This is a genomic window from Gemmatimonadota bacterium, assembly GCA_026387915.1.
Lineage (GTDB): Bacteria > Gemmatimonadota > Gemmatimonadetes > Gemmatimonadales > Gemmatimonadaceae > Fen-1231.
This window is the reverse complement of record JAPLKS010000017.1, coordinates 345,417-403,087: the sequence shown is the minus strand read 5'-3', so window position 1 is coordinate 403,087 and position 57,671 is coordinate 345,417. Positions and strand designations below refer to the sequence as shown.

Annotated in this window: 49 protein-coding genes (2 of these 49 cut by a window edge); 33 read left to right on the top strand and 16 right to left on the bottom strand. The window is 64.9% G+C overall.

Annotation, left to right across the window (positions count from 1 at the left end):
- The 3 genes in view from NTZ43_11460 to NTZ43_11450 are tightly spaced (at most 14 nt apart) and all read right to left on the bottom strand, a layout consistent with a single transcriptional unit that may run on beyond the window.
- Positions 1-96, bottom strand: the 5' portion of a protein-coding gene (locus NTZ43_11460) for a glycosyltransferase (GenBank protein ID MCX5767830.1). It extends 948 nt beyond the left edge of the window; 96 of the gene's 1,044 nt are visible here — the first part of the coding sequence; its start codon is at positions 94-96; the stop codon falls past the left edge of the window.
- A 14-nt stretch (positions 97-110) separates the two neighbouring features.
- On the bottom strand, positions 111-1,925 hold the full coding sequence (locus tag NTZ43_11455; protein MCX5767829.1) for an ABC transporter ATP-binding protein: 1,815 nt from the start codon (positions 1,923-1,925) through the stop codon (positions 111-113).
- Positions 1,925-3,490, bottom strand: a complete 1,566-nt coding sequence (locus tag NTZ43_11450) for a bifunctional response regulator/alkaline phosphatase family protein (GenBank protein MCX5767828.1) — start codon at positions 3,488-3,490, stop codon at positions 1,925-1,927. The genes NTZ43_11455 and NTZ43_11450 overlap by 1 nt, the downstream gene beginning before the upstream one ends.
- Positions 3,491-3,579: 89 nt before the next feature.
- On the opposite strand from NTZ43_11450, the gene NTZ43_11445 reads away from it, so the two are divergent.
- The 14 genes from NTZ43_11445 (at position 3,580) to fmt (ending at position 16,104) form a co-directional block, all read left to right on the top strand.
- A complete protein-coding gene (locus NTZ43_11445) occupies positions 3,580-3,972 on the top strand; it encodes a hypothetical protein (GenBank protein ID MCX5767827.1) in 393 nt (130 codons plus the stop codon).
- Between the two features lie 95 nt (positions 3,973-4,067).
- Positions 4,068-4,922 (top strand): AAA family ATPase, encoded by an 855-nt coding sequence (locus NTZ43_11440; protein MCX5767826.1) that lies wholly within the window; start codon positions 4,068-4,070, stop codon positions 4,920-4,922.
- A gap of 9 nt (positions 4,923-4,931) precedes the next feature.
- The gene (locus NTZ43_11435) at positions 4,932-6,287 is read left to right on the top strand and encodes a hypothetical protein (GenBank protein ID MCX5767825.1); all 1,356 of its coding nucleotides are present in this window, start codon (positions 4,932-4,934) and stop codon (positions 6,285-6,287) included.
- 1 nt (position 6,288) lies between these two features.
- The gene (locus NTZ43_11430) at positions 6,289-7,485 is read left to right on the top strand and encodes a hypothetical protein (protein MCX5767824.1); all 1,197 of its coding nucleotides are present in this window, start codon (positions 6,289-6,291) and stop codon (positions 7,483-7,485) included.
- Between the two features lie 73 nt (positions 7,486-7,558).
- The gene (locus NTZ43_11425) at positions 7,559-8,302 is read left to right on the top strand and encodes a YebC/PmpR family DNA-binding transcriptional regulator (protein MCX5767823.1); all 744 of its coding nucleotides are present in this window, start codon (positions 7,559-7,561) and stop codon (positions 8,300-8,302) included.
- A 10-nt stretch (positions 8,303-8,312) separates the two neighbouring features.
- Positions 8,313-8,909 (top strand): crossover junction endodeoxyribonuclease RuvC, encoded by a 597-nt coding sequence (gene ruvC / locus NTZ43_11420; GenBank protein MCX5767822.1) that lies wholly within the window; start codon positions 8,313-8,315, stop codon positions 8,907-8,909.
- Positions 8,906-9,514, top strand: coding sequence for a Holliday junction branch migration protein RuvA (ruvA, locus tag NTZ43_11415; GenBank protein ID MCX5767821.1), 609 nt, complete (start codon positions 8,906-8,908; stop codon positions 9,512-9,514). The genes ruvC and ruvA overlap by 4 nt, the downstream gene beginning before the upstream one ends.
- 9 nt (positions 9,515-9,523) lie before the next feature.
- Positions 9,524-10,546: a Holliday junction branch migration DNA helicase RuvB gene (gene ruvB, locus NTZ43_11410; protein MCX5767820.1), complete on the top strand. Its 1,023-nt coding sequence runs from the start codon at positions 9,524-9,526 to the stop codon at positions 10,544-10,546.
- A 147-nt stretch (positions 10,547-10,693) separates the two neighbouring features.
- On the top strand, positions 10,694-12,001 hold the full coding sequence (locus NTZ43_11405) for a serine hydrolase (protein ID MCX5767819.1): 1,308 nt from the start codon (positions 10,694-10,696) through the stop codon (positions 11,999-12,001).
- Positions 11,998-13,029, top strand: a complete 1,032-nt coding sequence (gene queA / locus NTZ43_11400) for a tRNA preQ1(34) S-adenosylmethionine ribosyltransferase-isomerase QueA (GenBank protein MCX5767818.1) — start codon at positions 11,998-12,000, stop codon at positions 13,027-13,029. Before NTZ43_11405 ends, queA begins: the two co-directional genes overlap by 4 nt.
- A 73-nt stretch (positions 13,030-13,102) precedes the next feature.
- The gene (gene tgt, locus NTZ43_11395; GenBank protein MCX5767817.1) at positions 13,103-14,239 is read left to right on the top strand and encodes a tRNA guanosine(34) transglycosylase Tgt; all 1,137 of its coding nucleotides are present in this window, start codon (positions 13,103-13,105) and stop codon (positions 14,237-14,239) included.
- A 2-nt stretch (positions 14,240-14,241) separates the two neighbouring features.
- Complete coding sequence (gene yajC / locus NTZ43_11390; protein MCX5767816.1) at positions 14,242-14,610, top strand: preprotein translocase subunit YajC; 369 nt, start codon at positions 14,242-14,244, stop codon at positions 14,608-14,610.
- Complete coding sequence (gene def, locus NTZ43_11385; protein ID MCX5767815.1) at positions 14,610-15,173, top strand: peptide deformylase; 564 nt, start codon at positions 14,610-14,612, stop codon at positions 15,171-15,173. The genes yajC and def overlap by 1 nt, the downstream gene beginning before the upstream one ends.
- Entirely contained in the window at positions 15,136-16,104 is a 969-nt protein-coding gene (gene fmt / locus NTZ43_11380; protein ID MCX5767814.1) for a methionyl-tRNA formyltransferase, read from the top strand. Before def ends, fmt begins: the two co-directional genes overlap by 38 nt.
- A 101-nt stretch (positions 16,105-16,205) precedes the next feature.
- Here the strand turns inward: fmt and NTZ43_11375 are convergent, their stop codons facing one another.
- On the bottom strand, positions 16,206-17,939 hold the full coding sequence (locus tag NTZ43_11375; protein MCX5767813.1) for an Ig-like domain-containing protein: 1,734 nt from the start codon (positions 17,937-17,939) through the stop codon (positions 16,206-16,208).
- 237 nt (positions 17,940-18,176) lie between these two features.
- Here NTZ43_11375 and rsmB point away from each other — a divergent pair, with 237 nt between their 5' ends.
- From rsmB to NTZ43_11350, 5 genes are read left to right on the top strand one after another with little or no spacing between them, the layout of a single operon-like run.
- On the top strand, positions 18,177-19,508 hold the full coding sequence (gene rsmB, locus NTZ43_11370) for a 16S rRNA (cytosine(967)-C(5))-methyltransferase RsmB (protein MCX5767812.1): 1,332 nt from the start codon (positions 18,177-18,179) through the stop codon (positions 19,506-19,508).
- Between the two features lie 27 nt (positions 19,509-19,535).
- A complete protein-coding gene (rpe, locus tag NTZ43_11365; GenBank protein MCX5767811.1) occupies positions 19,536-20,213 on the top strand; it encodes a ribulose-phosphate 3-epimerase in 678 nt (225 codons plus the stop codon).
- Positions 20,210-20,764: a TlpA disulfide reductase family protein gene (locus NTZ43_11360; GenBank protein ID MCX5767810.1), complete on the top strand. Its 555-nt coding sequence runs from the start codon at positions 20,210-20,212 to the stop codon at positions 20,762-20,764. Before rpe ends, NTZ43_11360 begins: the two co-directional genes overlap by 4 nt.
- 24 nt (positions 20,765-20,788) lie before the next feature.
- Positions 20,789-21,862, top strand: a complete 1,074-nt coding sequence (gene tsaD, locus NTZ43_11355; GenBank protein ID MCX5767809.1) for a tRNA (adenosine(37)-N6)-threonylcarbamoyltransferase complex transferase subunit TsaD — start codon at positions 20,789-20,791, stop codon at positions 21,860-21,862.
- A 9-nt stretch (positions 21,863-21,871) separates the two neighbouring features.
- Positions 21,872-22,705, top strand: a complete 834-nt coding sequence (locus NTZ43_11350; GenBank protein ID MCX5767808.1) for a prolipoprotein diacylglyceryl transferase — start codon at positions 21,872-21,874, stop codon at positions 22,703-22,705.
- A gap of 87 nt (positions 22,706-22,792) precedes the next feature.
- On the opposite strand, the gene NTZ43_11345 is transcribed toward NTZ43_11350, so the two are convergent.
- The 6 genes from NTZ43_11345 to NTZ43_11320 all read right to left on the bottom strand — a co-directional run bounded on the left by NTZ43_11345 (position 22,793) and on the right by NTZ43_11320 (position 30,290).
- On the bottom strand, positions 22,793-24,979 hold the full coding sequence (locus NTZ43_11345; GenBank protein ID MCX5767807.1) for an FTR1 family protein: 2,187 nt from the start codon (positions 24,977-24,979) through the stop codon (positions 22,793-22,795).
- Between the two features lie 103 nt (positions 24,980-25,082).
- A complete protein-coding gene (acpS, locus tag NTZ43_11340) occupies positions 25,083-25,466 on the bottom strand; it encodes a holo-ACP synthase (protein MCX5767806.1) in 384 nt (127 codons plus the stop codon).
- Positions 25,463-28,114, bottom strand: a complete 2,652-nt coding sequence (locus tag NTZ43_11335; protein ID MCX5767805.1) for a M14 family zinc carboxypeptidase — start codon at positions 28,112-28,114, stop codon at positions 25,463-25,465. The genes acpS and NTZ43_11335 overlap by 4 nt, the downstream gene beginning before the upstream one ends.
- Positions 28,083-28,676 carry a CYTH domain-containing protein gene (locus NTZ43_11330; GenBank protein MCX5767804.1) on the bottom strand — a complete coding sequence of 198 codons (594 nt, stop codon included), beginning with the start codon at positions 28,674-28,676 and terminating at the stop codon, positions 28,083-28,085. The genes NTZ43_11335 and NTZ43_11330 overlap by 32 nt, the downstream gene beginning before the upstream one ends.
- Positions 28,669-29,364: a haloacid dehalogenase-like hydrolase gene (locus NTZ43_11325; GenBank protein MCX5767803.1), complete on the bottom strand. Its 696-nt coding sequence runs from the start codon at positions 29,362-29,364 to the stop codon at positions 28,669-28,671. The genes NTZ43_11330 and NTZ43_11325 overlap by 8 nt, the downstream gene beginning before the upstream one ends.
- A complete protein-coding gene (locus NTZ43_11320; protein ID MCX5767802.1) occupies positions 29,361-30,290 on the bottom strand; it encodes an EamA family transporter in 930 nt (309 codons plus the stop codon). The genes NTZ43_11325 and NTZ43_11320 overlap by 4 nt, the downstream gene beginning before the upstream one ends.
- Before the next feature lie 116 nt (positions 30,291-30,406).
- Here NTZ43_11320 and NTZ43_11315 point away from each other — a divergent pair, with 116 nt between their 5' ends.
- Positions 30,407-30,829: a hypothetical protein gene (locus NTZ43_11315; GenBank protein ID MCX5767801.1), complete on the top strand. Its 423-nt coding sequence runs from the start codon at positions 30,407-30,409 to the stop codon at positions 30,827-30,829.
- 182 nt (positions 30,830-31,011) lie between these two features.
- Here the strand turns inward: NTZ43_11315 and NTZ43_11310 are convergent, their stop codons facing one another.
- The 4 genes from NTZ43_11310 to NTZ43_11295 all read right to left on the bottom strand — a co-directional run bounded on the left by NTZ43_11310 (position 31,012) and on the right by NTZ43_11295 (position 40,296).
- The gene (locus NTZ43_11310; GenBank protein ID MCX5767800.1) at positions 31,012-32,364 is read right to left on the bottom strand and encodes a sigma-54 dependent transcriptional regulator; all 1,353 of its coding nucleotides are present in this window, start codon (positions 32,362-32,364) and stop codon (positions 31,012-31,014) included.
- A 94-nt stretch (positions 32,365-32,458) separates the two neighbouring features.
- Complete coding sequence (locus NTZ43_11305; protein ID MCX5767799.1) at positions 32,459-37,021, bottom strand: translocation/assembly module TamB domain-containing protein; 4,563 nt, start codon at positions 37,019-37,021, stop codon at positions 32,459-32,461.
- Between the two features lie 3 nt (positions 37,022-37,024).
- Positions 37,025-39,280, bottom strand: coding sequence for a BamA/TamA family outer membrane protein (locus tag NTZ43_11300; protein MCX5767798.1), 2,256 nt, complete (start codon positions 39,278-39,280; stop codon positions 37,025-37,027).
- A complete protein-coding gene (locus NTZ43_11295; protein ID MCX5767797.1) occupies positions 39,280-40,296 on the bottom strand; it encodes an NAD(P)/FAD-dependent oxidoreductase in 1,017 nt (338 codons plus the stop codon). Before NTZ43_11295 ends, NTZ43_11300 begins: the two co-directional genes overlap by 1 nt.
- A 155-nt stretch (positions 40,297-40,451) precedes the next feature.
- Between NTZ43_11295 and NTZ43_11290 the strand changes: the two genes are divergently transcribed.
- From NTZ43_11290 to NTZ43_11250, 9 genes are all read left to right on the top strand, one after another.
- Positions 40,452-41,438 (top strand): serine/threonine-protein kinase, encoded by a 987-nt coding sequence (locus tag NTZ43_11290; protein ID MCX5767796.1) that lies wholly within the window; start codon positions 40,452-40,454, stop codon positions 41,436-41,438.
- 38 nt (positions 41,439-41,476) lie between these two features.
- The gene (locus NTZ43_11285) at positions 41,477-42,028 is read left to right on the top strand and encodes a cob(I)yrinic acid a,c-diamide adenosyltransferase (protein MCX5767795.1); all 552 of its coding nucleotides are present in this window, start codon (positions 41,477-41,479) and stop codon (positions 42,026-42,028) included.
- Positions 42,029-42,035: 7 nt separating this feature from the next.
- Positions 42,036-43,139, top strand: coding sequence for a 3-dehydroquinate synthase (gene aroB, locus NTZ43_11280; protein ID MCX5767794.1), 1,104 nt, complete (start codon positions 42,036-42,038; stop codon positions 43,137-43,139).
- A gap of 335 nt (positions 43,140-43,474) precedes the next feature.
- Positions 43,475-44,368, top strand: a complete 894-nt coding sequence (locus NTZ43_11275; protein MCX5767793.1) for an RNA polymerase sigma factor RpoD/SigA — start codon at positions 43,475-43,477, stop codon at positions 44,366-44,368.
- A gap of 89 nt (positions 44,369-44,457) precedes the next feature.
- Positions 44,458-45,867, top strand: coding sequence for an FAD-binding protein (locus NTZ43_11270; protein ID MCX5767792.1), 1,410 nt, complete (start codon positions 44,458-44,460; stop codon positions 45,865-45,867).
- On the top strand, positions 45,864-46,781 hold the full coding sequence (locus tag NTZ43_11265) for an FAD-binding protein (protein MCX5767791.1): 918 nt from the start codon (positions 45,864-45,866) through the stop codon (positions 46,779-46,781). The genes NTZ43_11270 and NTZ43_11265 overlap by 4 nt, the downstream gene beginning before the upstream one ends.
- Entirely contained in the window at positions 46,778-48,040 is a 1,263-nt protein-coding gene (locus NTZ43_11260) for a heterodisulfide reductase-related iron-sulfur binding cluster (protein ID MCX5767790.1), read from the top strand. The genes NTZ43_11265 and NTZ43_11260 overlap by 4 nt, the downstream gene beginning before the upstream one ends.
- Complete coding sequence (locus NTZ43_11255) at positions 48,037-48,786, top strand: hypothetical protein (GenBank protein ID MCX5767789.1); 750 nt, start codon at positions 48,037-48,039, stop codon at positions 48,784-48,786. Before NTZ43_11260 ends, NTZ43_11255 begins: the two co-directional genes overlap by 4 nt.
- Positions 48,783-49,838 carry a hypothetical protein gene (locus NTZ43_11250; protein ID MCX5767788.1) on the top strand — a complete coding sequence of 352 codons (1,056 nt, stop codon included), beginning with the start codon at positions 48,783-48,785 and terminating at the stop codon, positions 49,836-49,838. Before NTZ43_11255 ends, NTZ43_11250 begins: the two co-directional genes overlap by 4 nt.
- A 76-nt stretch (positions 49,839-49,914) precedes the next feature.
- Here the strand turns inward: NTZ43_11250 and NTZ43_11245 are convergent, their stop codons facing one another.
- The gene (locus NTZ43_11245; GenBank protein ID MCX5767787.1) at positions 49,915-50,109 is read right to left on the bottom strand and encodes a hypothetical protein; all 195 of its coding nucleotides are present in this window, start codon (positions 50,107-50,109) and stop codon (positions 49,915-49,917) included.
- A 337-nt stretch (positions 50,110-50,446) separates the two neighbouring features.
- Between NTZ43_11245 and NTZ43_11240 the strand changes: the two genes are divergently transcribed.
- The gene (locus NTZ43_11240; protein MCX5767786.1) at positions 50,447-52,546 is read left to right on the top strand and encodes a molybdopterin oxidoreductase family protein; all 2,100 of its coding nucleotides are present in this window, start codon (positions 50,447-50,449) and stop codon (positions 52,544-52,546) included.
- A gap of 112 nt (positions 52,547-52,658) precedes the next feature.
- The gene (locus NTZ43_11235) at positions 52,659-54,116 is read left to right on the top strand and encodes a magnesium chelatase (protein ID MCX5767785.1); all 1,458 of its coding nucleotides are present in this window, start codon (positions 52,659-52,661) and stop codon (positions 54,114-54,116) included.
- Positions 54,117-54,175: 59 nt separating this feature from the next.
- Here NTZ43_11235 and NTZ43_11230 read toward each other — a convergent pair whose 3' ends face one another.
- Positions 54,176-55,405, bottom strand: a complete 1,230-nt coding sequence (locus NTZ43_11230) for an MFS transporter (protein MCX5767784.1) — start codon at positions 55,403-55,405, stop codon at positions 54,176-54,178.
- Positions 55,406-55,585: 180 nt separating this feature from the next.
- Between NTZ43_11230 and NTZ43_11225 the strand changes: the two genes are divergently transcribed.
- The gene (locus NTZ43_11225; GenBank protein MCX5767783.1) at positions 55,586-56,866 is read left to right on the top strand and encodes a VWA domain-containing protein; all 1,281 of its coding nucleotides are present in this window, start codon (positions 55,586-55,588) and stop codon (positions 56,864-56,866) included.
- Positions 56,867-56,873: 7 nt separating this feature from the next.
- Positions 56,874-57,671 carry the 5' portion of an alpha/beta hydrolase gene (locus NTZ43_11220; protein MCX5767782.1) on the top strand. The gene runs 354 nt beyond the window's last position, so the window shows 798 of its 1,152 coding nt (coding positions 1-798); its start codon is at positions 56,874-56,876; its stop codon lies off the right edge, out of view.

Here is a 57,671-nt window from a genome sequence, read left to right as displayed (position 1 = left end):
GTCAACGCCGCGCCCGCGCAGTGCCGTCCCCGCTTCCGCGAACGCGCGCGCGCGCCCGTCCCAAGCCGCGTCGAGAAAAAGAAAGCAGACCCGCATATGGGCGGGGAGTGCTACGGCAGACCGGGGTCGCCCATCTGCAACGCGTGCAAGCGCGCATACGCGCCGCCGGCCGCGAGCAGCGCGGCGTGCGTTCCGCGTTCGACGATCCGCCCCTGGTCGAGCACGAGGATCTCGGTGGCGTTCGTGACCGTCGACAATCGGTGCGCAATCACAAACACGGTGCGACCGGCGAGCAAGCGATCGATCGCCTCCTGCACCAACCGTTCGCTCTCGGTATCGAGCGCCGACGTGGCCTCGTCGAGAATCAAAACGGGCGGGTCGGTCAACAGCGCGCGCGCGATGGCAATGCGCTGGCGCTGGCCGCCGGAGAGTCGCGTGCCGCGTTCGCCGAGCGGTGTGTCGTACCCCTGCGGGAGCGCGGCAATGAACTCGTGCGCATTGGCCGCGCGCGCGGCCGCCTCGATCTGTGCGGCCGTGTATTTATCGCCGGCGCCGTACGCGATATTGGCACGCACGGTGTCGTTGAACAGCACCGTGTCCTGACTCACGATCCCCGTGAGTGCGCGGAGCGACGGCAGCGCAATGTCGCGCGTATCGATGCCGTCGAGCGTGATGCGCCCACCGGTGGGCTCAATAAAGCGTGGAATGAGATCGACGAGCGTGCTCTTGCCCGCACCGCTCGATCCAACGAGCGCAATCACATCGCCTCGACGGGCGGTAAAGTCGATCTGCTGCAAGACGGGCGCGTCGCCGTAGGTGAAGTTCACATTTTCAAAGACGATGGCGTCACTGAGGCCGTGCGCGTGGCGGGTGCCCTTGTCACGCTGCGCTTCCGTGGGCTCGTCAAGCACATCGAACAGGCGCTCGGCGGCCGCCAGCGACTGCTGCGCGGTGGTCGGCGCCTGCGACAGTTGCTTGAGCGGCGGCAGGAGACGCATCACGAGCACCATGAACGTCATCAGCGTGCCGCTGTCGAGTTGATGGGCAAACACCTGTTGCGCACCAATCCAGAGCACGGTGAGTGCGACCACGGTGCCGAGCACCTCGGTGAGCGGGCTCGCGAGGAGCGAGAGTCGGGTGATGCGCACCATGCCGCGGGTGTAGGCGCCGCTGGCACTCGTAAAGCGCTGATCCTCATAGGGCTCGCCGCGGAAACTCTTCACCAAGCGGATGCCACTGATGACTTCCTGCAACACGCTGGTGATTTCACCGTACTCGTTGCGGAGCCGTCGATGTCCGTGGCGCAAACGCCGGAGGATCGGCTGCAGCGTGGCGGTAATCAACGGCGCAATGACGAGCGAGATCAGCGCGAGCTGTGGCGACATGCGCACGAGCACGACGATGGTGACCAGCACCTGCGTGAGATTCTGCACCGACTTGGTCGCGACTTCCGCGAGGACCGCCTTGGCCTGCTCGGTGTCGGTGAGGATGCGCGACATCACCTGCCCCGTCTTGGTGCGCGAGAACCACCCAAGGGGAAGGCGCTGCATGTGCGTGAACACCGCGTCGCGCAGATCGCGCGTAATGCGTTCCTGCAGCGAGGCGCCGTATTGTCCGCCCAGCCAGACGAACATGTTCTTGAGCACAATCAAGCCGAGCATCACGATGATGATGCCGCGGAGCGACGCCGCGTAGTCGCCCGGCACGATGAGTCGGCCAACGAGCGCACGCAGTAAATCGGTAAGCCACCCCTTGCCGCCAGGAATGGCGTCTGGGTTGCCGAACAGCGTATTGAGGAACGGAATCAGGAGCGAGAACGACACCGCGTCGAGGATGGCGGCGGCGACGTTCGCCCCGATGTTTCCCGCCAATCGCCACGCGTGGGGGCGCAGGAATCGCAGGAGCCGGCGGTACAGACTCAGCATTACCGCCTCGGGGTCAGGAGGCTGAGCGGCAGAATCACTTCCTCCGGCGTCACGCCGCCGTGAAGGAAGGCCCCGCGATATCGCTGCTGATACTCGCGCAACTTGGTGGGGTACACAAAAAATCCGTCGCCCACCGCGAGGAGCGTATTGGCCCCGTTACCGATGCGCGGCATACGCAGCTTGTCGGCGTCGGTAAAGAGCATCGCTTCGTCTTCTTTCTCGGCGCGAAGATCTTCGCCGAACTTGAAGCGCAGGTTGGCGGTGGCGTCACGGCGAGCCAACACGGTGACCGGCGTGTTGCAGTGAATGGATCCGTGATCGCTGGTCAGGAGCACCGGAATGTGCTTGCGCGCGGCCTCCTTGAGCACGGAGAACAACGCCGAGCGTCGGAACCACTGGAGCGTGAGTTGGCGCAGCGCGATTTCGTCGCGGGCCACTTCGTAGAGGATGGCCGACTCAGAGCGACCGTGCGTGAGCAGGTCCACAAAATTGAACACAAACGCGGTGACCCCTTCGGGGGCGATAGCGTTGGCGAGATGACGATCCAGATCGTCGGAGTCGTGCGCCGACGAAATCTTGTGGTAGCGCACCGGTGTATTGCGCCCCAGCTCCTTCATTTGCAGGTCAAGGAGTTCACGCTCGTGGGCATTGAGCGATTCGTCTTCTTTCTCGCCCCACCAATCCGGGTACCGCGCGGCGATTTCCCCAGGGAAGAGGCCGCTGAACAGTGCGTTCCGCGAGTACGGCGTGGCCGTGGGCAGCAGCGAGAAGTAGTGGGTCGTTTCGATTTCGAAGAGTGGCGCGATCAGCGGTTCGATCACTTTCCACTGGTCGAGACGCAGGCAATCCACGACGATGAACAGGGCGCGTTTTTCGCTGTCGAGCACCGGCAGCAAGAACTCGCTCACCACGTCGATAGAGAGCGGCGGCCGTTCGCCTTGCACCTGCTCGTTCACCCAGACGGGATAGTTGGACTGCATATACGCCGCAAAATCGCGGTGCATTTCGGGGTAGAGCCCGCGCAGCGACGAATACAGCCCCATTTCGCCTGCGGTGGCGAGTTCGACGTCCCACTGCGTGTATTCGGCAAAACGGTCGATCCAGCCGCGCCAGTCGAGGTCGCGCGAGCCGGCGTGCTCAAGTTCGCGGAACCGCGTCACGAACGACCGCGCGAGGGCTTGCTGGCGGATACGCGGCCCCTCGAGAATGCGGGTCACGACACTCAGCACCTGCCGCGGATTCACCGGTTTCACGAGATACTCGGCCACATCGGCGCCCAGCGCTTCGCGGAGCGTTTCGTCTTCTTCGCTCTTGGTGACCATCACGACCGGAAGGGTCGGCACCAGCTCTCGTGCCTCGCGCACCATCGCTACGCCGCGCATGCCGGGCATCTGCTCGTCGAGCAGGAGCAGGTCGAACGTGCGCCGACGAAGGAGTTCGAGGGCGTCGGAGGCGTTTCGCGCCATCTCGACCTCGTACCCCTTCTCCCGAAGGAACAGGCGGTGGGACTCGAGGAGCTCGGCCTCGTCGTCCACCCATAGGATCTGCTTTGGCGACGCGGGCATGACCTATAAAGATAACCGCCGGCGACCAACGCCGGACAAGCGATTGGCCCCGCCTCGCGGTGGACGCGGAAAACGGGTAAGATTTCGGAGTGACCGCCCCCCCTCCATACACGCTCGCCGTGCCGCCGTTTCCCTTTCGCGCCCTCACGGCTCTCGCCGGCAAGGCGCCGATGGGTGGTGCGCGGGAGTCGGCGCTGGCGATCTTGATGGCGGCACGGCTCGCCGATGGGTCGGCGGCGCCCACAGTGCTTCCAGCCGGCGCCAGACGCGTACGAGCGGACGCCGCGCGGATCTGGCTCTCGGCCCTGGCGCTCCCAGCGCCGGTGCGAGCCTCCGTGCTCAAGTTGATCGACACCTCGGCCACTGACGACCGCCACGCCGTGGCCGCGGCCGTGACAAAGGTGACTGAGGTCACGGCGACCTACCTCGACCGGCAGGCACGTTTGGAGCTCGCTCGCCTCGCCGCTCGCCTCTCGGTGTAGCTCGGAATACGGCCGCCGTCCATTGGCGCCCGAGTCGCCAATGACTACTATAGACAGCCGCCCCTCGACCCACCGCCGCCGGAGTCCCAGCCGTCGTGTTGCGCCCCACCGATATCTCACCACTTACGCGCCTCGTACAACGCGTTGACGCCGCCGCCGATGGCGCGCCGGCAGCGGACGCGTTTGGCACGGGCTTTCCGAGCGTGGACCGCATGCTCGGGGGCGGAGTACGTCGGGGCGACCTGATCGTGCTCGGCGGTGAGGTCGGGAGTGGCAAGTCGAGCTTGGCGCTGGCGATGGCCATGCGGATGGCACAGTCCGGCGTGACCGCGGCGTTTTTGACGCACGAAATGAGCGTGGAGCGCGTGATGGAGCGATCGCTCGCCATCGAAGGGCGAGCGCGCATTGATGACATTCGCGCTGGGACGCTCGACGAACTGACGCGCGCCGCCATTGGGAGTGTGGCATTCAAACTGCGCGAGCATGCACCCGTGGTGTCTCGCTTGCCGCACGGCGGCGCGGTCCCGCTCGCCGAGGAACTCCGTCGTACGCTCGACCTGCAGGTGGCATTTGTGGATCCCCTTCAGGCGCTCGCCACCGGCAACGGCGCGCAGGCCGAGGAGCTCGCCTCGTCCGTGCGCGCGCTCAAGTCGCTGGCGCAGGAACTCGATATCGCCATCGTGGTCACGTCGCACCTCGACGTGTCGTCCACCGGCCGCTCCGATCCGCGACCGACACTGGACGACTTTGGTGCGCTCGGCGCCGTGAAGCAGCACGCCGATGTCGTGCTCGGGATTTTTCGCGAAGAAATGTTTCAGCCCGGCAACGATGTGGCCGGCGCCACCGAACTGCTCGTGCTCAAGAATCGGAATGGCGGCACGGGCTATATCGACCTGTATTTTTACAAGCAGTGGTTGCGCTTTGAAGACATGCTGGATCCGGACCGCTAGGAGATCGACATGCGTTTGCTTCCCCGTTTTGGTCTCTGTTTCGCACTGCTCGCGTGTTCTCGCGTCGGCGCGGCGCAGCAGTCGCGCGCCACCGATGCGCTCACACGACTCCAGCGCGAAGTGGCGGCCACGCCGTCATCGGTGGCTGCCAACCGCGCCCTCGGCATTTGGTACTACAAGAACGAACGTTTTGATGAGTCGCGCGCGCCGTTGGAGCAGGCCCGCAAGCTCGACCCGCTCGATGGTGTGAGCGCCTTGTATGCCGGACTCGCAGCAGAACACCAGAAAGATTGGTCGTCGGCCAAGGCGGCGTACACGTCGTACATCGCCGTGGGCAAGACGAGCAAAGTGCGCAAGGACATTCGCGCGCGGTTGGTGAGCGTCGCCCGCGAAGAGGGAAAAGCGGAAGCGAAGCGAGCCCTCGCGAACGAAGCCGTGATTGCGCAGCAGCCCGGGTCGTCCACCACGATCGCCGTGCCGCCGCTGCTCTGCAGCGCCTGCGACCCGAGTATCGCGCCACTCGCGCGCGGACTCGCCGACCTGATGATCAACGACTTGAGCAAGAAGCCTGGGCTCACGCTCTTGGAGCGCGACCGGTTGCAGGCGATGTCCGACGAAATCGCGCTCTCGCAAAATGGCCGGGTGGATGCGACGACTGCCGTCCGTGCGGGACGTCTCATTCGGGCCGGACGCATTGTTCAAGGGAGCATCGTCTCGCCCAACGGGCGCGAGATCTCGCTGAACGCGAACGTCGTGGGCGCGTCTGATCGCGAGATCACGTCGGTCAATGCCAAGGCAGACGGCGTGTTGGATAACTTATTCGCCCTCGAAAAAACGCTGGTGTTTGGGGTGTTCGACGCGCTCGGCATCACACTGACGCCGCGCGAGCGTCAGGACGTGGATCGCCGCCCCACCAACTCGCTGCAGGCCTTTCTCGCCTACAGCCGCGGATTAGTAGCCGAGGATGAAGGGAAACTCGACGAAGCCGCTCGCTTCTTTGAGAACGCCCGGTCACTCGATCCCGGCTTTGGCGCGGCGTTGCAGCGTGCCCAGAGCACCGCCGCCGCCGCGCAGGCCGCGCCGCCAGCAAAGGTCGAGTCGAATCTCAAGAGTTCGAGTGAAGGTCAGATTGCGTCGGCCGCCGAGCGCGGCGTGTCGTCGGTGAGTAACTCGGCGAGCCTCGGTTCTACGCTCAACAACGTGGTCGGCGCAGTAAACCCGACGACGACCAACACGGTGAGCACCAGCACGAGCGCGGCCGCCGCTCCTCCGCCCACCACGGGGAACGCCGCCGCGGAAAAGACTGGCACCGACCAACCCGCCCCGCGCACGGGGCAGGTGACGATCATTCTGAGGAAGCCGTAGAATGATCGGTCGCGTCAACACCGTCCGCTCCCTGACCCATGGACAGCCGATCATTTCCGTCGCTCGCGCGAGTGTCGCGCTGCTGCGTGTCGCGCTGCTGCGTGTCGCGCTGCTGCGTGTCGCGCTGCTGCGTGCCGCGTTCGCGCTGTCGTTTCTTGCGGCAACGGCGCACGCGCAGAGCCTGAGCGACGCCAGCGTATTCGCAGGGCCGCAGTTTGTGAGTTACAAGTTTGGCGACGCCACCACGCAAAAAACGGTGAGCCAGCTATCGGTGCCGTTCGCGATCATCGTGCCCTTTGGCGAGAAGTTCAATCTCGATCTTTCGTCGTCGTACGCGAGTAGCGAAGTACATTTTGCTGGCAAGAAAACGAGCGCGATCAACGGCCTCACGGACGTCCAGCTTCGCGGCAACTACACGTTGGGCGACAACGTTGGCGTGCTCACGCTCGGGCTCAACCTGCCGTCGGGGATGTATAAGGTACCCGAGGGACAACAGGAGGCTGCCGGGCAGATCGGCAATGACTTCTTGGTCTATCCTGTGTCGTCGATGGGAAGCGGGCTCTCTACCACCGGTGGCATTGGCTTTGCGCAGCCGGTGGGCGACTGGAATTTTGGTTTTGGCGCGAGCTTCCGTCGTTCGACGAAGTTTGACGCCTACGTGGTGAAAACGCAGCCGTTGCGCTTCACCCCAGGCGACGAATACCGCCTGCGGCTCGGCGTCGACCGCCCCGTTGGCGATGGCCGCGTCTCGATGGGGCTCACCTATTCGCGCTACGGCAAGGATGCCGCAGACTCGACCACCTTTGCCACCGGAGACCGTGCGCTCGCACAGGCCGCGCTCTCCATTCCGCTTGGCGGCGCCGATTTCTCGATTTCCGCGTGGAATCTGTTCCGCGCCGAAGGGGAGCGCATTGGCGACAAAGCACCGTGGGAGAACGTGGCCGACGTGACAGCAGCGCTCGGATTTCAGCTGGGCGGGCTGTTTGTGCAGCCCAGCGCGGAAGGTCGGATTTGGCAGGTGGCGGGGGTACACGCCGGCACACTCGGGAATGCTGGTCTGCGCCTGCGCTTTGACCTCGCGGGGCTCAGCATCAACCCAAGTGCGACGTACACGGTCGGTCGCTTGTATTCCACGGCTGACGGATCCACGACGGACGTCACCGGCTTCCGCGCCTCGCTCCTGATTCGCTTGCACTAGGGCAGTGAACGGTTCTGTCGGCCGTTCAGTCCGCCTATATTTAGGGCTTCACCTCTCTGCCCCAGGGTTCAGAATGGCTGGCCACAGTAAATGGAAGACCATTAAGCGCGCCAAAGCCGCAACGGACAAGAAGCGCGGCGCGATGTTTACCAAACTCATTCGTGAAATCACCGTCGCCGCCAAGTTCGGCGGCGGGGACCCTGCCGGCAATCCGCGCTTGCGCACCGCCATCGACGCGGCACGTTCGCAGTCGATGCCGCGCGAGAACATTGAGCGCGCCGTCGCCAAGGGCACCGGTGATCTCGAAGGGGTCGATTACGTCGAAGTGCTGTACGAAGCCTACGGCCCGGGCGGCGTGGCGCTGATGGTGCAGGCGCTGACCGACAACCCCACGCGTACCGTCGCCGAAGTGCGCGCCAAGCTCTCGCGCCTCGGTGGGAATCTGGGTGCGGTGAACTCCGTGGCCTTCATGTTCGACCGCAAGGGGCAAATTATCGTCCTTGCCAACAGCATGGATGAAGATGCCGCCATGGAAAAAGCACTCGAGGCGGGCGCCGAAGACTTTGTGAAGGAAGACGACGCCTTTACCATCACGACAGCGCCAGCGGATCTGCACGTCGTGTACGGCGCGCTCGAGAAGGTGGGGCTCAAAGCCGAATCCGCTGAACTCTCCTGGATTCCCAAGAGCACCATTCGCGTGGAAGGCGAGACCGCCGACACATTGCTCAAGCTGATTGAAGCCATCGAAGAACTCGACGACGTGCAGAAGGTGGACGCCAACTTCGACATGGACGTCTCGGAGATGGCCGACGCGTGAGCCGCGCGCCGTGATCGTCCTCGGTATTGACCCGGGTACGGCGGTCACGGGCTACGGCGTCGTGCTCGCAGGCGGCGCGGCCGGGAGCGCGCCCGGCGCGGTGGCGGGGGCGCGGCTGATAGAGTGCGGGGTGATTCGCACGAGCGCCCAAGCGCCGTTGCATGAACGGCTCAAGGATATTCACGACGGCGTCACCGAACTCATTGCGCGGCACCAACCCGACGCGCTCGCGGTGGAAGACGTGTTTTACGCCCGCAACGTGCGCACCACCCTCGTGCTCGGCCATGCGCGCGGCGTGATTCTCTTGGCCGGCGCCACGGCGGGGTTGGCCATTCACGAGTATCCGCCATCGGTCATCAAGAAGACGGTGGTCGGCACAGGCGCCGCTACGAAGGAGCAAGTCCAGTTCATGGTCGCCAAGTTGCTGCGCCTCAAGCACGCCCCGCAGCCCGCCGACGCGGCGGACGGCGTCGCGTGCGCGCTGACCTGCGTGCTGGCGTCTGAGGGACCGCTGGCGCGTCTACGGCGCGACGCGGCCGCTCTCGCGCCGCTGCGGGCCGTGCGCCCCGCCGCTCGCCGCACTGGCGTCACGAGGAGTAAGTCATGATCGCCCGCTTGCACGGCACGCTCGTGTCCAAAGACATGGACCGGATTCAAATCCTGACTTCCGGCGGCGTGGGCTACGAACTCCACATTCCCATTGGCGTGCTCGAATCACTGCCCCGTGTTGGCGAAACGGTATCACTGCACACGGCGCTCATCGTAAAAGAAGACGGGTGGCAGCTCTATGGCTTTTCCACCCCCGAAGACCGCGCGCTGTTCTACACGTTGCGGAGTGCGAGCGGCGTGGGCCCTGCTCTCGCCCTGGGGCTCATCTCCGCACTCGGTAGCGCGCGCGTGGTGCGCGCCATTCGCGACCGCGACTTTGCCACACTGAGTGGCGTGCCGCGCGTCGGCAAGAAAACTGCCGAACGCCTGTGCGTCGAGCTCGGCGACAAAATGAAGGAGTTCGCCGCCGACGTGTCGGGTAGCGCCGCGGGCGGCACCTCAGGCCCCGACTCCGGCGCCGCCGATGCCGTGCGTGCGCTGGTGGCCCTCGGCTACAACGCCGCCGACGCCGAGAAGGCGGTGCAGAAGGCGCTCGACGGCGGGAAGCCCGGCGGGACAGCCGATGTTATTCGGGCCGCGCTGGCCGTACTGCAAAAGCGTTAGTTTACGACTGTGAGCCGCGCCGAAATTACCACCCCTGAAGTCCTCGCCGACGAATCGGTCGTCGAGCTGTCGCTGCGTCCGCAGCGACTGGCCGAATTTATTGGCCAGTCTAAGGTGAAGGACGCGCTCGACATTGCCATTCAGGCAGCAATGGGGCGGCGTGAGTCGCTCGACCACACGCTCTTTCACGGCCCGCCAGGACTCGGCAAAACCACGCTCGCTGAGTTGATGGCGCGCGAGTTGGGCGTGAACATCCGCACGACGTCAGGGCCCGCGCTCGAAAAGCCCGGCGACTTGGTGGGCACGCTCACCAACCTGCGCGCTGGCGACATTCTATTTATTGACGAAATCCACCGCCTGCGTCCGATCATCGAGGAGTTTTTATATCCGGCGATGGAGGATTACAAGATTGACATCCGCCTGAGCGACGGCCCCAACGCGCAGACGGTGACGATGGCGATTGAAAAGTTCACACTGGTGGGAGCCACAACGCGTTACGGGTTGCTGACCTCGCCAATGCGCGCGCGGTTCGGGCTCACCATGCGGTTGGACTTCTACCCCGCCAACGAGATTGAAACGATTGTCCGGCGCACCGGTGAAGTGCTGGGCGTGGAACTGCACGATGACGGCGCGCACGAAATCGCGGTGCGCTCGCGCGGCACCCCACGCATCGCCAATCGCCTGCTCCGCCGCGTGCGCGACTTTGCGCAGGTGAAGGCCGACGGTATTATCACGCTCGCCGTGGCGCGCGACGCGCTTGCGCTGCTCGACGTCGACGAGTTCGGCCTCGACGACATGGACACGCGCATCCTCCGCACCATCATCGAGAAGTTTGAGGGCGGCCCCGTGGGTGTCACGACGATTGCCGCGGCGATTGGCGAAGACCCAGACACCATCGAGGAAGTGTACGAGCCGTTTCTCGTACAGAACGGCTTGTTGCAACGCACCGCGCGTGGCCGCATGGCCAGCCCGCAGGCGTACCGACACCTCGGCTACACGCCGCCCGAGCGGGAGCAGGCGACACTGTTCTAGGGCTCTGCAGGACGGATCCACTCTCACGTGAACAGCCCCATGAACATTTCGATGGCTTTGCGCTGCACTGCGCTGTTGCTGTTGTGTGCGCTCCCCTCTGCGGAGAGCGGAGCGCAGTCACGGCGAGTCCCACTCGGAGCAGAGGTGATGGCCCCCGCCGGGCGCGTGGCCGATTCCATTCTCACCGCCGAAACGAAAGCCGGCTTTGCCGGCGTGGTGCTCGTGCGCCGGAACGGTGAAGTGTTACTACGCCGCGGCTACGGACTCGCGAATCGCGCGGCCAGCACGAAGTTCACGCCCGGCACCGTGGTGCAGATTGGCTCCAACACCAAGGACTTCACCAAAGTCGCCGTGTTGCAACTGCGCGACGCCGGCAAGCTGCGCCTTGTCGATACCATTGGCCGATTCCTCCCCAATGTGCCGGCCGACAAACGCGGTATCTCGGTGCAGCAGTTGCTCTATCATCGCGCGGGCTTTCCGATTGGCGTTGGGCCAGACTTTGAGCCAATCTCTCGCGGCGAACTGATGGCACGCGCGATGGCCACGCCGCTCAAGTTCGCGCCCGGAAGCGCTGAACAATATTCCAACACCGGCTACTCCCTGCTCGCGGCGATCATCGAGATTGTGGCGCAGCAGCCGTACGACGCCTATTTGCAAGAGCACGTCTTTACGCCGGTCGGCATGGCGAAGACCGGCTTGTTGCTCCCGCATTTTTCGCCAGCCGATCTCGCGCACGGCCTCGAGGCCGGCACCGAACTGCCCACGATGCTCGAGCGCCCGCACGCCGCCGACGGCAGTCACTGGAATCTGCGCGGCAATGGTGGCCTGCTCTCGACCGTGGACGATATGGCCGCGTTCTATGACTCGCTCTTCACCACGGAGCGCTTGCTCTCGCGCGAGATGCGCGACGAGTTCTTTCCCGACGAGCCGGTGGTGCTCGCAGGGTCAGACATGGTGAACTTTTTTCTCTACAACCGCGAGCCGCAGTCGGGACTTGTGATGGTGATGGCATCGAACGTCGCCGAGCATCCCGCGCCGAAGGTGCACCGCGCGTTGCTGGCGCAGTACAGCACGGTGCGCATGGAGGGCCCCGGGCCGCGCACGGCGCCGGACGCACCGGCCATCGCGCTCCCCGACACTCCGGTGGGGAAGCTCGCCGCGCAGTGGTTGCACGAAATGATGGCAGGAGATGTTGCGTCGCTTGGCAAGTTTCTTTCGGAAAACATGGCGCCGAATGCGCAGGACAATCGGTCGCTCGAGGACCGCGTAAAACTCGCCCTCTCGCGACGCGTGCGACTCGGCGCCTTGGTGCCGGTGGCGTTTGTGGCCAAGTCTGTCACCGTGCTCGAAGTACGCTGCCGCACCGGTGAAGGCGATCCGGCCACGCTGACGTTTGAGATGGAAGCCGCAGCGCCGTTCCGGCTGCTCGGCGTCCGGATGATTGTCGGCGAGTGACGTTCACCACCGCTGATTTTGATTTTGAACTGCCGCCCGCGCTCGTTGCGCAGCGGCCGGCAGAGCGTCGCGACGACAGCCGACTGATGGTGGTGGATCGTGCAAGCGGAGCCATTCGCCATCTCAAGTTCCGCGACATTGTCGGGCTGATTCCCGCCGGCGATATCCTCGTTCGCAATACCACGCGTGTGTTTCGCGCGCGGCTGCTTGGCACGCGCGATTCCGGCGCGCCCGCCGAAGTGTTCTTGCTGCGCCCCGTCGGCGATGATCGGTGGGAAGCCATGGTGCAGCCTGGCAACAAACTCAAGCCCGGCCGCATAGTGCACATCGCCCCCGGTTTCGATGTTGAGATGCTCGAGACCACCGATCGGCACACGCGAATCGTGCGATTAGTCACAGGCGGCAATCTGCTCGCGGCCATCGACGCACACGGCCATATCCCGCTTCCGCCGTATATCGAGCGCGGCGATGCCGAAACCGACGCCGAGCGGTACCAGACCGTTTACGCCGACCAGCGCGGCTCCGTGGCGGCGCCGACGGCCGGCCTGCACTTCACGCCTGAGGTGCTGTCGGCGCTTACGGCAAAGGGTGTCGACTGCGCGGATGTGTTGTTGCACGTGGGCGCCGGCACCTTCCGGCCGGTTGAGGTAGAAGATCCCGCGCAGCACATCATGCACGAAGAGTGGTACCGTGTGACCCCAGAGGCTGCCGCCGCGGTAAACGCCACGCGTGCGCGCGGCGGAGCCGTGTGGGCGGTCGGCACGACCACCGCGCGCACGCTCGAGAGCGTCGTGGATGCGTCGGGCAAGATCGTCGCAGGCGAAGGCGAGACGCGCATCTTCATCCGGCCGCCGCACGCAATGCGCGGCATTGACCACCTGCTCACCAACTTCCATCTCCCCCGCTCCACCCTACTTATGCTCGTCTCGGCCGTGGCCGGCGTGGAACTCACGCGCGAGGCCTACGCCGTAGCGGTGCGCGAGGGATACCGTTTCTATTCGTATGGCGACGCCATGCTCGTGATTTGAGCACCGGCGCCACAGGGCACGGCCGGGTGCTGGCAGAAGCCCGACCGATCCCATAGCGCCTTTCGACATTCTCATGACTTTTTCGTTCGACATTCAACACACCGCCGGCCGCGCCCGCGCCGGAGTTCTCCACACGCCTCGCGGCGCGGTGGAGACGCCGGTGTTTATGCCGGTGGGAACGCTCGCCACGGTCAAGGCGCTCGACCCCGACGAACTGCGCACCATGCACGCGCAGATTATTCTCGCGAATGCCTATCACCTGCACCTTCGGCCCGGCGACGATCTCGTGCGCCGACTCGGCGGCGTGCACCGTTTTTCTGCATGGGACGGCCCGATTCTCACCGACTCGGGCGGCTTTCAGGTGTTCTCGCTGGCCGCGCTCAATGCGGTCACAGAAGACGGAGTGAGCTTCAAATCACATATCGACGGCTCGGCGCGGCACTTCACCCCCGAGTCGGTGATGCAGATTGAGACCAACCTCGGCGCCGACATCGTGATGCAGTTCGATCACGTGATTCCAGGGAAGAGCGAACACTCGGCGAGCCTCGACGCCAGCGAACGCAGCCTCCGGTGGCTCGAGCGCTGCCGAGTGGAGTTCGACCGCCTGCATCTGGACCCGAACGCCCCGCGACAAACGCTCTTTCCGATTGTGCAGGGTGGGATTCATGCCGATCTACGGCGCGCGGCGGCCACGTCGATTGCGTCCGCTGGTCCGTGGGACGGCATCGCCATTGGCGGGCTCTCGGTGGGCGAAGAGAAGCCTGCGATGTACGAGATGATTGAGGTGTGCGACGACGCGATTCCCCGCGACCGCCCGCGCTACCTGATGGGCGTGGGCTTTCCCGAAGATCTCGTGGAAGGCGTGGCCCGCGGCGTTGACCTATTCGACTGCGTGGCACCCACCCGCATGGGGCGCAACGGTGCGGCGTTCACCGCTGACGGGCGCATCAACATGAAGAATGCCCGGTTCCGCGAGGACGCAGGCCCGCTCGACGCCGAATGCGGCTGCACCGCCTGTCGCCGCTACTCCCGCGCCTATATTCGGCACCTCGTGGCCACGGAAGAGATCCTCGGCCTGCGCCTTCTGAGCCTGCACAATGTACATTTCCTCATCGCCCTGATGCGCCGTGCCCGAGAGGCAATTCGCACCGGGACATTCGACACGTGGAGCCGCGACTGGCTCGAACGCTACCACTCCAAAGCCGACTGACCATGCACGCTTTTCTCCCGATCTTCGCTCAGGCCGCAGCCGCTCAGGCTGGCAATAACGGCATGTACGTGATGCTCGTCCAGTTCGGGGCGATCTTCGCGATCTTTTACTTCTTGATGATCCGCCCGCAGCAGAAGCAGCGCAAACAGCACGAAGCCGCGCTGCTCGGCCTGCATAAGGGTGATGAGATTGTCACCGCCGGCGGACTCGTGGGCGAAGTGGTGCACATCAAGGAAGGAATGAAGGACGGTAACTCCGCCAAAACGCTGGATGACCGCATCACCATCCGGACCGGTGAGTCGAAGGTCATTGTCGAGCGCGGCCGCATTGCCAAAGTGCTCGGCTCCAACCCGAGCGAAGCGAAAGACTGATGCCGTTGCTTGGCATTCGTGTCCTCGGCGATCCCGTGCTCCGCGAGGAGACGGTGCTCGTGGACGCCATCACGCCCGAGTTGCAGGCGTTGATCGACAATATGTTCGAGACGATGCACGCGGCACGCGGCGTGGGACTCGCCGCGCCGCAGGTGGGGCGCACGGAGCGCGTGGCGGTGATTGAGGTGGATGGCCAGCCGCACGTGCTGATCAACCCCGAGATCATCGAACGCGAAGGCACCCTCAAGTGGGAAGAAGGGTGCCTGTCGATTCCCGAGATTTACGGCGACGTCACGCGCAGCAAGCGTGTGGTAGTGCGTGCGATGAATCGCGACGGCCACACCGTCGAGATTGAAGGGACGGAACTCCTCGGCGTGTGCATGCAGCATGAGATCGATCACTTGCACGGCAAGCTGTTCATTGATCACCTGAGCTTTCTCAAGCGGCAAAAGGTGATGGCGCTGTGGGACGCCGAGAAGGATCAGTATCCGAACTTCGTGCGCGATATTTCGAAAGAAGTGCACGATGACGACGACCCCGCGCACGACGACGAGCGGCTCTAGCGTGCGCATCGCCTTCTTCGGTACTCCCGAGTTCGCGACGGCCGCGCTCCGCGCGCTGATCGGCGAGGGGCACGACGTGGTGGTGGTGGTCACGCAGCCCGATCGTCCACGCGGACGCTCGCGCTCGCAACTCGAGCCGTCGCCCGTCAAGCAGATTGCGCTCGAAGAAGGGATCCCCGTGCTGCAGCCCGAGCGCCCGCGCGGGGCTGAGTTTGTAGAAGCCCTGCGCGCCGCCGAGCCCGACGTGAGCGTCGTGGTGGCCTATGGTCATATTCTGCCGCGCGAGGTGATTGATCTGCCGCCGTTTGGCACGTTCAACATTCACGCGTCGTTGCTCCCGCACTATCGCGGCGCCGCGCCCATTCAAGCGGCGGTGCGCGACGGCTGCGCGGTGAGCGGCGTGTCGGTGCAGCGGATGGTGGAGCGGCTCGATGCTGGGCCGGTGGTGCTCGCGCTTACCACACCGATCGCGCCCGAGGAAACAGCCGGCGAGTTACAACTGCGTCTCTCCGAACTTGGCGCGGCGGCGATTGTCGAGGCGCTGGTGTTGATCAGCGTAGGGCAGTCTACCGAAACGCCGCAGGACGAAGCGGCCGCCACATACTCGCCGAAGATTGAACGCGAGCACGCGCGCATTCACTGGGACTTGCCGGCGAATGCCGTGCAGGCGGCGATCCGTGCGTACGACCCCAAGCCTGGCGCGTGGACGACGCTGGGAGCGCTCGAAGTGCGCTGCTATGGGGCGAAGGTGCTTGAAGCGCTCTCGGGGGCTCCTGGGACGGTGCTGGAGGCCGACGGCGAGGGAATTGTGGTAGCGTGTGGAGCCGGCGCGGTGCGGATTAGTGATGTGCATCCGGCAGGGCGGAAGCGGCTTGCGGCGGCGGAGTGGGCGCGGGGGCGGGGGGTGGCGGTTGGGGAAATGCTGGTGTAGCGCTACGGCGCCAGAGCGTTGGCGCAAGTCCGTCATCACGCATAGCAAAACGGGCCGCCCAATGGGGCGGCCCGTTTTGCTATGCGGTGGTACTGCGGTCGCTAAGGAGTGATCGCGAAACTTCGCGTCACAGAGACTGAGGTGCTAACAGGGTATGGGCCTGTCACCGTCGTCGATGCGGTCACCTTCACGTTAGCCGATCCCGCCGCGCCTGCCCACGTCAGAACAAGGGTGGAGGTACCGTCAGCTCCCGTTTCGGCGCCGGTGGCGGGACTCGCCGGACTCGCAATCTGACCCGACAACGTCCAGACGATGGTGGCGCCAGAAATGAGATTTCCATTCGCATCCTTGAGCGTCGCCGTGACAGATGTCGTTGAGTCCTTTCGGAGCAATGTGGGCAGACTCAAGCTGAGAGCGACCGCCTGACCAGGGTACACTCGCGCGCGGAACTCCACGTCACCAATCCCCGCGGCCGTCGCAATCATTCGCTTGGCGACCGAACTCGGCGGAATCGCATTACCGGAGTTCGAGCGGAGCAACCACCTATTTTTTGCGTACCCGAGATTGTCCGTGGTCACCACAGAGTTCACGGACTTGCCGTCGGTGGCATCGCCCGCCTGCGGCGCCCACGTGACGGTCGTCCCTTGAATACCAGTATTCGTCGACGGATCATACACCTGCACGACCAACGTATCTGACAGTGTCGTGCCCGTGGTATCCAGCTGAGTGCCAGCCGGCTGTCCCGTAGTCGTGCCACGGATAAAGCGAATCCGCGGCTGCGGACGCGCACTCGCCGTGAAGGCGATGGAGCCAAGCGACGGGGCATCCTCGAGCGAAGCGAACACCGTATCCGTCAGCACGGATGACGTCAGATTTCCGCCGAGTGTCCAGAGCACCGACGCATTACCCGTGGCATCGGTGGTAGCCGGAGACGGCGCAACATAGCCGTCAGCGTTTCCAGCACCCTGCGTCCACTTGATCTGGGCGCCGGCCACCGGACTGCCGGCCGCATCCGTGACGTTCACAATGAGCGGCTGGACGAGCACGTTGCTTGAGCGGCCGATTTGACCATTGCCGCTCACGACTCGGATTCTCGACGGAAAGCCAGCAGGAATCGCGCTGATCGTCACCGGGGTAAGTCCAGACACCGTGGCGGTAAGCGTTTGCACACCAAAGTTCGATCCAAGCGTCCATGCAGTCGTGGCAACGCCAGTCCCGTCAGTCACCGCGCTTTCGGGCAACACCGATCCGCCGCCGTTCTGCGCAGCGATGGCAAACCCGACACTGACGCCAACGACACCATTTCCCAAGGCGTCACTGACCCGCACGCTAATCGGCGTCGGGAGTTTCGCGCCCGGAATGGCCGACTGACGATCACCACCGATCACCGATAGATTCGCGGGGCCTCCGGCGACGGCACTCGCAGAGATAACAACGCTATCTAGAATCGCCTTTGTGGTCAGAATGGCGGTGAGCTGATTGGCACCAGGGGAGGCCCCGAGCGTCCACAGCGTCACCGCATTGCCAACACTGTCGGACTGAGCCGTGGGAGCCGACACACGTCCTCCGCCCACGCGCACCGCGAATGTGACCGTCGCGCCTCTGACGCCGATGCCATTCGCATCCAACACCCGAACGGTTACCGGCGTCGGCAAGGCAGACGACACCGCGCCCGTCTGGCTATTTCCATTGAGCAGCAGCAACCGCACCGCAAGATCCGCGTTTTTCACCTGCGATGGGCCGGTCGTCGAGTGATCGATACAACCCAAAGCGGCAAAGACGCCGAGTGCGGCGACTATCCGGAATCCCTTCGCGGCAAGATGGCTACGATGCATCACGAACTCCTGAATTCAACGATTACCCCGCCCTGTACCATCGAGTCGCAGGTAGCGTCAGCGACGGGCCGCGGGGGGCAGCACTTAAGGATTCTCCATCGTTTGACGTGCGAACGCCAGTTGGGGTCACATTCGGAGACCCCGGGAGCGCTTCGCCAGCTGCCAGAATGGTCTATACGGGTCGCCGGAGGGCCCCCGGCATCGCTATCTTCAGTCCAGCCACTACTTATATAAATAATGCCTTCGCCGTCCACCCGCTTTCAAGTCACCGACGCCCGTGTCGTCGCCGCCGGCATTCTTGCCGACCTGCGGCAGCATATGGTGCTCGACGCGTCCTTTGACCAGCGGGTCAGCGCCCTGGACCCGCGCGACCGACGCTGGACCCAAGAACTGGTGTACGGCACCCTCCGGCGGCGCGGCTGGCTCGACCTGCTACTCAACAACCGGATCAAGGGCGGCATGGCACGTTTGGACGCCGACCTCACCGACCTCCTGCGACTGGGCGCCTACCAGCTCCTTTATATGGGAAGCGTTCCGGCCTACGCGGCGATCGCCCAAACCGTGGAACAGGCCAAGGAGCGGCATGGCATTGGGGCCAGCAAACTCGTGAACGCGGTGCTGCGGCGCCTCGACCGCGAGCGCGACGAACCGACTCCCGCGCTCCCCGTCGATCCGCTCGAAGCACTCGCGCTTACCCATTCGCATCCGCGCTGGCTCATTGCGCGCTGGGCGGCCCGTTGGGGCGCCGAGTCCACGCAGGCACTGCTCGACGCGAACAACGCCGAGCCGCCAACAGTTGTGCGCCCCATGCACGTCGTGCGCGAACAGCTCGAGGCGATACTCGAAGCCGCCGGCGTCACCACCACCGACTCACCGCTGCTGACCGATTCGCTCGTGCTTCCCGGGGGCACCGCGCTCCGCGAACTGGGCGCATTTCAGCAGGGACAGTTCTTTGTGCAGGATCCGGCCGCCACGCTCGTCACCGAGTACGCGGCCATCCCAGCAGGCGCGACCGTGGCCGACCTCTGCTCTGCGCCAGGCGGAAAGTCGGTGGAACTCTCGCGACGGGCGAGCGCCGTGTTCAGCGCCGACCTTTCCGTGAGTCGCCTGCAGCGCCTGCGCGAAACCATTGTGCGGCTCGACCTCACCAACGTCTTCCCCGTCGCCTGCGACGCGCGCCACCCCGCCTTTGCGCCGGTGGACGCGGTGCTCGTCGACGCCCCATGCACCGGCACCGGCACCTTCCGCCGGCATCCGGACGCCCGCTGGCGCCTCAAAGTGAGCGACCTCGCCGTGATGGCCGCAGCGCAACGCTCCATTCTGCGCGCGGCAGCATCGCTCGTAACACCGGGCGGCCTGCTGGTGTACAGCACCTGCTCGCTCGAAATCGAGGAGAACGACGCGCAAGTTGAACTGTTCCTCGGCGAGCATCCGGAGTTCACCCTCGAACCACCACCCGCGAATGCCGTACCGGCCACCGTGCTCGATGCCGGACGCCTGCGCGTGCTACCACAACTCCACGGAACGGATGGCGCCTTTGCCGCCCGCCTGCGTCGCGCCTCGAACTAACGCCTCTCACCTCTCGCACACCGCCCGATGAGCTCCGCTGCCAAAGTTCGCATCGCACCATCGTTGCTCTCCGCCGATTTCGGCCGCCTCAAAGCCGGCCTCGCTATGCTCGAGGCCGGCGGCGCCGACTGGCTCCACGTAGACGTGATGGACGGCGTCTTCGTGCCGAATCTCACATTCGGCGCGAAAATGATTGAAACTTGCCGCGCGCTCACGACGCTGCCGCTCGATGTCCATCTGATGGTGGTCGAACCAGAGAAGTACTTCGACAGCTTTGCCAAAGCGGGTGCGGCGATGCTCACCATTCACGTAGAAACGGCACCGCACCTTCACCGTCAGTTGATGCGGATTAAAGAACTCGGATGCGGCGCGGGCGCGGTGATCAATCCGGCCACGCCAGTGGAATCACTACGCGATGTCGCCGCCGATCTCGATCTCCTGCTCGTCATGAGCGTGAACCCGGGCTTTGGCGGTCAGAAGTTCATCCCAGGCAGTGTGGAAAAAATCAAGCGCGCACGTGCGCTGCTCGATTCCGCTGGGAGCCGCGCGCTCCTCGAAGTAGACGGCGGCATCACACGCGACACCATCGCCGCCTGCTGGCGCGCCGGCGCCGATACCTTCGTCGCGGGCACCGCAGTGTTCTCGGCCAAAGATCCGGCCGCAGAAATCGCCGCCTTACGCGCGTGCTGCGCGGAGACGGTATGAACAACAAAGGCCAATGGCTGATGGTGGCTGGCATTGTGGCCATTCTCGGCCTCGGGCTCGCCGCCGCGACCTATCTCTTCGGCGACGAAGTGCGCCCCGTCGAAGCGGGCGCCAAAGCACCGGACTTCAAAGCCGTCACCGTCTTGAGCGGCCCAGCGCAACCACGAGGAATCGCCAACTACAAGGGCGAAGTCGTGCTACTCAACGTGTGGGCGACGTGGTGCGAACCGTGCCGTCGTGAAATGCCGAGCATGCAAGTGCTCAACGACGCACTTGGACCGAAGGGATTGAAGATTGTGGCCGTGAGCATCGACAACCCCGGCATGGAACAGCCGATTCGCGACTTCGCCAAGCAGCTCGGACTCACCTTCGATTTGCTCTACGATCAGACTGGCGATATTCAGACCGTGTATCAAACGACTGGTGTTCCCGAGACCTTCGTGATTGGGCGCGACGGCGTGATTCGCAAACGGCAACTCGCCGCCACCGACTGGGCCGCCGAACCGCAGCAGGCGCTCATTCGGCAACTGCTCAGCGAACCGCGCCCGTAGCGGCGCCCGCCGCTTCACATCCGTATGCGCGTCCTCGGCATCGAAAGTTCCTGCGACGAAACCTCCGCCGCCGTTGTACACGGCAGCGGTGATAACGCGCGCCTCGAGTCGCTGACGATTCTCTCGCAGGACGTGCACACCATCTTCGGCGGCGTGGTGCCGGAAATCGCGTCGCGGGCGCATCTCACCGCCATTGCTCCGGTGGTGCGCCACGCGCTCGAGCAGGCCGGCGCCGAGTGGAGCACGATCGACGCGATTGCGGTCACGCACGCGCCGGGGCTTGTGGGTGCATTGTTGGTGGGCGTGAGCTACGCCAAAGCACTGGCCGCCGCGCGCGGCATTCCCGTGCTCGGCGTGCATCACCTCGAAGGGCATCTGTTTGCGACCGCGCTCGACGACCCGCTGGCTGCGCCGCCATTCACGGCGCTCCTCGTGAGCGGTGGGCACACGATGCTGCTCGACGTGCCCGCGTGGGGCGAATATCAACTCCTCGGCTCCACCCGCGACGACGCCGCCGGCGAAGCCTTCGACAAAGTCGCCAAGTTGCTCGGCCTGCCGTACCCCGGCGGTCGGCACGTAGAGGCGCTGGCGCTGCGCGGCGAGGCCAAACGTCATCGCTTTGCGCGCCCCATGCTCAATGGGGGCCAGCGCCCCGGCGACCCCGACTACTACGATGTGTCCTTTAGCGGACTCAAGACCGCTCTGCTCCATGCGGTGCGCGCCGCCGAAGCCGCGGGCACGCTGGCCGACGACGCGCCGCACTTGGCGCGTGGCTTTCAGGATGCACTCATCGACACGCTCACTGCAAAAACAGTGCGCGCCGCCACGGCCTTTGGCCGCACGCGGATTGTGCTCGGCGGCGGCGTGGCATGTAATCGTGCGCTCAGCGTAGCGCTCACGGAGAAGGCACGCACCACCCTTGGCGCGAGCGCGACTGTGCACACGCCGTCACCGAGGCTGGCGACCGACAATGCCGCCATGATTGCCCGCGCCGGGTTGTTTCGGCTGGAGCGCGGGGAACGCTCGGACTACAATCTCAACGCCTACGCCTCGCTCCCGATTCCCGGGCTTATCGCGCTTGGCGGCGCGACCCCCTAAGATTCCTCCATGCCATTCTATCCGTTGCTCTCCGTCACGGTCCACCGATTCGAAGTGCAGATCGGTTCACTGCCTCCGCTCACCGGCTTTGGACTGGCGATGCTCATGGCCTTTCTGATCGGGCAGATCGTCGGAACTGCTGAGCTGACCCGCCGTGGCCATACCGTGGAGGCAGAGGCGTTCGGTGACTTCACCGTGGCGGCGGTGGTCGGCGGCCTGCTCGGAGCGAAGCTCTACTATTCGATCCTCTTTCACGAGACGCTGTTTTCGCGCGGCGGCTTTGTGTTCTGGGGCGGCCTCGTGGGCGGTATCCTCGGCACCTTTGCCGTGATCAAATGGAAGAAGCTGACGTTCACGCGCGTCAGCGATGCGACGGCCATCGGACTCGCCGCGGCGTATGCCGTGGGACGCAGCGGATGTTGGGCCGTGGGCGACGACTATGGCCGCCCGTGGAATGGCTTTCTCGCGGTGAAGTTTCCTGAAGGCGCCCCGCCGTCGACGGTCGCGAACCTCACGCAGCAGTTCGGCGTGAAGGCTTTGGAAGGACAACCGCTGTCCGACGTGGTCGCGGTGTACCCCACGCAGTTGTTTGAAGTGGCGATGGGACTCGTGATGTTTGCCGTGCTCTGGCGCTTTCGCGCTCACAAGCACGCGGCCGGCTGGCTCTTCGGCATGTACTGCGTGCTGGCTGGGCTCGAGCGGTTTACCGTGGAGTTTTTCCGCGCCAAGGACGACCACTTTTTTGGTCCGCTCACAATGGCGCAGGTGATCGCGCTGCTGTTCGCCACCGGCGGACTCGTGTGGATGGCAGTGCGGCGCGCGCCGGCGGCCCAGCAGGCCTAGTCCAGCGCGAACAGGGCGCAACGAACAGGGCGAAGCGCGGTGCGCTTCGCCCTGTTCGTGTTTTCGGATGCTAGCGTGGCCGAGCGACTATCTGGAGCGCGTCGGATCGTTGGAGTCGGCGGCCACCGCGCTCGTCGCGGCCTCGAGGGTCGCCACGCGGTCCTGCAACCGGGTGGCCGTGGCCTGCAGTTCGGCGAGGCGCGCCGCGAGTTCCGGCGGAATCGGCGCGGCACTATGCGAATCGGCAGCCGCCTCCACGACATCGTCTGCAGCATCCGACGGGACAAAGGTCTTCCAGAGCGCGAACAACAGCAGCGCAATCAAGATGCCCTGTGCCACGAGCGTTTCGACGGTCGGATAAATACCGAGCATGTCGATCGTCGGAAAGCCGGAAATCCAGGTCTGGTTGATCGCGTTGCCTTCCTGCAGCTCCTTGATCCCCTTCCCCGCAAAGACCAACGCCATGTAGTAGAGCAGGCCGCTCGTCACCGCAAAGAACGGACGGAGCGGCACCTTCACGCCAAAACGATAGAACAGAATGAAGATCACCGTCAGCGCCGCGAAGCCGCAGAGGAGCCCCACGCTCACCGGCATCAACACGTTTGAGGAGCGGGTGAATAACGCCTGATAGAACAGCGCGGTCTCCGCCCCCTCGCGAAATACGGCAAGGAATGCCACAAACGCGAGCGCCGAACTGCCGCCCTTGGAGAGCGCTGTATTCACTTTGTCGCGAATGAACTTCTGCCAGTTGGCGCCTTCCACCTTGGAGAGGAGCCAATAGCTCACCGAGAAGAGCACGACGACCGCCACGAGCATGGTGGCGCCTTCAATAATCTCTTGGCTCGCCGGCGCAGCGCTGAGCACCGTGCGGAGCACGACGGCGAGGAGCACGCTCGCCGCCAAACCCGCAATAGACCCCATCCAGATTTCACGGAGGCGTTTGCGGTTGCCCGTCTTGATGAGAAACGCCACCACCGCGCCGATCACGAGAATCGCTTCGAAGCCTTCGCGCACAATGATGATGAACGATTCGACGAACACGCCCCACCACGTTCTGGTCGGTGACGAGAGCTCGACAATACGCGGCATGCCTTGTTCCACCAGCGCGCGCTGCGCGGCCGCCGTCGCAAGATCGCCCGTTTTCACCGCGCCCTTGAAATCGGCAAAATGCCGTTCCATGGTGGCCACGAAACTCGGATCGCGCATGCGCGCCGGTCCTTCGAGCGGCTCAAAGGCGATGTACGCATCGAATGCCTTGTCTCCCGCCTCGGCGGCACGGCCATTGCGCGCTGCGGAGAGTGCGTCGTCGAGCAGGCGAATCGTCGTACGCGCGGCATCACGCGAGTCGGGCTGGCCATTGCCGGCCGCGGCGGTCTGCGCCTGACGCACCGTGACATCGGCGCGCATCGCGGCAATCAGCGCGGCCACATCCGTGGGCGCGAGCGACGCACCGTCGCTCACGCCTACCGCTGGGTCGCCAGCGGCAATCGACGCGGCGATGTCGTCGTCACTGCGCTCGGCTTGCCACGAAAAATCGAGGGCTTCTGGTGCCGCCGCGGTGCCGCAGCGCGCGCAACGCGCCTTGAGTAGCGCCGCGCCATGTCGACGCGCACTGTCGTCGGCGCGCAGGCTCGTGATGTAGCGAACCGCTGCCCAACGCTCGTCCGAGGAGAGCAGCGAAGACCAACTCACCATCCGCGTGTTAACAATGCCCACCGTCACCACGCGATAGGCAAACGCCGGCGTAACACCATGCATCGTGGCGCTGGTGCCGATCGCGGCAGGAACAGTATTCAGTTCCTTGGCTTTCGGCCCATCGCCCGCACCGGTGGGTCCATGGCATTCAATACAATGCTGTTCGAAGATCGCGCGGCCACGAGCAATGTCGACCGTGGTCGTCGGTAACTCGAGCGCACCGTCGGTGCCCAGCGCGACCGTCAGTTTCTTGGAGAGGGCCACCAGCTGCGACGGCTTTTCGTGACGTGCTGCGGCGGTGGCCAAGGAATCGAGCAATAGTCGGATGGCGTCGGCGTTCGGCGCAGTCAGGCGCTTGGCCACGTCCTGCGCGTCGCGTAAAAATCCGGTGGCTTCTTCAAGCTCCGTGCTGGAGATGAGTCGGCCGGCCGCGTCGATGCCCTTGGCGTACTCCTCAACGGCAACACCAACGATCGACGACAACCGCTTGGCCGGCGGCTCCTGAGAGCCCTCCGACCGAGGCGCGGCGCCAACCAATCCGAGCGCAAAAAGCCCGTTGAGAATCGTTCTCAATAGCATATACTAGTAAGCTAGTCGGCTACTTCAGCGCCGCGCTACTAGGGGGCACCGCCGGCGCCACACTGAACCGCGCCGGCAGCGTTCCGCCGAGCGCGGGGGGCCTTTATTGGCCGCTGAGCACCACGACGGCGCCGGCTGTTGTGTCGGTGTGGCTAAGAGTCAGCAGGATGCGGGTCACCCCCAGTTCGGCCGCGCGCGCCTCAGCGCGACCGGTCAGCCGCAGCCACGGACCATGCCCCTCACGTGGCACCACCTCGGCCTCTCGCCAGCCGATCAGCCGAGCATCATCGCTCCCTGAGAGGGCCTTGAATACCGCTTCTTTGGCCGCCAGCCGAGCCGCGAGGTGCATGGCCGGACGAGCGCGCCCCGTGGCGTAGGCCACTTCGTCGTCGGAGAAGAGACGCTTGAGCGCGCGCTCCCCCTTATTGGCGAGCAAGCGCTCCACGCGCGCAATCTCTACGAGGTCGAATCCCAGTCCGATGATCACCGGCCGTCCCTCGTGACGAAGAGTTTGAGGCGCTGCACCTTCCCAGCACTTCGCGCAACGACCAGATAGACGCCGTTCGGAAGCGACGAAGCGGCGAGATCCCATTTCACGTTGCCGTCCTGCGTCACCTGGGAGCGCCACACCAGGCGCCCCGTGATGTCATACGCATGCAGATCACCCGTTGCGCCCGGGAAGGGCCACTGAAAATAGACCGCGCTGCGTTTGACCGGGTTTTCAGAGGGCAAGAACGGAAGACTCGTGGCGGCCGGTGCGAGCTGCACGGCGCCGTGTGCCACCGTGGTGATTTCATCGAGCCACCACTGCAAGGCAATCGGCGTAAAGCGCCACTGGATTTTGCGCCCCTTCACACCGCCGACGGTCACTTGTTCGGGATAATAGAGCGGCCCAAAACCCTGCATACGCGCGACGAGCGAGAACGTGGTGCCGCCGTCGGTGGACATTTCCACCAGCCCAGCCGGAGCCTCATCAAAGCCACTGCCGTTGTAGCGCGTCCAGAAGATGAGCGACACCGTGTCCACGGTCGCCGGCACCGTATACACCGGCGATTTGAGTTCACCTCGACCAGGGGTGCGCCATGAATACTTACCGGCCATGGTGAAAGTGGAATCGCGCACAAACGACGTGGCGGTCCACCCCGTATCGCTCACTTCGGCACCGCCATACCCAAGCGCGGTGAACGCTGCCGACTGGCCGGACGCACTGACTGTCACGTGCGCGGGACGCGCACTGCTGCCGGCAATGAGCCGTCGGAAATACCGCGCCCCCGACGTGCTGTCCACGCGAAACGCGAGCGGCGTCGGCGCGCTGAGCGTGACGTTGGCGACCGCTGCCTTGGGCACGGTGACGCGAATGTCGGGCGAGAGCGATTCGAGCCGCAACGCGCGCGGGCGCTGCGCCGTGCTCGGGCTTGCATACACCGACGGGTCGCCCGCGCTCTCAATCAGATCGAGCGCAAAGGGTAGGTTGTCGTCGAACAAGGTGCGCAGTTGCGTGGTGTCGGCCGGAAATTCAAATCCGTAGTAGCCCGCCACGTTGTAGCCACTCGAGAGTTCCGTGGTGAACGAGAGGGCACCAAAGGTGGCCGACGCCCAATCATTGTATTCGCCATTCGTCGTGTACAGCGTCCACGCTTCCGAGGGCGAATAGAACGTGCGCATCGAACCCTGCAGGCGATCCTTGACGGCGGGGTGCGCGTTGGTGCCGGCGAGCGTCTGATACGCCGGCAGGTCGGCCGGCACTTCGCCGTACACGGCGCCTGGCGGGAACATCAACAAACCCGCGTAGGTGTGATAGCTCATCGAAACCACCGGCGGATGCGCCGTATGGAACGCCTCGATGTTGCGCGTCTCAATCTCGCTCGCTGGCGACGGTCCACGAAAAATTTCTGAGCCGGGATCGTTAGACGACCCGACGTTGTCGAGCCCCCAACTGGCGCGGTGATTGCGGTTCATATCCACACCGACGGCACCACCGGCCTGCGGCGAGCGCGTTTTGCGCCAGAGACGATCGGCCGTGAAGGTGTACTGGTAGCCGTCGGGATTGGCCACCGGAATAATCCAGATGTCGCGCGTCTGCAGCAGCGAGTCCACGCGCGCATTGCTCGCGGTCGCGAGATAGGTGATGAGCCGGAGCGCCGTTTCCGTCGCGCCCCACTCGCGCGCGTGATAGGTCGCCACAAAAATCACATTCGGCCGCGACGGGCTGTCGCCCTTCGGGCCAATCTTTACGGCGAGCATCGGCCGTTTCTCGTAACTCAGGCCCAGCGTGTCCACGCTGACGCGCGAGTTCACGCGTGCGAGCGAATCAATGAACGCCCGCACGCCGCGCGAGGCGTCGTCGTAGTCGCGAAATGGCGCCGCGCTAACCGCGCTCGGTGCCAAAGCATTGAGACTGCGGACTTCGGCACCCTGCCACCCAAGGCCGGCGAGTCGCGCGCGTTCGCGCGCATCTACCACGACCAATGCGTCGCCACGATCCACACCCACCACGTCAAACCCGCGCGCCTGGAGCGACTCCGCTCGCACACTCGGCACACGCAGCGTCACGTGCTGCGCGCTGAGCGGTGCCGCGAGCAACGACGAGCATGCCCCCACGGCGAACAGTGCGACACCGATCGCGCGGCTCGCCGCCCCCGAACGCGCCGCCGATTCCCGCCCTTCGAGCACCTCGGCCAGCATGCCGTCGGTTGCGGTGAATAGCGTCTGAACCGCGGCCGTCCACTGCGGCCAGCAGCTGGCGCGCCCGGCTTCGCTGCTGGCCGCGCGCACTTCTGCTGCGGCGGCACGCAGTTGCTCCAGTGCGGCAAACGTGGGCGCCGCCGCATCGTGCAGGCGTGCCAGCGCCGCGCGCCGATCAGGCTCCGACTTCGGTTCTCGCGCCAGCGCCAGTTCCGTCAGGGCGCCATTGAGCGCGGTGCGTAGTCGCGTCGCGTCAAATGCGGCGATGCGCCCTTCCGCTCCGCTCACTCTGGAGGCCGACACCCGCGCCGCCAACAACGGCGCAAACAAGACGCGCTGCTCCATCGTGCCAAGCGCAGCACGCGTGGCGAAAACGCGCAACGCACGCGTGAACTCCGGGAGCCCCAGCGTGATGGTCTCAGGCATCGCGCGCCCCGTAGCGGTAATCACCCTCGAGTTCGCGCTGGCAGATGGCCGCACGCTGGCCGGTGCGCGCCTCAAAACGCGCCACAAAATCCGGCAACCGTTCGGAGGTAAAGTTCGCGCGCGGCACACCGAGCACGGCAATCGCCGCCTCAATCGCCGCCGGCTCCCCTTCCACCTCGATCAGCACGTCCATCCGCGGATACCACTCCATGCGCACCGTCGCACCACACACGGTGTACTGCGCAATCTCGCGATCGATTTCACGAATCACCTCGTAGCCGAGCCGTTCGAGCATCATAGCGAGCACGTCACCGTCGCCGGCGGAGGTGGAAATTTCTTCGCGCACCTTGTAGCCATCGGCATAGGTCGTGGGGCCTTTCCAGTCGAGCATCGCCTCGCCGGATCCCTTGCCGTCGTACACGCGCAGGCGGAGCACTTCGTCACGCGCGATGAGCGCGCGCGCCACGGTGTCGTAGCGTCGGTCGCGCAGGCGCCCTTCATATACGAGCTCGGCGCCCGCAGCAGCAAGGGAACGCTGGACTGCGTGAGGATCGTCTGCAACGCCCTTCAGTTCAACTTCACGCATCGTTGAGGATTGCGGCCATTACCGCAGCAGTGTCGGAAAGATCAGCAAACACGGCGGTCGGGCGACAGGCGGCAAGCGCCGGCACATCAAACGACCCCGTGGCGACGGCGATCGTGCGGGCGCCAATCGGCTGCGCGCACGCCACATCGCTCGGCGTATCGCCAATCACGATCACCGCACCACCAGGGACAGCGCGACCGAGTCGTGCGCTCGCGCGCGCCTGCGCAATGGCGGGGAGCTCATGCCGCACCTCGTGATCGCTCCCGAACGCGCCCACTTGAAAGCGCCCGATGTCGATACCCACGCGACGCAATTTCTGCTCCGCGCCCGAGGCCACATTACCAGTGAGCAGGCCCAGCATCACGCCATCGTGAGATTCCACTTCATTCAGAATGGCTTCTACGCCAGGAAGGAGCATGGACTGGTGATCGGCGCCCGAAAGCTCCACGGCGAGTTCCGTCAAATAGCGATCGAGCACTTCGTCCATGCGAGCATCGACGTCGGCTTCGAGAATACCCGCGTCGCGCATGGACTCGCGCACAATCTGCCGATCGGTTTTGCCATCGTAGCGATACCCTGGGGCGCCTACTGCGCCATGCACCGCCATGAGCGCACGCTCCATCGAGCGACGCCCCGCGCCGCGGGACCAGAGGATGGTGCCGTCAATGTCGAACAGCGCGATCTTCATTCGCCGTGCGCCGGTTCGGTAGCGGACGACTGTCGCGTCAGCAACAAGCCACCCAACACGCCCGCCGCGCCCACGCCCTGCCACATCGTGGGGATTTCACCGAGGAGCGGCCAACTCACGAGCACGGCCACAATCGGCTGCAGATTGGAGAACATGGCGGTGCGCGTTGGTCCGATCACGCGTACGCCGCGAAACCAAAAGAGGTTCGCGACCCCCATGGCGGCGAGCCCGCTGTAGAACACCGCACCCCACGCGAGCGGCCCCACCTGCGACCACTGCACGTGGACGATGTCGGGCATGGCGAACATCAGCATCGGAATCGTGCCGCCCACGACCGTCCAGGTGGTGATCTGGAGGCCGCTGACGCGCGAGAGCATCGGCGTCATCAGATGCGTATAGAAGGACCAGCACACCACCGAGATCAGAATGAGCAAATCACCCACGACGCTCGCGTCTTCGCTGTGCGTGGCCGCGGAGCCGAGAATGACGAACGCAATGCCGGTGATCGAGCACGCGATTCCCATCACCGCGCGCCGCGAAATGCGTTCCACGCCGAGGAGTCGGCCGACGATCGCAATGATCGCCGGGCTCGACGCCACCACCAGCGAGGCGGTACCGGCGCGCGCGCGCGACAGGCCGAGGATGAAGAACAGTTGATACATGCCGTGACCGAGCACGCCGAGCACCATCAGGCGCCGAATGTCGGCGCGTATAGGATGCGGCTCGCGCGACCAGAAGGTCACTGCCAACAGCGCAAGGGCCCCGACAGTCATACGGATGCCGTTGTAGGCGAGCGGTGCGAACTGGGTGGTGCCGTACTTGAGCACGGCAAAGTTCACGCCCCACACCACCACCATAATCAGCAGTAAGGCCTCGGTGACCAGCACCTCGCGTCGTGCTACTTGGCTCTTTGCGTGTACGCTCATAGTTGAAAACTAACCCCTCGTGGAACCCCTGCGGACACATTGCGTGCTGCGGGCAAATCGCCCGCAGGCCGAGCGGGTCGCTGTTGAACGGTGCGCCGGGTTCGTACCTTTACGGCATGCATGTCTCCTTCGCTCTCTTCGCCGACGCCGCCAACCTCTCGCAGGAAGGCAAACTCAATATCCTCGGCGTGTTCGATGCGCTATCAATTGGCAGCCTGCCGGCGGTACACCCGAGGGCCACGCTCGTCGTGCGCCTGAAGGCCGACGCTGAGGATGCCGGCCTGCACTCACTGGCCTTCTGCTGGCAAAGCCCCACCGGTGAGGAGATCTGGTCGTCGTCCGGCGAGCTTGAAGTCGGGACGCCGCCGCCCGGGGCGTACGATCTGGATATTCCCGTCATCGCGTCGATTGACCTGCCGATCCAGGTGGCGGGTGCACACACGATGCGCATCGACGTGGACGGTGACGCGCGCGCTGAACTCACGCTGCACGTGCGCATCGGCGCCCCTGTGGCGCCCATGCACGGACTGGTCAGCTAGCGGAGTCTGCGCGGCCGGGGGATGCCGTCGAGGCGGCTTCGCACTTCGCGCACAGGACGACGCCGCGCAGGTTGCACAGCTGGCAAATAAAGGTGCCACACTGCTGGCACGGGTAGCCTTCCGACGCCCGTTCTTCCCTGCCGCAGGAGCGGCACGCCATGCGGTCGGTGGTCATCTCAGCCTCAGCGCGGTTTTTCGGCGAGATCATACTCGCGGATTTTCTTGATCAGTGTGGCGCGGGAAATCCCGAGTTCACGCGCGGCATGCGTGCGATTGTGCTGATTGGCCTTGAGCGTGCGATCAATGTGCGCCCGTTCAACTTCCGACAGCGAACGCGGCACATGGTGCGAGACATCGGCCCCCGTCGCGCCGGCCACTTCGCGCGGCAGCGCTTGCGCTTCGATTTTCGGCATCCCGCGCGACATGAGCATGGCGCGTTCGAGCACGTTCCGCAGTTCGCGAATATTCCCGGGCCACGAATAGCGCAGAATGGCGTCGAGCGCGTCATCGGCGAGCTGTAACGGCGCGCTGGGCAGTGAGGGCGACAGTTCGTCGAGCAGATGCGCCCCGAGTTCCACGAGATCCTCGCGCGAGCGAGCGCGCAACGGCGGCAACGTGATCGGCATGACCGACAGGCGGTAGTACAGATCTTCGCGGAACCGGCCGGCCGCCACCTGGCTGGCGAGATCCTTACTCGTCGCCGCAATCAAGCGAACATTAACCGTAATTTCCGCCGTGCCGCCGTGCCGCCGGAAGCCTTTGCCTTCGAGCACGCGCACCAATTTGGGCTGCAGGTGCGGATCCAGATCGCCGATTTCGTCGAGAAACAGTGTGCCACCGTCGGCGATCTCGAACAGTCCCTTGCGGGTCTGCCCGCCCGCGCCGGCAGGCCCGCTTTCCACGCCGAACAACTCCGACTCAAGCGATTCGGCGGTCAGCGCCGCGCAGTTGACCTCAACAAACGGCTTCGTCGCGCGCGGGCTCTGCGCATGAATCAACTCGGCCACGCGCCCCTTGCCCGATCCGCTTTCACCAACAATGAGCGCCGTGGTGCGGTCGCTCGCCGCGAGCAGCGAAAGCTGCGCACCCAACTCGCTCATCGCCGGCGACGACCCGAAGATGATATTGGCCCCGCCACCACGCCGCTCGCTCAGATAGCGGTTCATACGACGGAGCACCGCCTTTTCGAGCGCGCGCTCAGACGCCGCCGCGAGATGGCTCAGATCGACCGGCTTGGTGAGGAAGTTCTCGGCGCCCTTGTGGAGCGCATCGACAGCCATCTGCACATCGCCGTACGCCGTCACCATGATCACCACGGGATTATCCTCGCGAATCTTGGCGAGAACATCGAACCCCGTCATGTCCGGGAGCCGCACGTCGAGCAACACGAGGTCGGGACGCACGCGCCGGTAGGCTTCAATCCCATCCGCACCCGTGTGCGCCTCGGTCACGACGTGGTGGCCGTCGTGACGGAAGAACATTGCGAAGGCCGTCGCAATGGCGACTTCGTCGTCGATGATGAGAATACTGGCCATGGGGGAGCGCTTTCCGGTTGTTACGTGATTTCAGCGTCTAACAACTATACAGTTGAAAATGGGCGCGTGATGCGCCGACGCAATACCCAACCGGTCAGAAACGCCAGATCCGGAACAGGTCAAAGCCGTATTGCCGCGGCGTGGGCGCAAAACCGCGCGCATTGGCCTCTGGCGTGCAGAGGACGGCCTTGGTTGGCGGGTCCATACCGGCCGACAGCGTCACCGAGGGACTGAGCCGGTAATCGAACTTGAGCCCGATGGCGTCTGCAAAAGTCAGCGGATCGCTCGATCCCGCGGTCCCTCCGACGAGCTGCCCGACCTGGCAGAGCCCGGCGTCCAGCCGCACGAATGCTTTATCACTGAGCTGCTTCGCGCAGTTGAACCGCGTGCCAGAGAGAATATTGCCGCCAACACTCCGAATGCCGCCCTGATACGCATCGAGCCCCGCCGCACTGAGTTGGGCGTCATCACAGATGCTGCCAGTGGCCTTGGCGCCAAGTTGGCTAAACAGCGAACTCGACAGTACGCGCGCCGCCGTGGAGGTGTAGTCGCCGCCACGCGCGCCGATTTCATTACTCGGCCCGCCGGTCACGAGATAACTCACCAAGTCGCCGTTCGTCACACGCAACGAATCGGGGCTCGACAACTCCGCCAGTGGGGCGCGGAGCGTGCCCCCGAGGTGCACGCGCACCCGCACGTCAGGACGCGCCACCACACTACTGAACTGACGCACGGTGTGCAGGGCGTTGATGCTCATCGTTGCGCTGCGGAAGTCGGGGTCACCAAACCACCGGAGCTCCCCGTTTTCCACGTCAAAGGGCCGCTGCACGGGACCGAGGTTGAGGCGATACGTTCCGCGCACGGTCTGCAGCGATCCGTCGAGCGCAAAATCGGCGGGCACCCCGCGCTCACCGCGGCTCCGCGTGATATTCACGCGCCCGCCGAGATTGATGTTCGCCTCTTCGGACCGCAGCCACACATCGCGCCCCATTTGCACCTGCACGTTGCGCATCGTGAGGCCGTTGAGATAATCGCTGGGCGGCGCCGGAAAGAGTCGTCGGTTGTCAAAAGCCGACGTGTCCACCACGTGTAAGAACTCCGGATCATCCAACGAGATCACCTGTTTCTGTGCAAGCTCCGGCACGGGAATCACCCCGTGGTCCACCGTGAATCCGCCGCTGAGCGTCGAGGCACGACGGGCGCCCTGCAAGCGGAGCTCACCCGAAAGATCGAGCTCGGCAACATCTGGCCGCGACAGCACGGTGAACGTGGTCGTACTCAGGTTGAGGTCGAACGTCGGGTTCTCGACATCGCGCACGCCGATCCATCCGCCGAGGCGCGCCGACCCGGTTCGGCCGGGATTACTGCGAGCCGACAGTCCGCGGAGCGCGATACTATCGCCGAGGAACGCAATGTCGGCTTCGACGTCCTTGAAGGTGACATCACCGAGCGACGTGAACCGCAAACTTCCGTCGTGAATGCGCAGCGCGCCGTTGGCCAGCGGATGCTTCCACGTGCCGCGCACGTCGATGTCGGCCACAATGTCGCCGGTCGCATCAGCAATCGCGCGCGAGAATGACTCGAGCAGCACCAATCCGCCGCTGTCGGCACGCACGCGTGCGGTGAGCGGCTCTTCCAGCAAGCGCGCGCCCGTCGCACTGAGCGAGAGATCGACAGGCAGCGACGCCTCGGCGCGCAACGCGACCGCACCGGCGCGCCCGACCTGCAGCGACGTCGTGAGCCGACGATCGGCGTAGCGGCCCTCGGCGCTCACCGATTCCAGGCGCAGGTTGCCGAGCGAGGCTTTGGTCATGGTGCCGGTAAAGCGGAGGTCCGGCCGCGAACGTGTGCCGCGCACATCGCCGCGCAACGTCACAACGCCACCAAACGGGGTGTCCGCTTGGAGCAGCTCGCCAAGATCTGCCAGCGGTACCGCATCCACACGCACATCAAACAGCACCGCCGAGTCGGCGCGCGCACTGCCGCGCAACGCAATAAATCCGCCGTTGGCGCCGACGAGAGCGAGTGTATCAAAAGCGAATCCGCCCTCCGAAAACCGGAATGCCGCTACGCGCTGGAGCTTCCACGCGTTTCCGGTGGTGCGCAAGGCAAGACTATCGACCAAGACGTGAGTGGTGTCACCCGAGCGCCGAACGACCGCCTGCAACTGCGCCCGGACACTGTCTGGCGTCACGGCGGAGAGTGCCCACGTCGTGCGGTGATCCCCAGAAACACCAGCGGTTGCCGTGACGCGCGTGAACGACAGCCCGCCGGCGCGCAGCGTATCGAGGACGAGCGAGAGCGTGCCCGTGGCCGAATCCGGAAAGCCCACGGCACGCACAGCCGCCGTCAGCGCGCGCGTGCTCGTTGTGCCGAACCGGAGCGTCGCGCCCTCGACCGCTGCCTGTACGCCAAAGCGTGGCAGCCCGCCGCTGACGGTGCCCGTCACACGAACAGACCCGGCGAGGGAGTCCACGAGCGCGACCGCGGAATCGGCGCCAGCGAACGAACTCGACGCGAGATAGCGGCGCAGTCCGCCGAGCGAATCCACCACCGCCGCGAACTGCAAATCGCCACGCTGAGCGCCGGTGAGCCCAAACGCCCCGCGCGCAGTCAGGAGTCCCGCCGTCGACTCAACGCGCAGCGAATCCACCCGAGCGACGCCGCCCGCAAACCGTAGCGCCGCGCGACCGGCATAGATACGCACGCTGTCCACCAGCGAGCGATCGGCAAACAACTGCGCCGACCCAAACAGATTGGCGAGCGAGTCCCCTTCAAGTCGCACCGCAAAACGTCCATTGAAGTCCGAGCGCGGGACGGCGGAATTCCGCAGTGCCGTCTGAAAATCGAAGTCACCAAGCGCGCCGCGAATCACGGCGGCCCGCCCCGGCGACTCGGCGTCGAACTGGCCGTCAAACTGCAGTCGTCCGAAGGTCCCCACGAGGTCCGCCGAGAGCGCGAGGTCGGCCGTCGTGCCATTGAGTCGCAACGGCCCGTTCATCGTGCCACGCAGCGGAATCGCCGGATACGAACGTGCGAGCGCGCTCAGCGAGAGCGGCAGTGCCGCCGCCTCCAACTCAAACGACATCCGCGCACCACCAAAGGAGAGGCGCGCCGTGCCCTTGAGGCGCGATACCGTTGCCGTGTCGCTGTCCGTGTGGGTGATGTCCGCATCACGCACGCGGACGTCGTTCCAGAGCGAATCGAGGGTCCCACGACCCGCAATCACACCGGCAAGTTTCGGAAAATCAGGATTCAGAAACTGCGCCGTGCGCAAATCAAACTGCCCGAGCTCCACCTGCATCCCGTGGAACTTCGCGCGACTCACCGAGAGAATATCCACTTCGCCACGGAGCACGGCGCGAGTCATCGCACCGGGCACATTCGCATCGGCAAAGGCCAGTCGCGCGTCGTCCACCTGGAAATGGTTCACCGGGCCACCGCGCCCCTTGAGCGTGCCAGTGAACGTGCCGCGCCAGGGCTGGGGAAACGGCCCACCATTCAGTGTTTCGAGAAAGCGGAAATCCAGCGGTGAGAGTTGCAGATCCACGTCTTTCACAATCAACACTGGGGCGCCAACGCCATAGGTCATGGCCCCGCGCAAACGCGACGACGCCGTGCGCATATCCATGTGGGTGATCACGTAATCCACGACGTGCGGATTCGCCTCACTCACGATGCGCAGATCCATCGAACCGACGCCCGTGGCTGGTAGCGTCGAGTGAATCCAGTGCAGATCTTCGAGCCCAGTGGAATCGCTGTGAATGTTAAAGTCGTAGCGAATGGGGCGTCCGTCGGCCCAGTCGAGCCGACCGCGCCCGCGCCCTGTGGAGTGCGGGAGTTCGAAGCGCGTGAAGTTGGCCCAGATGGTGTCGCCCACCCATCGCACGTCTCCGCGCATGTTGCGGAACGCAAAGGGCGGCAGGTTCTCCACGATGTCCATCCGCGCAATCTCAAAGACACGACCCGTGCTATCCGGCTCGCGAAACCGCGCGCGGTTCAGCGTGAGATTCCAATCCGTCCAATGCCACGACCGCTGAAAGCCGGCTTTCCCCTTGACCGTCACGCGTCGGATTTCGTGCACAGGCAGCGCGAGATTCTCGACGATTGCGCTGTCGCGTCGCGCGCCAGCGAGCGTGTCGTCCGGCGCCCACGGCAGCGTCAGCTGAAAGTGCGCGTCGCGAATATGCACGTTGTTGAAGACCACGAGCGCCCCAAACGTGCCGCGACGTGGGCGCACCGCCGGCGTCGGCGGTTGCGGCGGAAACACCTTGTGCATGTTCCACCGGTCGTCGTTCTCACGCCGCATCACCACGAACGGATGCTCCACGTTCACCGAGCGCACGATAATGCGGCCGTCGAGCAAGTCGCGCGGATCGTACGTCAGGCGAATGCGACCGGCGCGCACGAACACCGAATCATCAGGGTCGGTGATCTGCAGCGAATCGATCGTGAGATCGGTGAGGAATGATCCCGACAGCCGTCCGAGATGCAGCCGTCCATGCACGCCGCGCGCGAGTTGGCGCGACACCTGCACGCGAATCCAGTCACGCCCGCCTTCGCTCTGGGTGGCCGCGACGAGCGCGCCCACCACGCCCACGCCGATCGCGATCATCAGCAAGGCGCTCACGAGAACGACGAGGCGGCGTCTGACCATACGCTAGAACGCCTGCCCGATACTAAAGCTCAGATTGGTGCGCCCCAAAAACGTGCTGGAGCGAGTCGGCCGGAACGTGGCGGGACAGGCCCCGGCGGTTTGTTGCACCGCGCCACCAGCGCTGGTCACACGGAGCGTGTTCTCAGGACTCACGCAGAACAGCGCGCCCCCCGAAGCCACGGACGTATCGAAGTACGCCGAGCCCGCCGGACGTTGATACGGATTGTACGCCCAGTCGAGGCGCACAAAGCCAATCAGCGTCTGCACGCGCACGCCAATACCGGGCGTCACCATGAGCGAGTTGAAACCCAGCGACGTGCCCTCCGCCCCGCGATTCCACACCTCACCCACATCCGCGAACGCCGCAAACTGCAACAACTCCGGCAGCACCGGACTCGGCAGCCGCGCCTCAAGCATCGCCACGAACAGCGTGTTGCCGCCCGTGGGGATGGTGCGCTGTCCGGAATCCGAGTGCGCGCGAAAGTACACGGTATCGGCGGGGTTCGCTGGGTTGCCGCCACGTCGTCCATCAGCGCGTACCGTGTCGTACGACGTCGGGATATAAACCACGGGCCCGAGTTCGTTCTGCCGAAAGCCACGCACCGTCGTGGGCCCGCCGGCAAAGAGCCGCTCCTGCGGCGGCACATAGGCGGCATCACTGCCAAGCGAGAGCGTGCTCCCAACCACGGCACCCACGCGCACGCGCGCCGCGAGCACTACGGAACCGGGCAATGGCAAATAGAACGACGCGTCGCCGAGCGCCTTGGTGAATCGCAAATGCGAATCCGACCCGGTCCAGCCGCCAGCGGTGCGCACATCCACGCGCAACACACTACCCCGCGTGGGATTCGACGGATTATCCGCCGACTCACGCGACCACGACACACTCGCCACGCCCAAACGCTGCAGACGCCCAAACGCCTCGCGGTCCGCCTCGATGCACGCGTTGAACACCGCGCACAGCAACGCGGGCTGCGCTTCCGTGCGGCCATACTCAATCGAGTAGCCCGCGGTTTGCGTTCCGGTCGCGGTGGCGCGCGCAAACTGTGCGCTCCCACCAGCCGGCGCGGTGCGCAGATACGCGTTGTATTCGGAGCGCCGCTCGCTGTACATCGTCAGCGACGGCACGATCGTGCGGAACACCGGCGGCTGCGTGAGCGTCGCACCCACGGAGTAGTTGATATCCTTGCTGTACGCATCCGCTTTGGCTTGCGGGCACAACGACTCTAGCCCGGTCAGCGGCGCGCCTACGCCGATCTTCGACACGCGCGCACGCAAATCCAATCGCGCCGCGCCGCCGAGCACGCCGTTCTGTGTGAAGTCGCTGTTCGCGCGCACGCAGTCGAGCGTGCCGTATCCCACGCCCAGACGCGAGCTACGACGAAAGCCTTCGGTCACCGCTAACGTGACGCGCACGAGCGTGTCTCTCGCGGACAATCCAGAATCCGGCGTGACCGTGGCCTGCGAAAATGCCTCCGTCTGATACAGCGCCCGCTTGCCCCGCTCAAGCGCCTCAAGCGAATAGAGATCGCCAGAGCGAAGGCCGGTCGTGCGGCGCACCACGGCGCTGTCCATCGCCGGCGCTGCGCCGGCGAGCCCGCGGACTTCCGTCGTCAGCACGCCTAAGCGCACGCGCGGTCCGGTGGTGGCCGTGAACTGCACCGCCGCGCGGCGCGTCCCGCGATGCGTGTCGTAGCCCACAAACACTTCGGCGTCCGGATACCCACCGTTGTGCAAGCGCCGCGCGAGCGTCGCGCGCGTTTCTTCGTTCGCGTATTTGTCGAACGGCTTCGCCACGGCGGTCGGGAGTCCACGCAAGAGCGCGTCGCGCTCGGGTACCGCATCGAGCCCCGCGAACACGAGCGAATCCACCAGCACCGGATCCCCTTCGCGAATCGCAAAACGAATTGCCACCGCCTTGGGTCCAACGAGCGTCACCGAGGTGTCGACCGTGGCGGCGATGTAGCCGTGGTTGCGGTACCACACCAGCAACCGGAGCACATCGAGCGGCAGGCGCGCACGATCCACGCAACGCCGCTGCCCCATCACACGAAAGGTGCGGCGCGCCCACGACGACGGTGTCGTGGAAATACCGTCAGCCAGCACCGTGCCGGAAAAGGCGAGGTTCCCTTGGAAAGCCACCGCAGCGACCTCGAGCTCACCCGTACTGCAACTCACCGCCTGCGCCGCGAGCCGAGACGGCCCGAAGCATCCGGCCGCCACGAGCCACGCGACCGCATGCCGGCGCCACCCGGCCATCAGTCGTCCTTCTGGCCGAACACTGCGAGATTCGACGAGTGTCCGGGGCTCACCTTCTTTTCCGGATAGAGCCAGTGGTACGCCTGATTCACCGCGACCGACGCCTCAGCAAAACCGGCGGCAATCAGTTTGAGCTTGCCCGGATACGTGGTCACGTCGCCAGCGGCATACACGCCGGCGCGCCCCGTCTCCATTTGCGAGTTCACCACAATCTCGTCGTTCACCACCGTCAGCCCCCAGGACATCAATGGCCCGATATCGCTCACAAATCCAAGCATCGGCAGCACGACGTCGGCGTCGATGCGCTTGGTGGTCTTGGCTTTGATGTCCTTGAGCTCTAGGCCAACCAACTGGTCGCCAGCGGCATGAATGTCGTGGAGTTCGTGAAAGGTGTAGATCGCGGTATTCCCCGCCGCCGCCGAGGCCTGCACGGCCTGTACGGTGGCCGCGTGCGCGCGGAACCGGTCGCTGCGGTGCACGAGCGCGACGCTCGCGGCAACGCCCTGCAGCTGATGCGCCCAGTCAAACGCCGAGTCGCCGCCGCCGACGATCACCACGCGCTTGCCGGCAAACTCGGCTGGCGTACTCACCCGGTCGAAAATCGCGCGCCCATACCACGGCTCGGCACAGGCCTGCGGTAACCGGCGTGGGGCGAACGCGCCTATCCCGGCCGCGATTACCACCGTTCGCGTGGGGAACCGGTCGGTCTCCGTCACGAGCACCAGATGGTCATCCGCCTGCTCCAACGCCACCACGCGCTGGTTGCAGTGGACCGGCCCGCTGAACTGCTCGGCCTGGGTGATGAGGTTCCGGACCAAGTCCTTGGCGAGCACTTTGGGGAACCCGGCAACGTCAAAGATGTACTTTTCAGGGTACAGGGCGGTGAGTTGGCCGCCGGGCTCGTTGAGAGCGTCCACGATCTGGGCGGACGCCCCCCGCATACCCGCATAAAAGAGGGCGAACAGCCCAGCCGGACCGGCGCCGATAATAGTCACATCTTGCACTTCGTGTGTCATAGGTGAAACTTCGCCCTCGCGTGACGCTGAATCAACCTTTAGAGTCCGGAAGATCGTAGTCCGGCCAAAAAAGCCCCTCGTCCCCTCGCTCCGCCACTGACGCACCCGTGAAATCCGAAGGCCGCTCCATCCACTTTTCTGGTAGCTTCCGCCTCGTGCGACGTATCGCGCGTGGGGGGATGGCCACGGTCTACGAAGCCGAACAGATCGGCGACCGCGGCTTCACCAAGCGCGTCGCGCTCAAGGTCATCCACGAGAAGTACTCGCGCGACCCATCGTGGTTGCAGCTGTTCATCGACGAAGCCAAGCTCTCGGCCAACCTGATTCACGGCAACATCGTCCAGATCTTCCAGTTTCACGAAGTGGACGGTGAGTTCTTTATGGCCATGGAGTACGTGCGCGGCGTCACCCTGCGCGCGCTCATCGACCACCACCGCGCCATCGGGGAGCAGGTACCGCCGACGCTCGCGGCGTACATCATGAGCCGCGTCTGCCGCGCCCTCGACTACGCCCACAACTTCATTGACGGCGCGGGCCAGCGCCTACACATCGTCCATCGCGATGTGTCGCCGGGCAACATCCTCCTCACCTGGGACGGCCAGGTGAAGCTCGCCGATTTTGGCGTTGCCAAGGCCCGCTTTATGCACGACCCAGCGGAAGAGCGGCAGCTCACGATCGGCAAAAAGCATTACATGAGCCCGGAGCAGTCGATGAGCGCCAAAGTGGACTGGCGCACCGACATTTTTTCTACTGGGGTCGTGCTCTTCGAAGTGCTCGCGCTCGAACAGCTCTTTCGGGAAGTCGAAACCGAGGCCGCGCTCGACGAAATCACCATCGCGCCGTCGCCCGATGTGCGGCGCCTCTTACCGGACCTCGACCTCGCGATCACCGGCCTCGTCACGCTCGCCATCGCCAAAGACCCGCTCGTGCGCCCCAACGCGGCGATGTTCGGTCTGGTGCTCGACGAGTGGTGCGCCAAACAGCATGCGGCGGGCTCCCCGGAACAGCTGCAGAAGCACCTGGCCCGCCACTTTCCCGACGCCTACCGCCCGCTCAGCGAAGCCCCGCGCTCCGAGTCCACGCCCGCGGCCGGCGACGCCAAGTCGATCTCCCTCCTGCTCGACAAAGTGTTCGGCAAATAGCACAGGGCGCGCCACGCTCGGCGGCATTATCTTTCGGCATGGCGACCAAGATCTATACCAAAACCGGCGACGACGGGCAGACCGCTCTCTTCGGCGGCAGCCGCGTGGGCAAAGACCATGCGCGCGTCGAGGCCTACGGCGACGTGGACGAACTCAATGCCGTGATCGGCATGGCGCGCAGCATCGACCTCATGCCGCGTGTGGACGAGATTCTCGCCCCCGTGCAGCGCGATCTCTTTTCCATCGGCGCGCTCCTCGCCACGCCGCAGCCCGAGAAGTACAAGGAGCAACTCGAAAAAGCGCGGCTCAGCGACAAACGCATTGCCCAGTTAGAAACGGCAATCGACGACTGCGAAGAAGAACTGGCACCGCTCAAGTCGTTCATTCTGCCGGGCGGCACCGCAAAGGCCGCCACGCTTCACGTCGCACGCACCGTCTGCCGACGCGCGGAGCGCGCGATCATCAAGTTGCAGCACACCGACGACGTGCCGCAGATCGTGATCGTGTACCTGAACCGACTCTCCGATTTATTGTTTATGCTCGCCCGCGTCGCCAACCGGCGCGCCGGCGCAGCCGAAGTGCTCTGGTAGCCATCCAGTGAGCGGCTCCGACGCGCTCGACCTCCACGGGTCGCGCATTCTTATCGGCACGGGACTTCTCGACCGCTGCGGCCCAGAGCTTCGGCGGGCGCTGGGCACACGTCGCCTCGCCATCGTCACGGACGACACCGTCGCGCCACTCTGGGGCGACCGCCTCGCGGCTGCTACGGGCGACACCAGCACCCCACGCTTCGTCATGCCAGCGGGCGAAGCCAACAAGACCCGCAAGACCTGGTCGCGGATCACCGACGAACTGCTCGACGCCGGCTTTGGCCGCGACACCGCACTCCTCGCCCTCGGCGGCGGCGTGGTGGGCGACCTCACGGGCTTCGTCGCCGCCACATACCTCCGCGGCATTCCGTTCGTGCAAATCCCCACGACGCTGCTCGCAATGATCGACGCGTCCATCGGCGGAAAGACCGGCGTCGACACGCGCGCCGGAAAAAATCTCGTCGGCGCCTTCCATCATCCGGCGCTCGTCATCGCCGATACCGCCACGTTGGGCACGCTCCCTGCTGTGCAGCTCCGCAACGGACTCGCCGAGGCGGTCAAGCACGCGGTCATCGCGAGCCCTTCCGAGTTCACCTGGCTCGACACACACGCCGCGGAACTCACACAGGACGGTGGACCGAGCACCGCAGTCGCCGAACGCCTCGTGCGCACACACGTCACGCTCAAGGCGGAAGTCGTCGCCCGCGACGAACGCGAAAGTGGCCTCCGCAAGATTCTGAACTTTGGCCACACCGTCGGCCACGCCATCGAGTCGCTCTCGCATTACGAACTGCTCCACGGCGAATGCGTGGCACTCGGCATGGTCGTGGAAGCACGCGCCGCGGAACTCGCGGGCATCGGTGAAGCGGGGCTCACCGAAACGATTGCCGCGCTACTCACTGCCGTCGGTTTGCCAACGGAGGTACCGCGCCACTTCGACGCCGACGCCATTCTCGCCGCGACGCGCACCGACAAGAAAGCACGCGAAGGCAGAGTGGAATACGCGCTGCCGGTGCGCATTGGCGTCATGGCGGGAGCGGATCGCGCGTACGGCACGCCGCTCTCCGAAGAGGTGGTGCGCGCGGCACTCAACGCCACGTTTAGCGCGTAGCCATAGACACAGCTGCGTCACCCGCGCGGAGTACGCATTTCGGACAGTGAGAGCTAGACAGCGTGTGGTCGCACGGCACCATTTGGTCGGTCAGAAAGTCGCAATATTTTGGCCACTGACTGACCCTGTCAGCTTTGTGACACTATGGTAACTCAATACGATGCAACACGTTACAGCTTTAGTTTCTTCTTACATGCACCTTTTAGTGCAAGCGGGGTGTTGACCGGCGCGTGTACCTCTACATATCCTCCGCGTCCCTGCCTGACCGTTTTGCGACAGAGCGGGTCCCCGTTGGTGCTCTGCGATTACTACTTCCGAACCCGCCCGGAGTGTGTATGCAGCATGCGAATGAGCCGAGATCCAAAGCGCTGTACCGTTCCTCTCCCTCATCCGCGTTTGATCAGTACCTGCAGGACATTCAAAAACTCCCGCTCATCACCGACGTAAAAGAAGAACGTCGTCTCGCGCGTCTCGCGCAGAAGGGCGACGAAGCCGCCGCCGAGCGACTCGTCACGGCGAACCTCCGCTTCGTCATCTCCTACGTCAAGAAATATCAGGGTCACGGACTCGACCTCTCCGAGCTCGTCGCCATTGGCAACGAAGGCCTCCTCAAGGCCGTTCGGAAGTTCGACCCTGACCAAGGCGTCAAGTTCATCTCGTACGCCGTGTGGTGGGTGCGACAGGCCGTTCTCAAGGCCCTTGCCGAGCAGACGCGCTCCGTGCGCATCCCGCTCAACCAGAACTCCCATCTCATTCGTCTGTCCCGCGCCGAGACCGTGCTCGCTCAGGTGCTCAAGCGCGACCCGACCGACCACGAAATCAGCCGCCTGCTCGAAGAAACACCCGAACAGGTCCGCAACGCCAAGCAGATGTCCGCCGCCGAGCTCTCGCTCGACGCCCCGGTGGACCGCAGCGACCGCGAAGCCTCCACGCTCGGCGAACGCTTTGCCGGCGAAGACGGTATCGCGATCGAAGAACGGACCGACTTCAAACTGATGCGCGAGTGCATTGAGCGCGTCTTCCGCGTCTACCTCACGCCCCGCGAACGGAAGATCCTGTATTTGTACTACGGGCTCGACGAAGGGGCCGAGGCCATGACGCTCGAAAAGATCGGCGCACTTATGGGCGTCACCCGTGAACGCATCCGTCAGATTCGCGAGCGCGCATTCGAAAAGCTCCGCGAGTCGCCCGACGGGCGCTCGCTCGCGGGGTTCTGGGCCATCACCTGAGTTGGCACCATCGCTCCGGCCACCGATGACCACGAGGGGACAGCCACCACGCTGTCCCCTCTGTCGTTTCCTCTGCGTATCTTTCCTGCATGTTGCAGCGTGAGCTTGAAGCCATTGTGGGCGAGCGGCACGTACTCTGGCGTGCCGCCGAGTTGCTCGCGTATGAGAACGACGCGCTCCCGGGCTATCGCCGTCGGCCGCGTCTCGCCGTCTTTCCTGGCACACGCGACGAAGTGATCGCGGTGGTGGCGGCGCTCTGGCGCGCCGGTATGCCCTTTGTGCCACGTGGCGCCGGCACCGGACTCAGCGGCGGCGCCGTCGCCGACGACATCGTGTTGCTGGGGCTACAGCGGCTCAAGAAGGTCCTCGCGCTCGACGCGGGGGCTCGCACCGCCACGGTGGAGCCTGGGGTCGTCAACGCGACGCTCACCAAAGCAGCCACGCCATTTGGTTTGCACTACGCTCCCGACCCGTCGAGCCAAACCGCCTGCACGATTGGCGGCAATGTCGCCGAGAATGCGGGCGGGCCGCACTGCCTCAAGTACGGCGTGACCTTGAACCACGTGCTCGCCGCCACGGTGCTCCTGCCCAACGGCGAAATCATCTCGCTCGAAGCACCGCGCGCCGATCACGCCGGCTACGATCTCATGGGAGCATTCGTCGGGAGCGAAGGGTGCTTTGGCGTGGCACTCGATGTGACGGTGCGACTCACGCCGAACCCGGAGCAAGTGGTCACCCTGCTCTCCGTATTCACGTCGCTCGACGACGCCGCACGTGCCGTATCCGCTGTGATTGCCGAAGGGGTGCTTCCGTCTGCATTCGAGATGATGGACAACCCGACGATCCGCGCGGTCGAAGCGTCCATCTACGCTGCCGGCTATCCGGTGGACGCGGCGGCGGTGTTGCTCACCGAGCTCGACGGCGCCGCTGCTGGTATTGCCGAGGACGTGCAGATCGTGGAGCGCCTCTCCCGCGCGTGCGGCGCAACGGACGTGCGCACCGCCACCGACGCCGCCGACCGCGCCCGCCTCTGGCAGGGCCGCAAGAAAGCCTTTGGCGCGCTCGGACGCGTCGCACCAGACCTTGTGGTGCAAGATGCGGTCGTCCCACGCACGCGCCTCGCGCCGATTCTCGCGAAGATCGCGGAGATTAGCGAGCGCTTGAACGTGCGCATGTGCAACGTATTCCACGCGGGCGACGGCAACCTTCACCCGTGCATTCCATACGACGCCTCCGACGCCGACGAGTCAGCGCGCGTACACGCCGCCATGAAAGAAGTCATGGAGTTGTGCATCGCCGAGGGCGGTTCGATTACGGGCGAGCACGGCGTGGGTTCCGATAAAATGGCGTATATGGATCGGCTCTTTGCGGCCGAGTCGCTCGACGCCATGTGCCGGCTGCGCGACGCGTTCGATTCCGAGCGCCGGGCGAATCCCGGCAAGGTGATCCCGTCGCGCCATTGTCGCGAGTGGATGAGCGTCGTGGGGGTAAACGCGTGACCACGACCACCATCACCAGCGTGCGCGATCTCGCCGACGCGGTGCGCGCGGCGTTTGATGACGGCGCCCCGCTGCGTATCACCACCTGCGGCACCTGGCCCGAGTCGTTGCGGAGCGTGCGCTCCGGCGCGACGACGCTCGATTGCTCGGCGATCACCGGCATTGTGGAATACATCCCGGGCGATCTCACGCTCACGGCTCGGGCTGGCACGACACTCGCCGAGTTGGAAGAGGCGACCGCGCGCCACGGGCAGTGGTGCCCGCTGTCACCGTGGGGAACAGATGCCGGATCGTTCGGCGCGACAATGGCGACGGCGACCCGAGGACCGTTGACGGCCGCGTTGGGCGCACCGCGCGATCTCGCCCTTGGCATCGAATGTGTGGATGGCACCGGCGCGGTGATTCGCGGCGGCGGGCGCGTGGTGAAGAATGTGGCTGGCTTTGACCTCACACGATTGATGGTGGGTTCGTGGGGCACGCTCGCAATTCTCACCGAGATCAGTGTGCGACTGCGGGCGCGTCCGGCGGTCGATGAAACGTGGTCGGTTCCGCTCGATGACGACGGTGTGTTCGCACGATTACAGTCGCTCCAACGGGGCGTGTACGTACCGCTCGCGTTCGAAACGTTGCACGGTGCCGCCGCGCGCGCGGCTGGTTTGCTCGCGGACTCCGCGCTTGTGCGCCTTGGCGGGAACGCGGGGTTTGTGGCGGCAGCACGGAGCGCGTTGCACGCGGCGAGCCCCAATGCCATACCGCACGACCCTGCGGTGTGGACACGCGTGCGAGAGTTGCACGCCGCACCCGTATTGCACACGTTGGCTGGCGCGATTGACCGGCCGCTGGATCGCCGCGTGAAGGCGCAGTTCGATCCGCGACACATTTTGAACCCCGGCCTGTTCGCGGAGAGCGCATGACCGCACGCGCACCATTGCCGGGGAGCGAACTGTGCGTGCACTGCGGCTTTTGCATGCAAGCGTGCCCCACGTACCTCGCGCTCGACGACGAAAACGATTCCCCACGCGGCCGCATTGTGCTTATGAAAGCGTTGGCGGCGGGTACGATTGCCGACTCGGATCCGTTCGTCGGTCTGCACTTGGATCAGTGCCTCGGTTGCCGCGCGTGCGAAACCGCGTGCCCCTCCGGCGTGCCGTACGGACAGCTGCTCGAGGCCACGCGAGAACGGCAGGCGACTGTCCGGCCAACGCCGCTCGTGTCGCGGATCGTGCTGCGCGTGTTCGAACGGCCGGCTGTGCTCGGCGTCGTGATGTTCGGCGCACGCGTGCTCCGCGCCACGGGTTTGCCTTGGCTCTTGGCCAAACTCCCGGGGCGCATTGGTGCGTCGATGGCAATGCTCGAGTCGACGCGCCGCCCGGGTGGGGCGCGCGCACGCGTGGCAATGACGCCGTCCACGTTGCCGACGGCAGGCAAACCCACGAAAGTCGCCACGCTCGACGGGTGCGTGATGGAAGGGCTGTTCGCCGCCACCAACCGCGCCACCGAGCGCGTCCTCGCCATCAACGGCTACGCAGTGACCGCCGCACCGGGACAGCAGTGCTGCGGCGCGTTGCACGTGCACGCCGGCGACGCTGACGCCGCGCGCACGCTTGCCCGCGTGAACATCGCCGCGTTCGAACAGAGCGGCGCCGAATTCGTTGCCGTGAATTCGGCCGGCTGCGGCGCGATGCTCAAGGAATACGGACACCTACTGAAGGAAGACGCGGCGTGGCACGAGCGCGCGACGATTTTTTCGAAGCGGGTCAAAGATGTGAGCGAGCTGCTCGCCGATGCGGGGCCGCGCGCCGTCACGCCGTCGGCGGGCGCGCCACGCGTGACCTACGATGCGCCCTGCCACCTGTTGCACGCGCAACGCATTGCCGACGCGCCGATGCGCGTGCTGCGGGCCACGGGCGCCACCCTGATTCCGCTTCCGGACGCCGAACAGTGCTGCGGCAGTGCCGGGCTCTACAGTCTGGTGGAACCCTCGCTCTCGCAGCGCGTGTTGTCGCCGAAACTCGCGCACATTGCGGCGACCGGCGCGCAGGTTGTGGCGACGGGAAACCCCGGGTGCCTTATGCACATCGGGGCGGGTTTGGTGCGTAGCGGCGCGCACGCCTGTGCGCGGCACCCAGTGGAGCTTCTGGATGACGCCTATGCCGCGGAGCGCACACCGTGACGCATACGGCGCGCCCCGCGTTGCTTGTGGCCTTTGACGACGTGCTGGCAAACACCGCGGCGGAACGCGGCAGCGCGCTTTGCGAGGCGATGCGCGAAGTCGCTGGCAGCTCCGTCTCGCGCGACGCACTCCAGTGGAGTGCATGGTGCGAAGGACGCACGTTCGCGGCAGCAGCGCGCGACGCCGTACGCCACGCCGCAAGTGAAACGGCAAACCCGGCAAACCCGGCGAACACCGCAAACACGGGCGTCACCGCGGACGACGAGCCCGCAATCGCGCTCGTCGCACTGCTGGCCGAACGACACTTCTCCGCGCGAGCGCAACGCGGTCTTGCGTTGCACGATGGGGCGGCCGCGTTCGTGCGAGCGGCCGCCGCACACGCGCCGCTCGGGCTCATTGCCTGGAGCGCACGGCGCGACGTCGCGGCGACGATCGCATTCGCGGGGATCGAGGATGCGTTCACCTTCGTGATTACCGCCGACGATGCGGCCGACGATGCACCGCCGGCCGCGCGCTGGGCGCTCGGCGTGACACGCCTGCGCACCCGAGCACGGCATACTGTGATCTCCGCGCTGGTTGGCGGACATACCGCGATTCACGGCGCACGCGCGGCTGGCGCGACGGCCGTGGCCGTTGGCGCGCTGCCCACCGAGACGGCGTTTCTTGCGGATCGCTGGGTTCCCGCGCTCGATGCAACGCACGCCGATGATGTACTGGCGCTCACGCGCCGTCCGGAGCTGCCATGACCGAGTCTCTCGCACCAGGGTTCGCCGAGCGTGAGGCTTTTGCCTCTATTGCGGAGGACTACGCGACGCTGCGCGAACGCGCCGCGTGCATCGACCGCAGTGCGCGCCTCCGCTTGTTGTTTTCGGGAGCGAAGGCACGCGACACGCTGAACGGTCTCATTACCAATGATGTCGGCTCACTCGCCGATGGATCAGGCATCTACGCGGCGGCGCTGACAGCGAAGGGAAAGATCATCACCGACCTGCGCGTCTTTGCCCGCAGCGATGATTTTCTCGTGGACGCGCCGGCCGCCGGAGCGTTTGCGCTCCTCACGATGTTCCGCAAGTACGTCAATCCGCGTATGGCGCGCTTTGCCGATGTGAGCGTGGTACTGCGCACCATCGGCGTATTCGGACCGCATTCAGCCAACATCGTAACAGCCGCCACGGGTGCAGAGCGCGGACAGTTGTTGTTGCTCGGACCGTACCATCACTTGCGCGTTGCCAGTGAAGGGGGCGATGTGGTCATCGCGCGCGTGCCGGACCTCGGCGGTGAGGGGTTCGATTTATTTGTACCCGTCGAGCACGCCGCCGAGTGGTGGAAACGGATCACGGAGGCGGGCGCCGACCCAATAGGAACGGCGGCGACGGAGATTGCACGCGTCGAAGCCGGGCGGCCGCTGATCGGCACCGACATGGACGAGAACACGCTCGTGCAGGAAGCCAACTTTGACGTGCTCCATGGCATCTCGTACACGAAGGGCTGCTACACTGGCCAAGAGACGGTCGCACGCGTGCATTTTCGCGGGCACGTGAATCGGCAGCTGCGCGGAGTACGAGCGAGTGTGCCGCTGACGATCGGCGCATCGCTGCTGCGCGAGGACAGAGAGTCGGTCGGAGCGGTGGGGTCGGTGGCGGCATCACCGCGCTATGGCTCGATTGCGCTGGCAATGGTGCGTCGCGAAGTCGAAACCGGCGCGGAACTCCGCGTGGGTCCCGTTGAGGGCGAAGCAACCGACGCCGGTGATTTGATTGAAGCGCGCGTTCGCGTGGTGGAACTGCCGTTCGGATAGCGCGCAACGATCCTGAAAACACGAAGGGCGCGATCTCGAGAGATCGCGCCCTTTGTGCTGTCAGACGAGAAGCGTGTTACGGCTTCTTGGCAGGAGCCGGGGCAGCAGCCGGGGCAGCAGCCGGAGCGGCGGCCGTCGTGTCCTTCTTGGTCGTGTCAGCGGCCGGAGCGGCAGCAGGAGCAGCGGCCGCAGCGGCCGGAGCCTCTTCCTTCTTTTCGCCAGCGCACGCGGCAAGCGCGAGCACGGCGGCAGCAAGAGCAAAACGCTTCATGGTGGGTGTCTCCAATGCGGGGATCTGAATTGGCACAGTCGAGACTGCGCCATTTACGCAGTCCTCGGACAGCGAGTCAACATACCGATTTCTCAGGGTACGGTCAAGAGCGAGAGTTCGCCCAAGTTCAAGAAGGACAATATGTTCGCCTTGGCAACCTCACCAATCTGAGTGTCCGCGACGCGCTATTTGCCACTCCTGGACATTACTGGACGATTATTAGACCTGTGATGGCGTTGTAACCCTATATGTGGCTTTGTGTTATCTCTTAACGGAATAATCTAATGGACTCAAAGGTTACATTATGGGTAGGTAGCTCACCCTCCTCTCCGTAACCATGGCCGCGATTCCCGTAATAACCAACACGGACGAAATGCCGCGCGTCATTCGTGGGGCGTGCCCCCACGACTGTCCCGACACCTGCGCGACAATGGTCACGGTGGAGCGTGGTCGCGCCACTCGGATTCAAGGCGACCCTGAGCACCCATTCACGCAGGGTTTTCTCTGCGCGAAGGTAAATCGCTATCTCGAACGCACCTACCATAAGGACCGGCTCACGGTCCCGCTGCGGCGCGTTGGACCCAAGGGGAGCGGACAGTTCGCGCCCGCCACCTGGGACGAAGCGCTCACCGATATTGCCGCGCGCCTCAATGCCATTCGTACATCGAGCGACGGGGCGGAAAGTATTCTGCCCTACTCGTACGGCGGCACAATGGGCTACGTGCAGAGCGAGTCGATGGACCGACGGTTCTTTCACGCGATCGGTGCATCAAAACTCGATCGCACAATTTGCGCGACCGCCGGAATGGTCGGCATGCAGATGACCGTGGGCGCGAGCATTGGCGCCGACGGCGAAGGGATGCCGCACAGCGATCTCGTGTTGCTCTGGGGCACAAACACGCTCACCGCGAATCCGCACCTCTGGCCGTACGTGCTCAAGGCGAGGGAAAATGGCGCGACGGTGATTGCCATTGACCCGATTCGCACCCGCACGGCCGACCAGTGCGACGAATGGATTGGCATTCGCCCCGGCACCGACGCCGCGCTCGCCCTCGGCATGATGCACGTGATCTTCGCCGAAGGGCTGCAGGACGACGACTACCTCGCGCAGTACACCGTTGGTGCTGACGCGCTGCGGGCGCGCGCCGCCGAGTATCCGCCGTCGCGCGTGGCAGAAATTACGGGCGTGGCGGAAGAAGTGATTGTGTCGCTCGCGCGGCGGTATGGCAGCGCCAAGGCGGCATTCGTGCGCATCAACTATGGCATGCAGCGCCACGGCGGCGGCGGAATGGCCGTGCGCACCATCGCGTGCCTGCCGGCGGTGGTCGGGCACTGGCGTCGCCCCGGTGGCGGCGTGCAGCTGAGCACGAGCGCGAACTTCCAGTTCAACAAGGCGAAGTTGATGCGCCCCGATTTATCGCCGCCGGTTCGGACGATCAACATGATCCGTCTGGGCGAAGCGCTCACGCGGCCCGACGCTGGCGTGGGTGGCCCGCCGGTGAAGGCGTTGGTGGTGTACAACTCGAACCCTGCGGCCGTGGCGCCCGACACGAACGAAGTGCGACGCGGCCTGATGCGCGACGATTTGTTCACCGTGGTGCTGGAACACTTTCAAACCGACACGGCCGACTACGCCGACTGGGTGTTGCCGGCCACCACGCAACTCGAGCACTGGGACGTGCACTTCTCGTACGGCCACCTCTACGCCACGCTCAATCAGCCCGCGATTGCGCCAATGGGCGAGTGCAAACCGAACAGCGAGATCTTCCGTTTGCTCGCCGCGCGCATGGGGCTCACCGATCCGTGCTTTGCGGACGACGATGTGACACTCATCCGGCAGGCGCTCGATTCCACGCACGAGCGCATGCAGGGCGTCACCTTCGACGCTTTGGTGGAGCACGGCTGGGTGCGGCTCAACGTGCCGCGCCCCTACACGCCGTTCGCCGAGGGTGGATTTTTGACGCCGAGCGGCAAGTGCGAGTTCTTTTCGGAGCGGATGCAGCAGATGGGACTTGATCCGCTCCCGACGTTCACGCCGCCGCATGAGTATCCCGAGGCGGCACCGGAACTCGCGGCCAAGTATCCGCTGACGCTGATTTCGTCGCCGCGGCACCAGTTCTTGAACACGACGTTCGTGAATGTGGAGTCACTCCGGCGCGACGCGCATCCCGAGGTGATGATTCACCCCGAGGACGCGCTGTCACGCGGCATTGTGAGTGGAGCGCGGGTGTCGGTGCGGAACGACCGCGGCACGTTCCACGGGGTGGCGCGGGTCACGGACGCCGTGCGTGAAACGGTGGTGTGGGCGCCGTCTATTTGGTGGCTCAAGTACGCGGACGACGGCGCGAACGCGAATGCCACCACGTCGCAGCGGGAAACCGACCTGGGGCACGGGCCGGTATTTTACGACAATCTGGTTGAAGTGGCGGTGGCGTAATCCGATTTCGCCGCCGCGTGAGGCCACGCGTCGCCACCCGTTGCTGAACACACACGCCGCACCCGGGTTCGGCACGACCGGAACTGATTTCCCTCTCCGACGTTTAGCTCATATGCCTACGCTTCCAACCAATCTCGGCGCCCTCAAGCAGTCCCCCTTCGGCGCGCCTGACCGCGCGTTGCGCTCCGTCAAAGACGAAATCCGCACCAATCTGTTGGCGCGCATTGCCAAGGGCGGTCCGCTCTTTACCGGCGTGCACGGCTACGAGGACACGGTCGTCCCGCAACTCGTAAACGCCCTGCTCTCGCGACACCACTTCATTCTGCTCGGGCTCCGCGGACAGGCCAAGTCGCGATTGCTGCGGGCGCTCACCTCACTGCTCGACGAGCAGATGCCGGTGGTCGCCGGGAGCGAAATCAATGACTCGGCCTTCCAGCCCGTGTCGAAGTACGCGCGCGAGCGGTTGAACGAGTACGGCGACGACACGCCCATCGCTTGGGTGAGCCGCGATCAGCGCTACGTGGAAAAGTTGGCGACGCCCGACGTGACGATGGCCGATCTCATTGGCGACATCGACCCCATCAAGGCGGCGCGTGGCGGCCATTTGCTGAGCGACGAGCTCACGATTCACTACGGTATGTTGCCGCGCGCCAATCGCGGCATCTTCGCGTTGAACGAACTTCCCGACCTCGCGGGCAAGGTGCAGGTGGGCATGTTCAACGTGATGCAGGAAGGGGACGTGCAGATCAAGGGCTACCCCGTGCGCCTGCCGCTCGACGTGATGCTCTGCTTTACCGCCAACCCCGAGGACTACACGGCGCGCGGCAAGATCATCACGCCGCTCAAGGATCGCATTGGCAGTGAAATCATCACGCACTACCCCGAAGACGTGGCACTCGGCATGCGCATTACGGCGCAGGAAGCGTGGACGGCGCGCGGTGGTTCGCCGGTGCGCATTCCGTCGCTGCTCTCGGAGTTGGTGGAGCGCGTGGCCTTTGAGGCGCGCTCGGACAAGCGCATTGACCGACGCTCAGGCGTCTCGCAGCGCCTGCCGATTTCGGCGCTGGAAAATGTGGTGAGCAACGCCGAACAGCGCGCGGTGCGATTGGGCGATTCGGAAATTGTGCCGCGCCTCAGCGACACCTACGCGGCTCTCCCCGCGATTACGGGCAAGCTTGAGCTTGAGTACGAGGGCGAGTTGGTGGGCGGCGCGACGATCGCGCGCGAGCTGATTCGACGAGCGGCCGATGCGACGTTGCGCGCCCATGCGCCGCAGGCGGCCACGGACGACATTGTGATCTGGTTTGACGGTGGGTCTGCCTTGCAGGTCGCGGATGACGCCAGTGCGGCCACGCTGCGTGCCGCCTTCGGCACGGTGCCGGGGCTCGTGGAGCTCGTCGTGGCCGAACAGTTGGCGCCCGAGACCGACGATGCGCTGATCTCGCTGGGATGCGAACTGGTGCTGGAAGCGCTCGTTGCGCGCCGAAAGATTTCGCGGAATGATGAGGGACGGTACGGAAGAGCGATGCGCGAAGAGGGGCGGCGGCGGCGCAACGCGGACGACGAGTAGCGAAGGGTGATGGCAGGCGCGGCGAGTCGGACTCCGCCGCGCCTGTTGCATCCGCTCCTTTACGAGCGGCGCAGTTCCGGATACCGGCGGAACGCCCACACCGCAAAGGCGAGCATCAACGCGGCGCCGCCACCGACCGCCCACGGCGCGCCGGCGTGGCGCGCCACCCACCCCGCGGTGAATGACCCCAGCGGGTTCATCCCCACATACAGCATCACGTACACCGACATCACGCGGCCGCGGAGCGCATCGCTCACACGTTGCTGTAGCATGCCGTTGATGAGGGCGTTGTTCATGACCATCGACACGCCACACACAAAGAGCATCGCGCCAGAGAAAATGACAGATGTAGAGAGCGCGAAGGCGATGATGGCCACGCAGAGCATGAGCGAACTTCCCGTGAGCGCTGCGCCGCGCGGCAGGCGACTCCCCTGCGCGGCGATCGTCAGCGCGCCCAGCAATGCGCCGGCACCAAAGCACATCATCAAGGCGCCGTAGCCCGATGCGTCGAGCCCCAGATGATCGCGCGCCATGACGGGGAGCAGCGTAAGCACGGGGATGCCGAGGAACGAAAACACCGCCACCACGCGGATCACGATCCACATCACGCGATCGTTGCGCACGTAACGGAGCGCCTCAGCGATGCCCGCAAGCGGCGACGCATGCACCGCACCCTCGGCGTGGCGACGCGGCACGCGGATCATGGAGAGGCCAATCAACACCGCGAAGTAACTCAGGGCATTGAAGCCAAAGCACCAGGCGAGTCCCAGCTGTGCAATGACCAACGCCGCCACTGACGGCCCCAGAATGCGTGCGAGGTTAAAGCCACCTGAGTTGAGTGCGATGGCATCCTGCAGATCGTCTTTGTTCACCAAATCGATCATCAGCGACTGACGCGCCGGGATCTCGAAGGCCGCGAGTGTGCCGCCGAACAGGCTCAGCGCCAAGAGCCAGCCGATGTTGATATGCCCCGACCAGGTGAACCACCAGAGAATCGAGGCTTCGACCAGCATGGCGGACTGCGCGATGCGCACCACCTTCAGTTTCTCGGCACGGTCGGCAATCACACCGGCGGGAAGCGAGAGAAGCAGAATGGGAAAGGTACCCGCAGCACTCACGAGGCCCACCAGGAACGCGTCGTTCGACAGCTCGAGCGCGAGCCAGCCCGTGGCCACCTGCTGCATCCAGGTGCCAATCAGCGACACCGTCTGCCCTATGAGGAACAGGCGGAAGTTGCGGTGGACCGCGAGTATGCGGAACGGGTTGAGCGAGCGGGCGTCGGTGGCCACTGAGTCGCAATTACGCGGTCCGCGACCACCGGCGGGAGGGGCGCGGTGGGGCGCGCATCGCCTCGTTGGACGGGATCCGAGGTCGGCACCGTGTACCGAACGGAACCGATCGCCCGATCGAGGGGTTTGCTCATAGGAGCCCGGCTGGTTTGATTGCGGTTCCCCCCTTGGGAAACGCCGATGCGCGCACGCACCTACACAAAATTCAGTCCGCAGTCCGCCGACCAAGTGGATCTGCAGAACCTGCTCGACGGCTTGGCGGATTTTCTCCTCCAGTCGGGCTTCGCCGGAGGCGCGCAGTATCACCCCTACTGGGGCGAAACGGGCGAGAACGCCGACAAGTCACTCGACGCCCTGCGGCAGGCGATTCTCGACTCGCTGATCCAGGGCGGGCAGTTCACGCCAGAGATGCTTGAGGCCCTGCGTGGCGACGGCGATGAACTCTCGGAGAGCAAGCTCGCCGAGTTGCTCGACGACATTGTGCAGCGCCTCATCAAAGAGGGCTTTCTCAATCTCGAACAACCGCCGGAAATGCCAGCGGGTCATCAGGACGTCACGGGTCCAGGCGGACTCGCGCAGGCCGCGGCGCGCGACGTGCAGTTCAATCTCACCGACAAAGGGATCGACTTTCTGGGCTACAAGGCGCTCCGGAACATTCTCTCCGGATTCGGGCGCTCGTCGTTCGGGCAGCACGACACCGCGTATCTCGCAACGGGCATTGAGTCCGACGGGTGGACCAAACCCTACGAGTTTGGCGATACCCTGAACCTCGACGTCACCGAAACGCTGATGCGTTCCTTGGCGCGCACCGGCTCACTCGAAGTGCCGATGGACCTCGACTATTCCGACCTGATGGTGCGGCAAGCCGAGTATCGCTCGAGCTGCGCCACGGTGCTGATGCTCGACTGCTCGCACTCGATGATTCTGTACGGCGAGGACCGTTTTACGCCGGCCAAGAAGGTTGCGCTCGCACTCACGCACCTCATTCGCACGCAGTTTCCAGCCGATACTCTGAGCGTGGTGCTGTTCCACGACAGCGCGGAAGAAATTCCGCTCGGCAAACTCGCGGGCGCTCAGGTGGGACCGTATCACACGAACACCGCCGAAAGGCTCAAGCTCGCCCGTCGCTTGCTGATGGCGCAGAAGAAGGACATGCGCCAGATCGTCATGATCACCGATGGCAAGCCGAGCGCGTTGACGATGCCGGACGGTCAGATCTATAAGAACTCGATGGGGCTCGACGCGTACGTGCTCCAGGAGACACTGAGCGAGGTGTCGCAGTGCCGGCGCTCGGGGATTGTGGTGAACACGTTCATGCTCGCGCAGGATCGTGCGCTGATGGAATTCGTGAAAATGGTGTCGGCCATAACCCGTGGACGGGCGTATTTCACCAACACCATGACCCTCGGGCAGTTTATCTTGATGGACTTCCTGAAACGAAAGACCCGTACCGTCTCGTAGTAGAGTCATGCCCGCGCGCCTTCTCACTTCCCTGCTGCTCCTGCTCCCTCCGGACACCGCCCTTCGTGCGGATGCCCGGCGCTTGGACGTGGCCGCGCGCGCCGATACCGTGGCCGACACCACCTGGTACGTCACGAATCGCGCACGGCGTGACGGCCGCGCCACGCGGGTTGCGGCGGATTCACTGGAGTTTGGCTACGTAGTGTTTCGCTTTGCCGAAACCAAGTCCACGAGCGCGAACGACCGCCTGATGGGGCGCGTGCGCGGCCAGCGCGCCGACTCGGTGACGCTCACGCGTGCGGAGTTCGTGCGGCGGCTACGCGAGTCAGACGCCCGCGCCGCCGTCCGAAAGGATGGCGCGGTGTTTTACGTACACGGCTTTGCCACCTCGTTTGGCCGCGCGATGTCGCAGAGTGCGGAGATCGCGTATCGCGGCTCCTTTGGCGGTCCGTTCATTGCGTTCTCTTGGCCAGCGCATACCGCGTTGGCTACGTGGCCGACGCCGGGCGCCATTATTTCGCGCGCGTACCGTCAGGACTCCGCCGTGGCGCACGCGAGTGAAGGCGCCCTCCGCGAAGCGCTGATGGTCGTGCGCTCCGCCGTGCGCCCGGCCGCGCTCACCGTGGTCGGTCATAGCCTCGGTGCGCAGCTCGTGGCCGAGGCACTGCGCAAGAAATCGCCGGAGCACGATGCATTGACGCGCGCGCCGCTCCGGGCGCTCGTCTTTTTCTCTGCCGACATTTCGGCGACGTGGTTCCACGACTCGGTGGGGCCGTCGGTGGCGCCGCTCGCAGCGCGCCGTGTG

What these genes read in the sequence shown, in the direction of transcription:
- NTZ43_11285 (MCX5767795.1), top strand. Translation starts at nt 41,477, where the DNA reads ATGGCGACCAAGATCTATACCAAAACCGGCGACGACGGGCAGACCGCT.
- NTZ43_11260 (MCX5767790.1), top strand. Translation starts at nt 46,778, where the DNA reads ATGACCGCACGCGCACCATTGCCGGGGAGCGAACTGTGCGTGCACTGC.
- NTZ43_11330 (MCX5767804.1), bottom strand. Translation starts at nt 28,676, where the DNA reads ATGCGTGAAGTTGAACTGAAGGGCGTTGCAGACGATCCTCACGCAGTC.
- rpe (MCX5767811.1), top strand. Translation starts at nt 19,536, where the DNA reads ATGAGCTCCGCTGCCAAAGTTCGCATCGCACCATCGTTGCTCTCCGCC.
- yajC (MCX5767816.1), top strand. Translation starts at nt 14,242, where the DNA reads ATGCACGCTTTTCTCCCGATCTTCGCTCAGGCCGCAGCCGCTCAGGCT.
- NTZ43_11450 (MCX5767828.1), bottom strand. Translation starts at nt 3,490, where the DNA reads ATGCCCGCGTCGCCAAAGCAGATCCTATGGGTGGACGACGAGGCCGAG.
- NTZ43_11455 (MCX5767829.1), bottom strand. Translation starts at nt 1,925, where the DNA reads ATGCTGAGTCTGTACCGCCGGCTCCTGCGATTCCTGCGCCCCCACGCG.
- NTZ43_11425 (MCX5767823.1), top strand. Translation starts at nt 7,559, where the DNA reads ATGGCTGGCCACAGTAAATGGAAGACCATTAAGCGCGCCAAAGCCGCA.
- NTZ43_11405 (MCX5767819.1), top strand. Translation starts at nt 10,694, where the DNA reads ATGGCCCCCGCCGGGCGCGTGGCCGATTCCATTCTCACCGCCGAAACG.
- fmt (MCX5767814.1), top strand. Translation starts at nt 15,136, where the DNA reads ATGACGACGACCCCGCGCACGACGACGAGCGGCTCTAGCGTGCGCATC.
- NTZ43_11350 (MCX5767808.1), top strand. Translation starts at nt 21,872, where the DNA reads ATGCCATTCTATCCGTTGCTCTCCGTCACGGTCCACCGATTCGAAGTG.
- NTZ43_11245 (MCX5767787.1), bottom strand. Translation starts at nt 50,109, where the DNA reads ATGAAGCGTTTTGCTCTTGCTGCCGCCGTGCTCGCGCTTGCCGCGTGC.
- tgt (MCX5767817.1), top strand. Translation starts at nt 13,103, where the DNA reads ATGACTTTTTCGTTCGACATTCAACACACCGCCGGCCGCGCCCGCGCC.
- rsmB (MCX5767812.1), top strand. Translation starts at nt 18,177, where the DNA reads ATGCCTTCGCCGTCCACCCGCTTTCAAGTCACCGACGCCCGTGTCGTC.
- NTZ43_11310 (MCX5767800.1), bottom strand. Translation starts at nt 32,364, where the DNA reads ATGGCCAGTATTCTCATCATCGACGACGAAGTCGCCATTGCGACGGCC.
- NTZ43_11240 (MCX5767786.1), top strand. Translation starts at nt 50,447, where the DNA reads ATGGCCGCGATTCCCGTAATAACCAACACGGACGAAATGCCGCGCGTC.
- NTZ43_11295 (MCX5767797.1), bottom strand. Translation starts at nt 40,296, where the DNA reads ATGACACACGAAGTGCAAGATGTGACTATTATCGGCGCCGGTCCGGCT.
- NTZ43_11235 (MCX5767785.1), top strand. Translation starts at nt 52,659, where the DNA reads ATGCCTACGCTTCCAACCAATCTCGGCGCCCTCAAGCAGTCCCCCTTC.
- NTZ43_11225 (MCX5767783.1), top strand. Translation starts at nt 55,586, where the DNA reads ATGCGCGCACGCACCTACACAAAATTCAGTCCGCAGTCCGCCGACCAA.
- NTZ43_11375 (MCX5767813.1), bottom strand. Translation starts at nt 17,939, where the DNA reads ATGCATCGTAGCCATCTTGCCGCGAAGGGATTCCGGATAGTCGCCGCA.
- NTZ43_11430 (MCX5767824.1), top strand. Translation starts at nt 6,289, where the DNA reads ATGATCGGTCGCGTCAACACCGTCCGCTCCCTGACCCATGGACAGCCG.
- NTZ43_11345 (MCX5767807.1), bottom strand. Translation starts at nt 24,979, where the DNA reads ATGCTATTGAGAACGATTCTCAACGGGCTTTTTGCGCTCGGATTGGTT.
- ruvA (MCX5767821.1), top strand. Translation starts at nt 8,906, where the DNA reads ATGATCGCCCGCTTGCACGGCACGCTCGTGTCCAAAGACATGGACCGG.
- def (MCX5767815.1), top strand. Translation starts at nt 14,610, where the DNA reads ATGCCGTTGCTTGGCATTCGTGTCCTCGGCGATCCCGTGCTCCGCGAG.
- NTZ43_11270 (MCX5767792.1), top strand. Translation starts at nt 44,458, where the DNA reads ATGTTGCAGCGTGAGCTTGAAGCCATTGTGGGCGAGCGGCACGTACTC.
- NTZ43_11360 (MCX5767810.1), top strand. Translation starts at nt 20,210, where the DNA reads ATGAACAACAAAGGCCAATGGCTGATGGTGGCTGGCATTGTGGCCATT.
- NTZ43_11275 (MCX5767793.1), top strand. Translation starts at nt 43,475, where the DNA reads ATGCAGCATGCGAATGAGCCGAGATCCAAAGCGCTGTACCGTTCCTCT.
- NTZ43_11315 (MCX5767801.1), top strand. Translation starts at nt 30,407, where the DNA reads ATGCATGTCTCCTTCGCTCTCTTCGCCGACGCCGCCAACCTCTCGCAG.
- NTZ43_11435 (MCX5767825.1), top strand. Translation starts at nt 4,932, where the DNA reads ATGCGTTTGCTTCCCCGTTTTGGTCTCTGTTTCGCACTGCTCGCGTGT.
- tsaD (MCX5767809.1), top strand. Translation starts at nt 20,789, where the DNA reads ATGCGCGTCCTCGGCATCGAAAGTTCCTGCGACGAAACCTCCGCCGCC.
- NTZ43_11325 (MCX5767803.1), bottom strand. Translation starts at nt 29,364, where the DNA reads ATGAAGATCGCGCTGTTCGACATTGACGGCACCATCCTCTGGTCCCGC.
- NTZ43_11320 (MCX5767802.1), bottom strand. Translation starts at nt 30,290, where the DNA reads ATGAGCGTACACGCAAAGAGCCAAGTAGCACGACGCGAGGTGCTGGTC.
- NTZ43_11305 (MCX5767799.1), bottom strand. Translation starts at nt 37,021, where the DNA reads ATGGTCAGACGCCGCCTCGTCGTTCTCGTGAGCGCCTTGCTGATGATC.
- NTZ43_11250 (MCX5767788.1), top strand. Translation starts at nt 48,783, where the DNA reads ATGACCGAGTCTCTCGCACCAGGGTTCGCCGAGCGTGAGGCTTTTGCC.
- NTZ43_11300 (MCX5767798.1), bottom strand. Translation starts at nt 39,280, where the DNA reads ATGGCCGGGTGGCGCCGGCATGCGGTCGCGTGGCTCGTGGCGGCCGGA.